The organism is Flavihumibacter profundi (assembly GCF_020076305.1).
Lineage (GTDB): Bacteria > Bacteroidota > Bacteroidia > Chitinophagales > Chitinophagaceae > Flavihumibacter > Flavihumibacter profundi.
Window position 1 is genome coordinate 1613734 of the sequence record NZ_JAIQXE010000001.1, and the last position, 57671, is coordinate 1671404.

Below are 57671 nucleotides of genomic sequence, written 5' to 3' on the forward strand. Positions count from 1 at the left end.
GGGAGAACCAATTGCTTTGGGGCAATTACACCAACCCGGTATACCGCGATTGGCTGCGCATGAAATCAGATTCCATCCGCGACCACGTGAAACTGATTAAATCAATATTGGGTGATAAACCCCTGATGACCTGCTGTTCGAATACGGGACCAATTGTATTAAATGCAGTGGCGCTGGATCTCGAAAAAATGGCGCCCTACCTCGATATATTCATGTTGGAAAATGTTGGCACCAATATCCGTAATGTAAATTGGGTAGATATGGAAGGTGAAGCCATGCACCAAAAAGATATTGCCGCAAAAAGGGGTAACGCCCCTGCCATTGCCTTAAGTTATGCACTCTCCGAAAAAGGTGCTTACCTGGGCTGGGGGTTGGGTCGCTTCTGGGGTGTAGCAAACTGGAGCAGTACACTTAACGGCAGACTGGAAGAAGATCCTGCCAATGCTTATGAAATGGAAGATGTGATCACCAAACCCAATAACTGGGAAAAAAAATACAGTGACTACTATTATCGTGATGGACAGGACCTGGTTGAGATCAGGCTGGTGAATAATTATTTTTGTCGCGAAAATGGCTGGCGCGATGCTGCTGGTTACGAACATTGGGATCGCTCCCAGGCCTGGGCCACCCAACTCGTTAAATACAATGTGGGCTATCGTTTTGTTCGATCAGAAGAACTCGCGGATGCTGATGCCCTGAGCAAGGAAAAAACACCGGTTGTGCTGGATGGTGTGGGCTGCGTATCTGACCAGCAATTCAATGCCCTGCAAACTTATTTATCGAAAGGCGGCACAGCCTGGATCGCCCTTCCTTTTGGCACGCACGATCACAAAGGAAACCTGCGTAAGACACCGTTGTCAAACTTACTGCAGCAGAAAAAATATGCCCGCCTTAATTTCATCGAATCGGCGCTGAATGGGAACCCGCTGGAGAAAGAAATCCTGTCCGGCAAATTTGAACCGGTCCTGAAACAGGTGAAGGGCGATACCCGCTGGGCAGCAAGGTTCCGTTTCTATAAAGGCCAGCCAGTCATCCATTTCATGAATGCTGCACTTACAGCCACACCTGCTGATATCCAGGATTTATCAGGCATACCACTTATAAAAGATATTGATTCCGGGATCACAGATAATTCCCTGGCCTATGAGCTCGATACCCGCAGGATCCAACTTCCGGATATGATATTGATGAGTCCGGAGCAGGATGCACAAAAAACAAAAGTCCTGGCAAAAAAAATCACCATAACAAAATCTGTCATCCACCTGAATCTCGGGGGATTGAAAATTTATGCAGTGTTGCAACCGGCGACCTAGCGGTTAGTTGTAACCGCAATCCGCAGGGCTTCGGTAGTGGTATAATATTTCGCCAGCATGCCTTTCTTTTCCCATGCGGGCATTTTCCCGTCATCCAGGTATTTAAGGAATTGTTTGGTTACTTCTGCAAAAGTTGCTTCATGGTCGAGCTGGTATTTTGCCGGGATAGAAACATGCCAGCCATTTGGTACGGGTAATAATGCAAGGCCCGGATATTTCTTCTCCAGTTTTACAAATTCTTTCCTGAGCTGCTGTTCATATTCAGGGGTAGCCCTGATGGGTTCAATATAAAGTTCAGGAACATAACCCTGCTCCGCTCCCTGCCTGATGATCAATTTTGCCTTGCTGCCTTTCAGCATTGAGAAATGGGTATCGCCGGTACCTGCAGGGGCTGCATAATTCCACATCACAGCTATCCTTGCATGGACGCCCCGGATCGTATAATTCATTTCCCCGTTAGCATACACCTGCAAAACCGAATCCCTGGTATCCTTGGCAAGGAAGGCTGGAAAATAAGCGGTACCGGTGATCTCCCTGAATTGTGAAAGGGTCATGGCCGTAGGCCATCTTTTAGCAGCCAGCATACGGATATCCTTTGAATAGTCAATTTCCTGGTTTGGGAAGCATTGCCATTGTACCAGGTCAACCAGGTGGGTGGATACATCTACAATGCCTTCCCCTTGTTGTTCTACATCAAAAAACCAGTCGGGCCGCACCAATGGTTTACCGGAAACCAATTTAAAAAAATGATGTGTGCTTTCTGTTACAACCGCAGGATCGCCGGTGGTACCTTTTTGCAATTGCCCGAATACAGCCGGCAGCATTGATAGTTCCTTTTGCAGCCTGTTGGTGACCTGGAACCTTTCTGTCATTATATCATATAGCAGCAGTTTTTTTTCGGCTGCCCGGTCAAATGATTTTTTCAGTTGCTCAAAGCCCGCGCTATTGATGGCCATAGGCTTATCAGCAAACACATGCAAGCCTGCCTCTATGGATTTGCTGATATAGTCGGCCTTTGACCGGTTGTTGCCTGCCAGCACCACCACATTCCCTTTTTTCTCACGCAACATCCTGTCAAAAAAATCGGCTCCGGTATACACTTCCTCCTTCCATGCTGTTGGTGCTGTAATACGGGTATTATAAGACTCCACCAGGTCCAGGTGTGATTTCAATCCTTTACTACCTTCCGGTGCATACACATATACGGTATTATCTACCTGGGGATAAGCCGTCTTTTGTACGAGGGCAGCATGGAAATGCGCAGGATCCAGGGTAATCAGCCTGCACCGGAAACTTGTTCTTTGCGCCAATGCCATTGTATGCATTCCTAACAGGATAACAGCTAGATAAAAACAGATTGGGTTCCTGGTATGATCAGTAATCCGTTGCATAAAATTTTATTTGTGGCCATTCAGGGCTTTGCCGAAAAACCCTTGCGAAGGATCTGGTATTTCTCCGGGTATTTAACAGGATCCTGGTGGCAATAAATCATCACCCCATCAGCATATTTCCGGCCTGCCCTGATCAGTTCTTCGACATAAGCCGGAGTACTTTCTCCATAAGCACTATGGCCAGTCGCATAAATATCGATGAATATCATAAAATCCGGTGCAAATAAGGCACGGATACCGGCAATTTCTGCCTCAGCTGTACTGGCATCATCAAGGTTAGCAACAATAGATTCATTGCGATAAGGGAATAATATCCCTTCCATGAATTCAGCATAGTCAATAGCAAATTTCGGTGTCACCTGTTCATAATAAGCACAGGGTATAAATGCCAGTTTGGGATTGATGGATCTCGCCTTACCGATCATTTTTCGCATATACTCTGGCGTAAAAACATCCAGGTTATGCACGAAATCATCAATGCTCCATGCAACCAGTGTGGGTTCCTGCAGGCTCAGTTTCGCGAGCTCTTCTGCCCATTTTATGTAGTCGAGCCGGAAAGGTTCTGAATAATCCCTGGCTAAAGGTGGAGCTTCTGACGGTGGTACAAGGGTGATCCAAAGTTTTATGCCTGCTTCACGCGCCAGGGGAAGGAATTTTTTGAACGCTGTTAGGTCAGATTGTTTTCCCCAGGCCAGCCAATGATAGGTATTAGCATGGATCTCCTTCAATTCTGCGATCAGTTTTTTCCCATCCACTTCACCATTTGCCAATTTAGGCGGAAAAGCATAAGTTCCCAGTGTGCCTTTTAGATTTTCAGCCGAAACCTTTGCAGCTGGCAGCGTGATCTTTTCCACGCCCACATTGCGCATTACCTGCAGCACGGTTTTGGTAACCCTCTCTTCGACATCTGCAGCAAAAGGGCCAGGCTGTCCATAATAGATCATACTTTCATTGCCCTCGTAGCCGCCTTCCTGCAAGATTCTTTTCGATGGAATATAACACTGTACATCGCTGCAATACCCGGCAACATATAAATTCTCTCCAGGAAATATTTTTTTATACAACAACGAATAATCAACAACCACTTCATCACTTAAACCCAATATGGTAAAATCATTATTGAATCTTACTGCCTGGACAGGGTATGAAAGCTTGTCCACCGACCAACCTTTATTATAAGCATCCAGCATCAGTTTAGCCCTTCGTTGCAAAAAACGGTCTGCACTCCTGATCTCTTCCTGGTAGCGTTTCAGGTCGAATGGCTGGAAAGCCAGGAAGACCCGGTTATAATCTGTGCGGATCGGTGCCAGCACAGGCTTCATGGTTCCTTTCAAGGTCTTTGCTACTGCCCCGGCCAGGGTATTGCCATGCTGCTCTGCAATGGCAGCGGTTCCCCGTGGTGAAGGGTTCTGGTCACCCGCACATCCCATTAAAAACATGGCGGTTACACCAGGAAATTCTGCTTCCAGTTTCTTTTGGGCAAAACCGGCATAGTCGCCATTTATCAGGAAATTATCATCTACCAATGTTGTATTATGGCAGGCATAGCCAAACAATACAGCTTTTATCCCCTGCCCGATCGATTCCACTTTCAATACCGGAATATCATGGTCAACCGGACCATTTGGATGAATATCGTTGCGGCGGTTGATTGCAAAACCGGCTTCCCCGTGTCCGCTGGATAATCTGGCAGGAGCAAGTTTCGCCATCGCTGTATCGATCGCTGCAATAATTTGTTTGGCCAATTGCTGGTTATATTCCGCTATTATATTCTGGTCTTCTGCAGAGAAATCATAAATCACTTCCAGGCATGGCCAGATCATGGGACCAGAGTGGGTATGCGAAGAATTCAATAACAACTGCGAACGCCGGATACCATATTTATCATGCGCTGCATTGAATACATCAGTAACGATTTCATGTGAGAGCCCGAGCACATCAACCGTAACTATAATGATGCGGCTATCAGCATCCTGCTCGATCACCAACGCCTTTGCCCAAATGGGATGCAAAACACCCGTACCAGGCGTTTTCCTGGCGGCATAACCTGTCATCCAAAATGGCATTTTCGGTGTGATATTAACACTGGCAACCCCAGCCCTGATCTGAATCTCAGTAGTTTTTTTCTGACCAAAACTGACCAGGAAAATGGCCAGGGAAAGACAGCATATGCCACAGATTTTTTTCATGCAATCCTGTTTATTTTTTAATCAGCTTATGCGGGATACGCACCAGGTCTGTGCGGGTGGCACCTTTTTCGGTTACCCTTGCCAGGGTGTACACAGTTCCATCCTTACCCACTGCAATGGAATTTACATATAAAGGCCGCTGGCCATCCGGATAGAAGATTGCTCCGTTATCGGTATAAGTATTGCTTTTGATATCATAGGTAATTAAATGCAGGTCTTCCAATCCCTTTGCCTCACCCATAGCCGTACGGTCCTTACCTTTTAAGCGCTTGCCATGGTCATAAACCGGTGCACCCGTTAAGTAATACAAAGTACGTTTATCAGGCCCCAGGATGAAACCCAGGTACCCATAGCTAAACTGGTCGAACATGCCCGATTCCTTCGATGCTTTTGATGTGATACGATCCAGGACAGTAATCATTTCTGTGGCGGGATTGAACCTGAATAGATAGCCTGAATTGCCGTGCACACCATAAAAGGACTGGTCCAACGGGCTCCAATTGATCTGCCGCCAATTATAACCCATATGGCCAGGTGAAGAAGGATCATACAAGCCAAAATAATCCTTCTTCATATCTTCTTCAATTTTCACCAGTTTATCGCTGCCAGGTGTATACCGCAATATCGCCCCTTCTGAATTTGTAAGGTAAGCATTGCCATTAAGCGGATTGATTGCAATGGCGCGGCACAATGTACGAAATGCAGCACCGGCGCCATTCTCCCCTTCACCTGATACCGGCCCCAGGTCTTTCACCTGTTTTGTTTTCAGGTCATAGGTGATGAAATAACCTGTTGGCCAGGTAATGGCATAGATCATGCCCCTGGCGGTATCCATATTCATGGTAAGGATACCTTCGTTATGTGGAGCAATACCCAGGTTTTCAAATTTGCCCGACTTCAGGTCATAGGAAAGGAAATGCCCGCCCGGGTAAGGTTTGTACCCCTCAGGCGGGATTCCCATTTTCTCCATTCCATCAACCAAAGAATAAAACCCTGCATGCGTTGCGAAATACAACTTGCCTGCAGACTCAACGAAACGAACGTGACTTTTTCCCTGTGAAATAGAACGGGTGCCTTTTTCGCCACAGGCCCCGGTGATATCACCACAAAATTCAATTTTTCCTGTTCCGGGATCAAAGGCATACATCATCCCACCGGTATCTATCGACTGGGAACTCAAAACATAATATATTTTTCCATTGCTGGCTGCTGATATGGCGTTATACGTATCATGCCCAATTGCAAAACCTGAATTAAAATATTGGGCGGCAATTTTTTTATCCTGGGCTTTTCCGGTCACACTGCTCATAATAATAAAAATTAAAGCGATCGATACATTTTGCAATAGTCTCATAAGTAGCCGTTATGATTTAATTGATTTTTTGATCTCATCAGCATTGGCATGGACCTTTTCAAGCGCATTACTGATATCATTCATTTCCTCTTTGCCAGCCAGCAGCACGGAATGGAATATCCATACGGCTTCTTCCTTGCAGAGCTGGTCATTTTTCGGGCATTCATTCCTGTTATTATAAGCGTCAATATCGAGGTCCTTTGCCGAATACATTTTTTTGTAATTCTTCGACCTGAAAGTATTTGCCAGGTAAGGCATTTTATTTAGGGGGGAATAGCCTTCCATGCAGGGAATGCCTTCAGCCTTCATAGCCTCAATGAATCCGGCACGAGGCAGGTTACTGAATTCTTCTTTTTTGTAACGGAAAGCGAATAAATGGAAGGCAGCCCTGGTCACATTATCGTACAATTTATACGGTATTATACCGGGTATACCCATCATCTTTCCGCGCAGGAGGGCCGCATTGGTATTTCTCTGTTCGGTTTGCGCTTCCAGCCTTTTTAATTGCACCAGGCCAATTGCAGCCTGGTATTCGGTCCACCGCAATTTACTGCCTGCCATCACTGTTCCGGCATTCACATTACCCACCAGCGCTCCATAGGGATTACCATAGTTATGGTAGGAATAACAACGATCCATAAACGCATCATTGTTACTGGTGATAGCGCCGCCTTCACCAATAGCCAGGTTCTTGGAATTCTGGAAACTGAAGCATCCGGCATCGCCGAAACTTCCGACGCGTTTGTGGTCGATCTCCGCAAAATGAGCCTGGCAGGCATCTTCAATGACCACCAGGCTATGTTTGCGGGCAATTTTAGTGATCTGTACCATATCACAGGGCATGCCCAGGATATGCACCGGAACAATAGCCCTGGTGCGTGAAGTGATCTTAGCTTCGATCTTCGTTGTATCGATCTGGAAGGTATCCATATCGGTATCGACAAATACCGGGATGGCCCCGGTAGCTAATACGGCTGAAACAGTAGCAATAAATGTATACACAGGTACAATCACTTCATCGCCACCGCCAATATTCATTTGCAGCAAAGATGTAATCAATGCATTCGTGCCATTCACCACCGACAAACATCTTTTAGTACCTGTTTCCTTGCCCCATTTCTCTTCAAATTCATTCACACGTGCTGCGCGCGACCAGACACCACTCCTCAGGTTATCTACAACAAGCTGTTCATCAGTATCCTTGTTCCATATGGGCCAGCCAGGCCATTCTTTCGTACGGATGGGTGTTCCGCCAAGTATTGCCGGCTGGTGTACATGACTGTTACCCGCTGCAAATGTGGTCGCATTAAATGGAGTCAGCAACATACCCGCTGTTGCCAGTCCGGTCGTCTTTAAAAAATTACGACGGCCCTTTCCCTGAATATCATTCATACAAACAGTATTAAAATATCAATCTAATAATGGCAATCACCATTTCTTTTTCATATTCTTCCTGGCTTTTTCGAGTACAGCTGCAATTTGTACTGTTGCCCCGCCTTGTCTTTTACTTTCATGTGCAGCTTCCATAAATCCATAGATCTCGATGGTTTCCTCTTCAGTTACCGGTGGGATACCTGTCTGGAAAAACCTGATCACCTGTTTCAACAGGGCGTCATATCCTGAATAAGGTCCGATCCTTTGTACACCGGTTTCACCAAAAGCTGTTGCGCCGTATTCATTTGCGCCGTTGCGCGTACCGCGGAAGCTGCCCAGGCGGCCATCATTCCATACCCCGACAACAATATCTGTTTGTTCAGCATTGATCCTGCTGACCTGCTTACAGCCCTTGCCCATCAGGGTACAAAGGGTTTCAATTCCGTGGATGCCATACCAGAAAAAATCGGGATGGGTGGGTTCAAGTGGACTGGGACTAAAAGCATCTGCACCAAGTACTTTACCTATCGTTTTACCACTGGCGGTCTCCTGTACACCGGTATTGTAGCGCAGCGATGAAGCCGAAAAAATGGGCACTTTATAGAACCTTGCCGCTTCATATACAGCCAGCACATCTTCCAGGGAACCTGCTACAGGTTTATCGACGAATAATTTTTTTCCTGTTTTTAATACTTCAAGGGCCTGCTCAAGGTGTGGGCGGCCATCATTGGTTTCCAGCATTACTACATCGACCTTCGATAATAAAGCACTGATCGAATCCACAATCTCGACATCAAATCGTTTTACATATTCGGTGTAGGATGGTATACGTTCTGCACTGCTTTTAATATCACGGCTGCCATAAGGATAAGCTGCAACAATTTTATATCCTGCCAGGTCTTTAGAAGGATTGAGCCCATTTAGTGCATCTACAAATGATATGCTATGTGAGGTATCCAATCCTATGATACCAATGCGACCGCCGGCAGGGATAGTGGCTGTTTTTGCAATTGTAGCGGCTTCTGAAGCCTGGCTTTTTTTTACACCCAGCAAACCGAATCCGGCACTCGCAAGGGAAGCATTGCGAAGGAATTTCCTTCTGTTTATCGCGTTCGGCATATTATAGTTTCACCTTTGTTGTTCCACCTTTTTCCATGGAAATATCTATGGGTTGGTTTTTTGTAAAAGCACCCCTTGTAAAATCAGGCACTGAGATTGATGTTGACCGGTTGGCTATCGACCAGGCTGAGAGCGGAGATATGGCCGACCATAAGGCCGCATCATAAACATCCTGGTCCAGTGGCAATCCATTCCGCAGGCAATCGATCGTGCGCCAGTCCATCAGGAAGTCCATTCCCCCATGGCCACCCACCTGCCTAGCTGCTTCACCAATTTTCTTTACAATGGCGGGGGTATATTTTTCCATCAGCAATTTTGTTTCAGCTTCTCCCAACCATTCATGCCCGGTCGCATATCGCGACGGCTCAGGATATTTCATGGCAATTCCTTTTGTGCCGCTTACTAATTGTATCCTTGTATAGGGCCTTGGTGAGGATACATCAAATTGCACGACGATCGATTTACCCTTGTAGGTTTTGATCGTTGTAGTGCTCATAGTACCATTGAATTGTTTATTGGCATAAGGCGCATAAAAAGAATCCCTGGCAGCAAGTTCCTTCGCCATCGGGCCCATGATGAAGTCATTATTCGAAACAGATACCAGGTAATCCATTTTATCGCCTCGGTTGATATTCAGCACCTGGCAGAGTGGTCCCAGCCCGTGTGTTGGGTATAGGTTTCCTTTACGGGAAGACATTTCTTTTAACTCCCACATCTGGTAGAAATGTTCTTTGGAAAAAACATATTCTGTGAGGTTATGGATATAGGCACCTTCACAATGGGTGATCTCCCCGAAAAATCCGCTCCTGACCATATTCAGGGTGGTCATTTCGAAGAAATCATAACAACAATTTTCAACCATCATGCAATGCTTCCGGGTCTTTTCAGAGGTTTGCACGAGTAACCACAATTCTTCCAGCGTCTTTCCTGCCGGCACTTCCACGCAAACATGTTTATTGTGGTTCATAGAGAATACCGCCATCGGGGTATGCAGCGACCAGGGGGTTAGAATATATACCAGGTCGAGGTCATCGCGGGAACACATTTTCTTCCAGGCTTCCGGGTCTGTGTGGTATAAGGCAGGCTGGTGACCCGATTGGGCAACCAGGTCATTGGCCATTTTCACCCGCTCCGGACGCAGGTCACAGAGGGCCTTTATTTCGACGCCATCAATTTTATTCATCCTTGACACGGCATCAAAGCCACGGTTACCAATACCTACAATACCCACCCTTACTACATCGAGTTTTGGTGCAGCATAACCACTCATGTTAAAATTTTGCAGGGGTGAAAAAGCAGCCTGTTCCCTGATCCGCGCCAACTCATCTTCGGAATTGGCATAGGCGTTGATAAAGCCAGCGGCAAGCCCCATACCCGTCAGTCCCGAATTTTTCAAAAACGATCTTCTGCTATTGCCCATATTTTCCGATTAATTATATAACAAATGGTTTTCCGCCCACCATCACTTCCTGCCTCGCCTCATCAAATGTAGCTTTATACCCTGTGTGTACGGCGGCATTGGTCATGATATTGGCGATCGAATGATAATAGCCCACTTCAACAGGCGCATTGGGTTGTTTGCGGCTCCGGATACATTCCATCCAGTTCCTTACATGCGCTGATGTGTATTCATCACCACCGGCATTCGCCCCCACATCAATTTTTGCATTTCTGTCAACCAGGTCCATTTCCGGTAACAGGTTCGCAGGCATATTCATTTCCTGCGCGAAGGCTGCTGTGAGCCCACCTGCCGGTGAAATTTTATTGGTATTCAGGTTCAGTTCTCCACCCGTTGAATAGTATATCTCGGTAGTTACTTCATCGCCATTACCCATGCGGGAAGAAAATACGACCTGGAAGCCCGGGGCTTTTTTATCGGCCGGACCGTAATCAAATACTGCGGTGGTCGTATCCCAGTTGGTGCGGCCATCTGGCCAGCAATAAATACCACCATTGGCAACAACACTGCGCGGATGGTTAAAACCGGTATACCAATGCACTGTATCGATCTGGTGCGACATCCATTGGCCGGGCTGCCCTGAAGAGTAGGGCCAGAACAAACGGTACTCCAGGTATTTCCTGGGATCGAAGGATTCATAAGGCCTGTTCATTAAAAACCTTTTCCAGTCAAGGTCTTTCTCATGGCACTGCGCCACCAGTTTGGGCCTGCGCCAGCGACCAGGCTGGTTCACATTCCAGTTCAGTTCCACCATATTGATTGCGCCGAATTTTCCGGACTTGATAAAAGCATCTGCAGCGATATAATTCTTTCCGCTCCTGCGCTGCGACCCGATCTGTACGATCTTACCTGAATCCTTAACTGCTTTCAGTGCCTTACGGTTATCATCCATGGTTTCTGCAAATGGCTTCTCACAGTATACATCACAATTTGCCTTCACCGCTTCAATGGTATGCAAGGCGTGCTGGAAATCGGGAGTACTGATGAACACCGCATCGATATCCTTTCCTGCATACAACTCATCATTGTTGCGGCAGGCCCTGATTCCATGGCCCAATTGCTGGGAAAGGAACCCAACCCCTTCTTCGCGCCTTAGTTTCCACAAATCAGAAACTGCGGTGATATCAAAATTGAGTTCCTTATAATGTTGCAGGTAACTGGGGAAATGCGCATGGCGAAACCTGTCAGAAAAACCTACAACCCCCAGCCGCACACGATCATTAGCGCCGGGAATCCTGCGATAACTTGCGGCACTGATGGCAAGCGGACCCAGCATGGTAGCCGCTAAAGTCATGGCACCCTGCTGTACAAATTTTCTTCTCGTAACTGGCATATCATTTTTTATTAAGGTTAACCAGGGGCAAGTCTGCCGGAAATAGCGTTGGGGTAATGTCTTTTGTACGAATAATAATATTCTTAAAATAAACTTTGTGGCCGGCTTCTTCCTTTGTTCCCACAGCATGCACCTGCAAGCCGATAAAACCACTGCGATCGAGGTCATCAATCACATGGGCAGCAGGAATGCCATTCACCCAGGTTTTCATCTCATTGCCGATGCATTCAATTTTATAATGATTATATGCACCAACGATAAAGGCAGATTTAGCAGCCGGATTCAAATCGAGGGAATAAATCCACTCACGCCGGTCTTCATCATATATACCACCTGACCATGACCGTGGGGAAGGATCCACTTCTACCTGCCGGCCATACACCTTATTGGGGTGCAGGTTGCCGCCAAAATGGCTGCGGGTCTGAACACCAGAATTGCCCGCCGGACTTTCAATCATAAGATCAAGGTCGAGCACAAAATCATTATATGCTTTTTCTGTGACAAGGAAGGAATTGGCAGAATCTATGACAGAAGTACCAACAATTGCACCATCTTCTACTGAGTAAGCAGCCTTACCCACAATTTTCTTCCAGCCGCGCAGGGATTTGCCATCGAAGAGTGGCAGCGCCGCTTGTTTGGATTGCTTTTGAACAATGTCAAAAGAGATGCTGCATGCAGCTATAAAATAAAGCACAATAATGCCTTGTAATTGTTTCCTGAACATAAACCCGTTGAATAATATTTCCAGAATAATTATTGCTTGCCCTGGCCAAATCTAAAAATTGATCAAGGGTTTAAAATTCATATTTCTGCTTAATTTGTATACTTTTTTAACATTTGCAAAAGCATGCAGAAATGCTATAAACATTCATCCACGAGGTAGAGTATCGATTCATAATTCCTGCCGGTTGCCTGGGACAAGGCCAGCTCACAGGTCCTGGTCGCGGAATAGTGCCCATCGTAAGATACAGCGCAGACTTCAGCAGCTTCAGCATGTGTGGCGGAGGCTGTTAACCCCGGCACGATAAAACCCCGGTCGCCCGCCATGCCACAGCATCCTGCAGCAACAGGAACAGTCACCTGGTCAGCAAAATGGGCAGCCACCGATCGCAACATATATGAAATATTCATCTTCTCCAGGGAGCAAACAGGGTGTAATACGATATCCCTTTTCTTCGTTTTTGGAATGGCGGAAGGAACCACCTGGTGGTATAAAAATTCAACAGTATCCCAGATGGTTAATTGTTTGAACTTTGTTCTGTTTTCAGTATCCAGTACCGGCTCAAGATGCTTCAGGGTATAGGCACATGAACTAACATCGAGTACAACCGGCCATTTACCTGATCCGGTTGCTGTCCATAAAGCTTCAACCACTTCATTAGCCTTTATCCGGTGTGCATCCTGGTACCCTTTGGAAGAAAATATCTGGCTGCAACAGATCGTATTCAAAGGTTGCGGCAATCTTACATTCACCTGGCTCTTTTGACAAACTGACAAAAAGCTCTCCATGCTGTTTTTTTCCTTTCCTGGATAATTGCCCATCACCCTTGAAATACAGGTTGGGAAATAGACAATGGTTTTAGCGTATTTGGCTTGTTCATCGGGTGTTTTAATGGAATGCGGAGGGGTTAATAAATGATTCGACCAGAGCGGAAAACTCTGTTGTGCTTTTTTAAAGAGGCGCGTCAGTCGCAACATCGAATTCCTGCCGGCAATCTTATTCACCAGTAAGCCTGTTTTCAATAAGCCTCTCACTATAGAAGAGATGGTCCCGAAGTTCCTTGCAGCAAATACGGCTATTGCATTTGCCGTTGGTGAATGTGATTCCCGCCGGAGTCGCTTCACCAGGTCTCCGGTATTGATATCAACCGGGCAGGATATTGCACAGAGTCCGTCTACTGCACAGGTTTCAAGTCCATCATAGTTAAACTGTTGTAACAATTCCTTGTATTCCGATCTCCTGCCTGTCAGTTTCATTTTCGCCAGGGCCCGCCGCAGTACGATCCTGCGCCGCGGCGAAGTGGTGAAATCACGACTCGGACAATTTGGTTCACAGTAACCACACTCTATACACTTATCAACTTCCGATTCCACCTCGGGCAGTTCCTTCAAATCGGTTATATGTGCCTGTGGATTTTCATTAATGATCACACCCGGATTCAGCAACCCCTGCGGATCGGCCAGTTTTTTAACCGTATTCATGATAGCATACGCTTCCCCACCCCACTCGGTTTCCACAAATGGCGCCATATTACGGCCTGTACCATGTTCAGCTTTCAGCGATCCATCATATTTTTTCACCACCAGGTCAACCACTTCCCGGATAAATGCATCATAACGCCCCACTTCTGCCGGTGTATCAAATGCCTGGGTAACGACAAAATGAATATTGCCATCCTTTGCATGTCCGAATATGATGGCATCGGGATATTTGTATGCTTCAAACAATACCTGCAAATCTGCTATGGCATCACCAAGGTTAGGCACCGGAAAGGCAATGTCCTCAAGGATCACGGTTGTTCCTTTTTTCCTGACAGCACCTACAGAAGGGAACAGGCCCTTCCGGATCTTCCAGAGGAAATTCCTTTCCTTCTCAGCTGAGCTGAAAGAAGGAAATTTCAGCAACGAAAATTCAGTACAGCTTTGCAGGAATCCGTCTACCGTTGCCGTTAAAGCATTTTGGTCACCCGCCTGGAACTCTACGAGCAGGGCACTTGCAGATGCAGGCAGTTGTTGGATAAACGGATCAATGCCATCAATGTTCTCAACAGCACGCAGGGAAGCGCGGTCCATCAGCTCAACCATAGCCGCACCGGCAGCAGTAAGTGGTTCAATGGCTTTGCAGGCTGCCCGGATATCTGTAAAGTAGAGCATGGCCGTGGACTTGAAAGGCAGGTCTGGAATTGTTTCCAAGACAGCCTCTGCGATAAAAGCCAGTGTGCCTTCAGCGCCGATTAGCAGGTGCGAAAATATATCCAGGGGATGCTCGTAATCGAGAAAGGCATTCAGGGCATAGCCGATTGTATTCTTGATCCTGTATTTATTCCTGATCTTTTGGAACAATACATCGTTACTATGTATGCTATGCCGAAGTGTTGCGAGTCCTTCAAACAATGCAGCCTCTTCGCTTTCAAACCGTGCATAATCAGGCTGGTGAGCTGTGGTAAACCTGTTCCCATCAGGTAAGATGAAGCTGATATGCCGCATCGTGTGGTAAGAATTGAATTGTGTTCCGCAACACATGCCACTCGCATTATTTGACAATATCCCGCCAATCATGGCAGCACTTATACTGGAAGGATCAGGGCCTATCTTCCTGCCATAACGCAGGAGGTGGTTATTCACTTTGGCTCCGATAATTCCCGGTTGCACCCTGACTTCTTCCCCCTCCTTTTCAATATTAATATTACCCCAGTGCTGGCTTAGGTCAACAAGTATACCATTTGTAATGGATTGTCCGGATAAACTCGTTCCGCCGGTACGAAAGACGAGCGGGATATTATTCTCCTGCGAGTACTTAAATAAAGCAATGATTTCGGTTTCATTCACAGCCTTTACGACTGCCAGGGGTATGAGGTGATAAAAGCCTGCGTCGGAGGCAAATGCAATCCTGTCGATGAGCCTGGACAATATCCTTTCTTCAGGTAAAATTTCAGCTAGCGTTCGCATATTTTAGGGGTGAGTCGAATAAAAATAACTGATTAAGTACTAGCAAATGGCAATCCCGCTGAATAATTTTTTGAATCATCCGGCGCTTTCTTCTCCTGGTAAAAAAATACATAAAAACTGTGTTTTTATATACCCAAGACTTTTTGAATGCGCTTAGCTTTGCAAGTTTCCCCTGGCATTTAAAATTATCGTATATTTTATGGTAATGAAAGCAAGTAAAATACTGACCGGATGCACAGTCAAAGCCCTTTGCATTACCATGAACAGCTATAGCCATGAATTTCGCCGGCATGATCCTGCCAATACAAATTACATACATCCGGAAGGACGGTGCCCGCATGGTGATGCCAAACATTTCTATAGCTTGCTGCAATATGCCGCCGCATATTAGTGAAGCATTGAAAAGACCAAGCCATAAGCGGCCAATAACAGCTGCTGAAGAGCGATGTTAAAAAAGTATATACATTCACGTGATTTCTATATAGTTCCATTTTATTCATTCAATATTTTTACCCGGTTAATGTCTTGTACGAATAGCAGACAAACCATTAATGCCAAATTATGACTGCTTCCAGCATCAAACCAATATTTCCAATTGAAGGTGACGTACTGCATGCCCGCGATGGCATACAAACTGCTGATGGACTGAGTTTCACAGCTAAAATAAGCGCACCGGCCGGATCCGGGATCACCATAAATGGAATCGCGGCCATTGAGGACAATGGGATTTTTTCCGCATCATTGATCTTCCGGAATTACAGGAATACATTGCAGATTGTTGACCTTGGAACCGGTGAACAACTGTCATTCCCCGTATATTGGGCAAGCCAGTTTGCCGGTAAATACAGGTTATCAATTGATGATAATATCCGCTTTTTGCAGGATATCGCAGAACATGCGAATTCCTATACTTCCATTTTTGACAACGCTTACCTGAATGGCCTGCGCAAATTACATCAGCAATATGGCACGAAGGTTCACCTGAACTTATTCTATATGTCAGTGGAAGGTGATTTTTCACTTTCTTCCTTTCCAGCAAAATTCAGTGCAGAATGGGCTGAACAGGCCGACTGGATCAGGTTGAGTTTTCATGCTTACCAGGAGTTCCCGGATGCGCCCTACAAAAACGCTTCCTTCGAAACGGTAAAGAAAGACTGTGACCTGGTGATGAAAGAGATCAAACGCTTCGCGGGTGATGCTTTAACCGGCCCGGTAACCACCATCCATTGGGGTGAAGTGAATGTGGAAGGATCGCGCGCTTTACGCGCTGCCGGTTACAAAGGCCAGCTGGGCTATTTCAATGTTGATGATGACCTGCCGGCTGTCTCTTATTATCTTACGGTTGAGCAAAGAAGGAATATGAAGAAAAGGTTTATCTGGAAAGATGAACAGGAAGATATCATTTTTATCAGGAGCAGCGTGGTCGTAGACCGGAAAGCAAAAGACGAACTTGTTCCTTTCCTGAACGCCTATCGCGAACAGGGTGGCCTTCCTCCTTATGTTGACTTCCTGGTACATGAACAATATTATTACCCTGATTATATCGCCTACCAACCCGACTATTTCGAGAAACTCGAGACCGTGGTTCGCTGGGCAACTGAACAAGGTTATACCCCTGCATTTCTTGATGAGTGCATTTTTAATTAATTCAGAACTATGTTGTTTACCAGTGAAACATATGCAACAATTGGCGCTGCCAGTAACAGGATCCTGATGTTGCCTCTCGGCGCAACGGAACAACATGGTCCGCATCTTGGTGTGGGTACAGATGCAGATATTGTGACCAGCCTGGCCACCGCTGCAGAACTGCATCGCCAGGAAAAAATCATCCTGGCTCCAACGCTACCATATGGATCGAGCCATCACCACCTGCCCTTCGGTGGCACCATGAGTTTGTCTGCCGACTTATATGTCCAGGTGGTCATCGACCTAGTGAGGTCCCTGTTACATTGCGGGTTCAGGAGAATTGTATTGCTCAATGGACATGGCGGAAATATTACCCCGGTTAAACAGGCATTATCATTATTGAGTAAGGAGTTCGATAATGAAATCCCCTGCTATATAGCCCTGGCCACTTATTGGGAGCTGGCTGGTTCTGCCTTCAGTGGCGATAAGCCAATGGAAAGTCCCGCTTTAAGCCATGCCTGCGAATATGAGACCAGCCTCATGCTACACCTGTATCCCGAAAAAGTACGGATGGACAAGGTGAAGAGAGCGGTAAGGCCTGCCAAAAATGGCTATGTTGCTTTTGAGGATGACATTCCCTATAGAGGTGTTTCCATCGTAAAACAAACGGCATTCATTTCAGACAATGGATGCAGCGGCGAACCCCAGCTCGCCACAAAAGAAAAAGGCGATCATTTATACCAGAAAGCCCTGGCAGCCATCCTCAGTTTTGTGGATGATTTTGCAACATGGCCCATATTAGAAAACCTGAAAAACAAATAACGTGAAAAAAGAAGTCAGGCATCCCGATAAACAATCCCATACCGGTTCCTATTCGGCCGGGGTAATTGCCGGTGATTTTTTATACATCAGTGGCCAGGGGCCGCTGGACCTGGCTACGGGCCAGGTAGTGCGTGGTACTATTGAGGAAGAAACACTGCTAACGCTATCACATATCAAAAAGATCATAGAGGCAGCAGGAGCATCAACAGACAATATAGTGAAGTGTACAGTGCACCTGAAAGACATCAATGATTTTGACCGGTACGATAAAGCTTATGCGTCTTTTTTCAGCGGCGTATTACCGGCACGGACAACCGTTCAATCGGTTTTATGGGATGGCATTAAAGTAGAGATCGACGCAATCGTATACCTAAAATAATGTCGCGGATGCAGCAAAAAAAGCGAATAGGAACAGTAGGCCTCGGGCTCATGGGCAGTAGCATTGCGACCTGCATTTTAGCAGCAGGCCATCCCGTGACTACACTGACCAACCAGATCGAAACCGCAGCGGAAGCCCGTGCACGTATAATGGGATACCTGCAGGAATTACAGGAAGAAGGCATATTAATGGAAGATCCAACAGTGATACTCAACCGCCTGCTGATTACCGATAATATTGCATTGTTGCAGGATCATGAGGTCGTGATCGAGTCTATCACCGAAAGTGCGGAAGAAAAGAAAAAACTGTATCACCAACTTGAAACTGTTCTGGAACCTACAGCCATAATTGGGAGTAACACATCTGCAATCCCGGTTTCTTTTTTGCAGGATGGCCTGCAATACCCGCAACGCCTCTTTGGAATCCACTGGGCAGAACCCGCCCATATCACCCGTTTTATGGAAGTGATCTGTGGCAACCAATCTGACCCGCAATTAGCAGAAAAAGTAATCGCCCTGGCAGCATCATGGGGAAAAGAGCCCTCGCTGCTGAAAAAAGATATCCGCGGATTTATAACTAACAGGATCATGTATGCGATGTTGCGTGAATCCTTCTTCCTGGTTGAAAATGGTTATGCAACTGTAGAAGATGTAGACAGGTCTTTACGCAATGACCTTGGCTACTGGATCACATTTGCCGGTCCTTTCCGCTTTATGGACCTGACAGGCATTCCGGCATATCGCACGGTTATGAAAGACCTCTTCCCCGAGTTGAGCAATGCTACAGAAATCCCGGCGACAATGGAAGACCTGGTAGCTGCTGGTGCAAAAGGCGTAAGCAATGCAAAAGGCTTCTATCCTTATACTTTGGAAACAGCAAAAAAATGGGAAGAATTATTTGTACAGTTTAGTTATGAGATCCGGAAACTGGCAGAAAAGTACCCGCAAAATATAGGAGAAAAATGAACCCGACTAGTATTCAATCGATCGTTGCAACGGAAGTGGTTGTTCCTGCTAAACCCGGCAGCCTGAATTCTTCAGATGTGCTGGATAAAGACAAATCCTTCGCGAAAAAATTCCTTACCGGGGAAAGCTGGACTGATTTTGCCATCCAGCCAAAGTGGATACTGCAAGTCACTTTGCGAAATGGCCTGACCGGAATTGGTGAGACCTACCGATCGGCATCACCCGAAAAATTAAAAGAAGCGATTGATGGACTGGTCGGAAAAGATATACTGGCCCTCAACTGGCGCCGGCTGCCGGTAAATGATCAGCGCATTTATGAGTCTTTTGAAACAGCCATCCTTGACCTGCTTGGAAAAATAGTTCAGGTACCCATCCATCAATTACTGGGTGGTGCCTATCGTGACAAGATCGATTGCATGGGCTGGACAGGCAGGCGGAATCCTGAAGATGCTGCCCGGAAGGCTTATGAGGCGATGCAAAAGGGTCATAAAATGTTCAAGTTTAAATGCTCAGATGAAGACCCGGTGAGGTTATGGACGGAAGCCATCAGGAAAAAGTGTGGTACGGGCATTAGGCTTATCCTGGATCCCAACCAACGATGGAATGATGTCGCTACCACTTTGCAGCTAATGGATGGCGTAGATGAAGAAATAATGTATGGCCTTGAAGACCCGATCAAACATGAAGATGTGGAAGGATTCGTAGCCTTGCGGAAAGCCCTGAAAGTGCCCCTGTTCCGTCATATCTCATTGCCTTATACGCAAGACATCAGGGATATCATTCCCTGCATCAAGGCAAATTCGGCTGATGGCTACAATTTCAACGGCTCAGCGTATAACAGTATTTTACTCGCTGAGATTGCGCACCTGGAAGGAAAGTCCTGCTGGCGCGGTTCCGAAGTTGACCTGGGCATTTCAGAAACCATGGGTCTGCATATTGCTGCTGCCAGCATCAATTGCACCATTCCTTCAGATCTTTTCGGTGAACTGGTTCGTGTGAATGACCTCATTACTACAGGTATCAGGTTTGAGCATGGAGCTGCAATTGTTCCGCAGGGACCCGGCCTGGGCACGGACCTTGACCTGGAAGCAGTGAGCAACTACGCCACCGGAAATATTATTAAAACTGAACAATCATAAGCATGAATAAAAAATTAGGCGCATGGATCCTTTTGTTTTGTTGCAACCTGATGTGGGCCCTGCAATTCACCGGTATTAAACTGATCCAGGATGAAGTTGGTCCATATTTTACAGTCTGGGGACCAATGCTGTTCTCCCTAATTCTGCTGCTGCCTTTCGTAGCCAAAGATTACAGGCAGAACAAAAGAAAACCCAAAGATATCCTTGTCTTTTTGCCGTTGGCAGCACTGGGAGCATTCCCTTCCCAGGTCCTCATGACAGCAGGCACACGATTTTCACTGGCCAGCAATGCTGCCATCATGGTATTGATATTACCGGTACTCACTGCCCTGCTGGCCTTCCTGATCCTGAAAGAAAAAATGACCCGTATCCGCTGGATCTGCTTTGCCATTGCACTCGTTGGGGTGATCCTGTGCTCTACCAATGATATCAGGCAAATGAATTTCGGTTCTGAATATGCGTTAGGCAACATGCTCATTTTCCTGGCACTGATCGGTAATGCTTACTACAATGTGGGCTGTAAAAAAATTGCCGACCGGTTCAGCGGAATGGAAATGGTCTTCTATACCTATCTATTCATGGTCATACTGCTTTCCCCATTTGTATTGTATTATGAAGCTGATATTTTTTCACGGATCAGCTCATTTAAGAAAGATACATGGCTAGGATTGGTCAACCTGACGATACTGCACAATTTCCTGTCGATGGTACTTTTTTTCATCGCCCTGAAACACCTGGAAGCCACTGATGTTGCACTTTCCAATTACCTGATCGCTTTTTTCGGTGTACCCATTGCTGCTTTCTGGCTGGGTGAAAAACTGGGCACATCAGCAATCATCGGGGGTGCACTTGTATTTGTATCGATGCTGGTACTGACCCTGGTTGAGAGTTATGGAAAAAACAAAAACTTGACTTTAGAATAAATACCCAATCATGAAATTAAGCGAAGATTTATTGCAGGGAGTTGTTCCAATCATCCCGACTCCATTTACAGAAAACGAAGAAATTGATGAAGCTGCTTTAAGGAGCCTGGTAGATTTTGCCTGCTCCTGCGGGATACAGGCAGCCTGCCTTCCGGCTTATGCCAGTGAGTTCTATAAACTGACTGATGAAGAAAAATTACAGGTAGTAAAAATCGCAGTGGAGCATGCTAAGGGACGTATCAAAATCGTTGCCCAGTCCAACCATCCTTCCCTTCGGTCAGCTATCCGGTTGGCACAGGCAAATGTGAAGAATGGCGCCGATATTGTTTCCCTTGCTGTTCCCAGGATTTTCAGCCTGCCAGAAGACTCGCTGATGGAATACCTGTCGGGTTTTTTGGCTTCCATTCCTGAAACACCGGTCCTGATCCAGGACTTCAATCCGGGTGGTGCTTCCATATCACCGGCATTTATCAAAAGGTTGATGGACAAGCATCCAAATTTCAAATACCTGAAACTGGAAGAGCCGCTTTGTGCACCAAAATTCGAAGAGATCATAAAAGTAACAGAAGGTAAAGTTGGCCTCTTTGAAGGCTGGGGCGGATTATATATGCTGGAGCTGATCCCCGTGGGCATTGCTGGTGTAATGCCCGGACTGGGCGTTGCCGATATCCTGCAAAAAGTTTTCGAGATGAGGAGAGCAGGTCACCACGATAAAGCCTTTACCAGTTTTGAAAGGATTATGCCCCAGATATTCTTCTCCCTGCAAAACATGGAATTGTTCCACTATGCAGAAAAAGAATTGCTTACAGCAAGGGGAATCCTCTCGAACAGTATTACACGCAAAGCAGCTTATATTCCGGAAGAATCATCCCGGAACTATATTGCAGAACTAAATAAAAGGGCTCTGGCCCTGGTGGACGACCTGTCGAAGGAACCATCTTTATCAGGCAAAAAGTGAAATTATATTATAATGGCAAATAATTTAGCCAACCATACAGCAATCGTAACCGGCGCCGCATCAGGCATTGGTAAAGAGATAGCCTTCAAATTACTGGACAGCGGAGTTACGGTTTATGCCCTGGACCTGGATGAAAAAAAACTCCATGAATATTATTCCGGCCGGCAAGACAAAGCTGTTCCGGTTGGCATTGATGTTACCGACGAAAAAAAGGTCAACGAAGTATTCCAGGAAATCATACAAAAAGCAGGGAAAGTCGAAATCCTGGTGAATTGTGTCGGCATAACGGGGGAAACAAATATCCAAAGTCACCTGGTGGATACAGCGAACCTGCAAAAGGTTTTCAATATAAACTTCATGGCCAGTTTCTATACCTCCAAAGCCATCCTGCCGCATATGGTAGGGAACAAATACGGCAGGGTGCTTCACCTGGCCTCGATTGCCGGGAAAGAAGGTAATGCCGGAATGCTGGCCTACTCCGCTTCCAAGGCGGCCATGATTTGCATGGCAAAAGTCCAGGGCAAGGAGTATGCAGAGACCGGGGTAACCGTAAATGCGTTAGCACCTGCTGTGATCCGCACGCCCCTGGTAGACATGATGCCTGAAAAACAGGTAACCTATATGACAGAAAAAATTCCGATGAAAAGGTGCGGCACACTGGAAGAAGCTGCCAACCTCGCGCTCTATATTGTTTCACCGGCCAATAGCTTTACCACTGGTTTTACATTCGATCTATCGGGTGGAAGGGCGACATATTAATCCACTACAAAAGAAGCATTACATAAATGAAACTACTCTACTTCCGAACAAATAATTTCCTGAAGCTGGGTATACAAACTGACCATGGCATCTTTGATGTGGATCATTACCAGCAAGACCAGCACGGAATATTTTATTCAGAAAAAAACATTGGCCTCGATGACCTTTCCGACTTGCAGGCCATGCTCGATAAAGCAGGTAATGATTCCCGTTACCTGGTAAATGAAAGCGGTTTAACTTTCGGTCCCTGCGTTAGGAGACCAACAAAAATAATTTGCATCGGATTGAACTACCGGAAACATGCCCTTGAAAGCGGTATGGCAATTCCAACCATCCCGGTAGTTTTTACTAAATATAGCAACACCCTGGTAGATTTTGGCAAGGATGTGGTTTTAGGGCAAGTTGGTAAGGAATTCGATTATGAAGTGGAATTGGGATTTGTTATTGGTAAAATTGCCAAAAATATCAGCAGGGAGAATGCGCTTGACTATGTTCTGGGCTATTGTGTGGCCAATGATTTGTCTTGCCGAGATTTGCAATTTCGCACCAGCCAATGGCTGATGGGAAAATCGCTCGATCATTTCCTGCCGCTTGGCAAACACCTCGTGACCAAAGATGAGATCGCAGACCCCCAGGACCTTTTCCTGCAATGTAAGGTTAACGGCGAAATCCGTCAGCAATCCACTACTGCTGATATGATTTTCTCAATTGCAGAAATTATTGAAGACCTCACCAGACATTTCACACTGGAGCCTGGTGACCTGATCCTGACCGGAACTCCGGAAGGTGTTGCCATGGGCATGCCCGACAAACCCTGGTTGAAACCGGGCGATATTGTTGAAGTGGCGATCGAAAAACTGGGAAGCACCATCAATACAATGGCCTGACCTACTGCCGGGCAAAAAACCGGGCAGTATATTCTTTTGGCGTGACGCCTGTATAATTTTTGAAGTGGCGATAAAAATTCGACTGGTTTTCAAAACCGGTCATATACCCAATCTCGGATACACTATACGTGTCTTCAATTAACATGCGGCAGGCGTGACTGATCCTTACCTCTGTAACATAGTTAGAGAAAGTCTTCCTGGTATGGTGTTTAAAATATCTCGAGAATGAACCGATGCTCATATTAAGTTTGGAGGCAATTTCCTCTATGTAAATTTCATTTTTGAAGTTCTTCAGTATATACTGGAATACAATATCAATCCTGGCAGCGTCTTTATTATTACTTACGGTAAACTCCTGGCTTAATACATTGGTCAGGTGTTTACTTGTGGAGAGTACGATCAGGATATCCAGCAGTTTCATCAACCTTTTTACCGGTGGCAAATCCTTCATCTCATAAAGTTGCTCCCGAACATAATCCCTGGTGGCACCATAGACAGACAGAGCCAGGTTAGAGCGGTTCAATAACCTACGCACCAATTTCATTTCCGGGACATCGAAAAAATTATTCCCCAGGAAATCATCCGTGAAGTGAATGTCAATCGATTTGGCGCCCATTTCCGGCTTCTTGTAATAGTCCTCATTATTTCGGTATAGGTGCGGAATATTTGGACCAATCAGTACCATATCAGAAGGCTGGAAAAGGCTTACCTGGTCGCCGATGAAACGGGTACCCTCCGAACTTTCGATTATAGTAAGCTCATATTCCTTGTGAAAATGCCAGGGTTTGTCGAAATAGCTGCATTCCATGTGGTTGTATGCAAAGGACGAATCAGGTTCCGCTACCAGCTTGTGTAATTGTGGTTTCATATCAATAACTAATTTACAAATTCCCGTAAAATGAATCACCGTTAATAACTAAAACCAGGTCAAAAACCAGGCTGGAAAGTATCTGTAAAGGATCCGCCAGCGACCATATCTGCACTATGTTTAATACGATAATCAATCACTTTCAGCAATAATTTTTGCCAAAGGCCAAACTCGACATCAAAACGGCTGATTATGGTATTTTTTCTATAGGGCAAATTTTCAGCAGACCAGGCTGCGGAATAATCATCTTTCACAGTACCCAACTCATCCATCACATCCTGGATAAGTCCATGGCAGATATAAGAAATGTCATAAAAAACGAAATTATTCTGTTTGCTGACTAACATGGCATTATCCCAACGGTCGGCGATTACTGCAGCCCACAGGAACCTGGTAGCTTCATAGTGCAGGAGTTTCGCACTGACCCGCAAAGATTCAATGAAAGTGGTGTCAATTCCGTGGCTACCCGAAAGGGCTTTGATGAGCAATGCCTCAGCAGTCTCACATTGTATCCGAACTTGTTTCAACGTGGCAGTATTGGCGCGGGCTATACCAAGGTAATAGGAATCAAACGGATTCGACCAGCTTTCAATGATTGTGCCGCCGGGCATATTGCCGGTGTTTTTTCCAAAACAGGTTTGAAGCAGGTCAACGGCAGTCGCCATGGCCGCAAGCGCTCCTTCCACTTCATTTGCTGCGGCTGGAAAAACAATATTGTTAAAGCTTTTTTCGAAAGCAGGCCGCACTGGTGAAACACCCTGCCAGGCACTGATACAACCATAGGCCATAAAAGACCAGGATGGTCGCACCAGGGGCTCAACGGCATCGGTCCATACGGATGTAATAAAACCCTTTGAGCCTTCTTTCAGGCCAATACGGAGGCAAAGGTCAATATTATCATAAGTGTATTTTGCATTGGGATAAATATGCCCCCACCCTGAAACTGCTGGCTGGATAATAAATTTCCGGCCACTTTTCAACACCGGGTTAAGGTAGCTGTACATTGCTGCACTGTCGGGTGAATATTCCCAAACCACTGGTACTACATCATCGGGAAATTTAGATAAGATGCCAGGATAATATTTACTCATGTCGGTCCAGGCTAATACTTTCTTGCCATATTTTTTTAGTTCTGCCCTTACATTGATCAGGTGCTTCAGCCAGAGGTCAGGGGCATGAACAGAGGAATCACCTTCAATCGCCATTCTGTTGGTTTCCCAGGTCTCATCAAAGCCAACATGGATAAATGGACTGGGGAAAAGCGCTGCATATTGTTTGATCCAATCGGCCAGCAGGGGCGCAACACCGGCATTACGCGGATCCAGTTCATGACCGTAATGACCAATTGCCTTATCGGCATAAAGTTCCTGTTTTAGGAAATCATGCAGGTGACCATAGAATGCAACAAAAGGAATAACATCCATATGCCTTTCCTTTCCATACGCGATAATCTCCCTGATCTCAGCTTTTGAATAAGCCTGTTTATAATTCATTTGTGCATAGCCCTCGAGCTGGATGCTCACTTCATTATAGAAATAATACTGGTTGGTTTTCCAGCGCGCCAGGAAATCAATCTGTTGTTTTATCTCAGGCACTTTTAAAAGGCCGCCATGTGCAAAATCCATCATCACACCACGATAGGGCAATGCCGGACTGTCTTTGATCTGCACATAAGGCAGGCTGCCATCTTTCTCTATGAGCTGCCGCAGCGTCTGGATCGCATAGTAAAAACCGGTAGACGTGTTCGCGTCAATGGTTATTCCTGTTTTATCAACCTTCAGCATATAGGCTTCCCTGTTATCCTGTTTCAGGAATGCAGTGGTATCCGGAAGTATGAATCCTTTTTCCTTGATGGTATACTTTAAAGTAGCAGATGAAGCCGAAGATGCTTTTTTGATGGAACGGCCTGCCAGCGCTTCAACAGATTTGTTGAATTCTTTCAGGGGAAAAACCAGGTCCGCGTCGGCAGGCAAATACAAGGAGACCTTGTTGAGTGGAAGGCTGCCTGCCGTATAGGAAACCTTTGCTGGTTGAGGATACAATAGATTGTGTTGCTGGGCATTGCCAGGCAGGCTAAAAATCATAGCCGCAGCTGCAAGGGTAAAATATCGCATCATAGGTTTATGTATGGCCTAAAATAAGAATGTACTGCTGATATAAAAAAACTATCAGCAGTACATTGATATGATATCAGATTAATTCTTATCCCACCAAAGAGGAGTAGTGACTTTATCGGGGCCTCCGAGCAATTCTACAGCTTTGGAAACAGCTGCACCATTGGTTTGGGCTTCAGAAGAAAGGAAAGGCATCCTTCTGATAAACTGGTTCTCTGTAATATCGGGGTTCTCACTATGGATAATATGATAGAGTTCAGGGAACCCTGTACGCCTAACTTCAGCCCAGCCTTCCATGCCATCCGGGAAAAGTGCCAGCCATTTTTGCTGCGCTATCTGTTTACGCTGCATTTCCGCACTGGCACTGAATGCGATCGGATAATCATTAACTGCCGGAGAATTGAAATAATCGTTCAGCGCAATTGGAGTTGCGTTGCTGGCGATATAATCATTAATAGCGTTTTGATCAGTGATTCCCCATTGCCGCATAGAAAGGCGAATACCGGCTTCATAAAAATCCTTGGCAGTTCCACCCATGTTCCAGCCGTTCAGGGCTCCTTCAGCTTTCAGGAAATAAGACTCTGCAGCAACTATGACACTTTGGGGAACATCATAATTTGTTTTCCAGTCATTAACATTGGTATCCCAGTAGGTCCATTTTGTGCCCAGGTTAGATGTGAAAAGACGGGAATTCTCATCGATGATCTTTTCTGATGTAAACATCCCATTGCGGGCTCCGGTATATTCACCGGTTGCTACTGCAGGTTGCCAGTAAACAGAAAGGCGTGGATCACCATATCCTTTGAGGATAGAGGCCATGGCTGAACTCATCCTTACATCATCCCATCCGGCTGTAACGGCGAGGCCATTAAATTCATTGTAGTTGATCTTGTTGTGGGGCATATAAGCATCATCTTCAAGGTCAGTCATAACACCTGCGGCAACAGCGGCTTCGGCTTCTGTGCGGGCCCGATCCTTGTCTACTTTAGAAATCCTGAGTGCAAGTCGTAGTCGCAGGGAGTTGGCAAATTTGATCCAGGAAACAACCGGATATGTTTTTTTACCATACACAAGGTCAAAGGATCCAAAAGGTTTCTCATTGGTATGGTTCTTCAGCACTTCCACAGCAGCTGCCAAACGTGGGAAGAAATCATAGTAGATAGAATCCTGTGGTGTGTAGGCTACGGAACTTTGCCCGGATGCTGCATCAAAATATGGTACAGGTCCGAAATAATCAGTTACGCGGTGGAACATCCATACCCACCAGATATTTGCCAGGGCGTTTTCAGCTGAGTTTACATCCGTATTATTCATAATGGTCTTCAGCTGGGGGGCTGCATTAATATACACAGGGTTCCAGCAGGCGGGCATCCAGGGCTGAACCACTACATAGCGGTCAGTCGGAAAAGAGTGCGCAGCCTGTGAAAAGAACTGGGAATACACTGAAGCAATGGTTCCTTCTCCTATCTCAAAGTTATCCGGACTCAACATCGGACTCATCAGGGCATAAGAAAACATGTAGGGATAGTCATTCGGACCAACACTGCTAAGCGAATTAGCATCCGTATTTGTCTTGGTAAAATCCTTGGTACAGCCCGAAAACACAACTATTACGAGGGCAAATCCAAGCAGGCTGGACAGCAGTGATTTCATGGTTTTTTTGCTATATTCTCGACGCATAATTAGTTTTTTAGAATGTCAACTTACAATTGATACCAATGCTTCTGGTGGAAGGCAGGTTATAATACTCAATGCCCTGGTAGTTGCTGTTACCGAAGCTAACTTCAGGATCAAAATCGAGTTTTCGCTTGCCGATACCCGGTATGTCCATGATAGAACTACCGCGGTAAAGGAAGAAGAGGTTACGGGCAAATAATGAGAATTTCGCAGCCTTCAGGAAGGCAGGCAGGTGCTTGAATTCATAACCCAGGGAAACTTCACGCAGGCGAACATTTGAGGCATCGTAGGTAAAGAACTCACCCCAGTTATAGTCACCCGATGCAACAGTTTGCCAGAATTGCTCTGCATTCACGGCCGTGGTATTTTTTGATCCATCAGCTTTCACTGCAGGAATCACCCAGTTACCATCACGGTAATTCAGGGTTGATTTGGAACTGCCGGCATAAGCATACTGGCCTGCAGTACCGGAAGCAACCACCCCACCGATTTTACCATCGATGAGGAAGCCAAGGCTCCAGTTTTTGTATTTGAAAGTATTACTGAAACCAAAGGTATATTTTGGGTTGTAGTTACCCAGCCTGGAGGCAGTATCCAATTTAACAGGCAAACCATTGTCATTTACGATAAACTGACCGCTTGCATCACGTTTCCAGCGATAACCATAGAGATCGCCATACTCCCCACCTTCCCTGACAACTGGTATGGCTGTACGAAATGTAGAACCAGAACCGAGGTAAACATAACGTATAGATGGATCGAGTTCAACCACCTTGCTCTTATTGTACGCATAATTCAGGCCCAGGTCCCAGGTAAAGTCCTTGCTACGAACGGGTTGAATATTCAGCATGATCTCCAGACCACTATTCTGGATATTTCCTGCATTCAGAAAAGTATTAGCATAACCAGAAGAAGCCGGTGTATTGATCTGGATCAGTTGGTTCCTGGAATTTGATTTATACACAGTGAGGTCGAAACCAACACGGTTATTCAGGAAGCGCCATTCGGTTCCCAGTTCGAAAGAAGAGGTCAATTCAGGCTTTAGGTCAGTGATGGCCTTGGTTGGACTGGCAGCAATATAACCACCATATGCCCCAGGGATATACTTGTAGGTCTGGTTGATCATGTATGGATCAGCATCGTTACCCACTTTCGCGTATGAAGCACGGACTTTAGCGATGTCTATCCAGTCAGCCATTTTGAACATATCAGATAACACTGCAGTTAAACCAACTGAAGGATAGAAAAATGAATAGGGCTCGGGAAGGGTACTCGACCAGTCGTTACGCGCTGTGAGGTCGAGATAGAGATAATCGCGTAAATTGAACTGGGCAGTTCCATAAACTGACTGAAGTTCCCGGTTTGCATTGTTAGTCGTAGCTGTCAGCGCAGTTGCGAAGCGGAGGTCATATTTATTGGTTATGTTCAGGCCATCGGCAATACTCTTGCGCACACGCATGTTCCGCACCAGGTCTGACGCTCCGAGGTTATACGTAATCTTAAGATCCTTCGCGATATTATTAGAACCACTCAGCAGGACATCGATGTTACGCTCAGCCACATACGCATTCTCTTCAGAATAATAACCACCCGGCTTCCTGGCATAGTTAGGGGTATTATTGGCATATGACTGGGTATTGAAGTCATTATAACTGTCACTGCTCACCCTGGCCTGCAGGTTCAACCAGCTGGTCAGTTTGTATCTCAGTGAAATCAAACCTAAAACCCGGCTACGGTCATCATAATGATGGGTATTGTAGACTGTCCAGTATGGATTGGTATACACGGGATCAGAACTGACCCAGTAGTATGGTTTTTCCACAGAACCGGTTACCGTCTTGTAATCCTTGTATTCATCCAGGTTTACGCTGCGTGGAACCCTATATACGTTGGCACCGACAAGGCCATCGCCGCCAACACCAGGTTTATTGGAGATATCCTGCAATACATATGTTACACGGGCATCAGCAGACAAACGATCAGTGATGTTAACACCCAGGCGCGCATTAAAATTATGGCGGTTCAGGAAGTTGGTAGGAACGATACCATTCACATAATTATTCGCGTATGAAATGTAAGTCTGCATTTTCTCTGACCCGGCACTTAGACTTACGGAATTATTGGTGGAAAAACCGGTACGGAAAAAATTCCTTACGTTATCAGGATAAGCTTTCAGCGTAACGCTGTTACCATGAAAATCGGTCACCTGCTGGCCTGCAATTTTTTCACCATAGTTGGTAGATGGCATTGTGGAATATTTGCCACCAGCCCCCTGGCTGTACTCATTTTGAAGGTCTTGCAGCAGCATTGGGCTCTCTGTGGAAATGCCACTATTCACATTCACCTGTATCTTGCCCGCACGACCACGCTTGGTGGTGATCAGGATCACACCATTACTGGCGCGGCTGCCATACAAAGCTGCACCGGCAGCGCCTTTCAGTACGTTAATAGTTTCAATGTCGTCAGGGTTAATGCTGGAAATACCATCACTACCGCTTTGCCCCCCATTGCTGCTACCGGCATCATCCCTGACCTGCCCGGACGGCGTAGAGTTATCGATCGCCACTCCATCAACAACGATCAGTGCGTTATTTGAGCCCTGTATGGAACGGTTACCGCGAAGCACGATTCGTGCGGCACCACCCGGACCGTTGGCGGAAGAGGTGATCGTTAATCCTGCCACTTTACCGCTAAGTGTATTGGCGATATTCGCATCCCTGATCTCATTCAGTTCATCACCACTGATACGTTGAGTGGCATACGTTAATGATTTGGCAGAACGTTGGATTCCCAGTGCAGTAACCACAACTTCATTCAGGTCCTTATTTTTTTGTGTAATAGCGATGATCATTTCCTGGCCTGAAATACCAACAGGCAATTCTTCCGTTGTGAATCCAACAGATGATATGACCAATATGCTTTTCTCAGATGGTACTGTGATGGTGAAATTTCCATCTTCACCTGATGCCACGCCGTTGCTTTCTCCTTTAATTGAAATTGTAGCACCAGAAACTGGCTGACCGGATTTCTTATCCAGCACTTTCCCTTTCACAGTAACCTTTCCCTTATTGGCCACTTGTGCGAATAAGGCAGGCGCATTCAATAATAACAAAAGAAACATCATGATCATCGCCAGCTTTCTAAACATTGCTATTGATTCATGAAAACAAGACCTGACATGAGTTTCCGGAATTCCTGATCCCGGAAATCTCAGTTGTTCTTTTCGATCCATAAGCTGTAGTATTGGTTGTTTAAATAATAACAAAAAAAGAATGGCATGCAGCTAAAATCAACGAATAGTTGCCGGGAGGAACAATCCGCATTTTTATAAAACCACAATGCATCTATGATCCTGTTCATCCAAATTTATTACTGTCACTTTCCAAAAAAATTCAATAATCAAATAAAGTTGTATACTTTTTTAACATTTGAAAAAATGGCTGTTTTGGTTGTAAACTGTATGCTTAACACATTAGGTTGTTATTTGATTTTATTGTTATCCATAGCGAATTAGCATTATTTCCAAACACTTAAAATGCCAGGAATATCATGATGTAATCACATCAAAAATTGCGCAGTACAATTGTACTATTCCTGCTTTTTTGTTGCTGTTCCCCACAAGTCGCCGCTATACAGAAAAAATTCCTTAAAATCCACTAACCCGTCTGGTGAAAGCATTATTAAACGTTTAAGATCCGGTGAATATGAACGGAGAAGAAGGCTGGCGCCTGATTCGGGCGGGAAAGGATACCTGCTGACGGAATCTTTCACAGGGATGAACAACCGTAAACATGTGCAACTGGCGATAACATCTGCCGAAAGGTATTGGGGAACGGAAATCAATACTATGAAGTTCACCGCTTGCTTAATTGGTCAGACTTACAAAACAGCACTTTTTAATATATGGCAATCTGGGGTATCCCGGGGAATGCATCCTACACCTCAAAGTGTAAACCAGGCTGGAGAACTCTGTAAAATAAAGTTGTTGTGCAGGAAATAGAATCTACCCTTAATCAGGACTTATGTTGCTATGGTTATCGCAACAAAACAGATGACCTGCATAAAAAAGGTTAGATGATCAATCGTAAAAAAATCTGCCCCTGCATATCAATTATGTACACATTCATGGAACTGGAAGAAAGGTCCTGGTGGTGCGCCTATGCCTGAAAGATAGGGCGTTTGCCAGGAGTTCTCCCAATTGGCAACAACCGAGGACAATGCCTAAATTGAAGCACGGCATTCCAATATCTAAAGTGAAGTAATCGATCGATTTGAATAAGCATCCATTTACAATTCCCAAATGGTGATCGAACGCTATTAAAAAATGGTACAGGAAAAGACGCCATGGATCCCTGGAATTACTACAATCTTCATAACATTCTTTACAAAGCAGCCCAATTAATAAGGGATCGAGACAAAAAAGGGGGAAACTGATCAGTTTCCCCCTCAAGTGGAGCTGGGGGGAGTCGAACCCCCGTCCAAACATATCCTCCAAAAGCTTTCTACATGTTTATCTGGTTATTGGTTGTCGGGAATGAGCAGGGAATCAGCAAACCGATTCATTCCTTAGCTGGATGGTCTTAAGCAAGTGGCACAGCCTTCACTTGCAGCATTCTGTATTTGTTTTGAGTCGGCGGCGAAGCTTGGTAACAGACCAACCTGCTCACGCGGCCCTAATGACTACCTAATCACTGATTAAGCAGCCATGGCATACTGTGTATTGCCATTTGAAGTTTGGGTATTCAGATTTACGTGCTAATTATCCAACGCACGACATGCTTACACTTTCAAAGACCTACGCTGTCGAAGCCAATACAGCCCCATAAACGGTGAACGGTAAGCGGTAAGCCGTGAGCACCACAACAGTTACCAAAACCTTTAACCGGAATGCAAATGTAACACAATTCCGGGGTCCCTTAGGTTAAGGGATAGCAAAAAGTATTAGTTTCATGGCATGACTATAACCGATCCTATTGCTTACCATGCCCGCCAAAAAGACCAGTTTAGTGCAGAAAAAGCCGCCCTGGCAAAACTGAAAAACCAAATCGCCTGGGGCCGCCTGCTTACTATTATCGCCGGAGCCTGGCTCCTCGTGAAAACCTGGCCGGCAAGTATCGGGATCGGATTCTTAGTGGCAGCAATTACGATCGCTATATTCCTTTGGCTATACTCTAAAAGCCTTACATTATCCCGGCAAATCATCCTGCTGGAACAGAAAACCGGGATCCATGATGAAGAAATCAGTATCGCCAGCCACCAGTTCACCCAACGCTACAGCGGGAAAAACCTGGAACCCAAAACACACGATTACGCAGGGGATCTGGACATTTTCGGGCAGGCTTCCCTATTTCAATACATACAGCGTACCACCAGTGAACAAGGCCACCAGGCCCTGGCAAAATGGTTACTGGCTCCTGCCCCGAACGACCTCCTTACCCAGCGACAGGCTGCCACCCGCGAATTGGCTGCAATGCCCGAATGGAGCGTCCTTCTGCAGGCAACCGGGCAATTGCATCCTGTTAGCACGGCCACCGAAAATCGCCTCCGGGACTGGCTTGCCCAACCGGTTGCTTTCCAGCAAAAATCCTGGCGCATTCTTGCAGTGGTATTCCCGGTTATTGCCCTGGCTACACTGGCAATGCATATCATTGGCTTTATCACAGCAGGTACATTTTATTCAATCCTCCCCTTTTTCATGCTCATCGCTTTTGGTATTTCCCGAAAAGTGATTCCCCAATACAGGGCCCTCGATAAAGTAGTGCCACAACTCAGCACATTATCGGATTCCCTCTTATGCATAGAAAATGCATCTTTCAAATCTGCATTTTTAAAGGATGTACAAGCAACACTATCCCCGTCGCAAAAGAATGCAGCTTCAATATCCATCCTGGTGCTGAAAAAAATCCTCGACCGCTTTGATATCCGCCTTAATCCCCTCGTTTTTGTTCCGTTGAATACCTTCCTTTTATGGGACCTGCAACAAACCCTGGCACTCGAAAAATGGAAAACCAGGCAACAGGATAAAATCTCCCTTTGGTTTAAGGTAATGGCTGAAATGGAATGCCTCAACACGCTTGGTCGCCTGTATTTTAACCACCCCAGCTGGGTATTCCCCACCCTCAGTAATTCTCATGGACAATTCGAAGCCAAAGAGCTTGGCCATCCGCTAATCCCCTCATCAAAAAGAGTCTGTAATAATTTTTCTACAAAGGGCAAACCTGCCATCGCACTAATCACAGGTTCCAATATGGCGGGAAAAAGTACTTTCCTGCGCAGCATCGGCATCAACCAGGTGCTGGCCATGGCAGGCTCGGCCGTGTGCGCAGAAGAACTAACGGTGGCCAACATGCGCATCATGAGCAGTATGCGTATTGCCGACAACCTCGAAGAAAACACATCCACCTTTTACGCAGAACTGGGTAAGCTGAAATCAATTATTGAATCGGTTAACCTGCACCAGCCGGTATTCCTGTTGCTGGATGAAATACTGCGCGGCACCAATTCACAGGATCGCCAGGCAGGTTCCAAAGCACTGATCAGCCAACTATTGAAAAAAGAAGCCTGCGGCCTCCTGGCCACGCATGACCTCGCCTTGACGGAATTGTCAAAAGACAATCCGCAATCGATCCATAATTTCCATTTCGATGTTTCGGTTTCAGGAGAAGAACTTTATTTTGATTACCGGTTGAAACCCGGCATCTGCCGAAGCATGAACGCTTCTATCCTAATGAAAAAAATCGGCATTGACCTGTAATCGGGAATGAATGGTTAGAACAATTCTTTGCACTTTGTTTTATATGGCCTTTACATTTGTTGCACTGGCCCAGGACAGCACGGCAAATAAAAAGGCTATTCACGATGTGTTTTTTTCGGGCTATTTTAACCACCTGAATGATGGTACTAATTATGGTATGGGCATTGCAGGTGGTTATTACCGTAATATGTATGCAGAGGCCAGGTATAACTATGAAGACCTGCAAACCGCATCACTGTTCGCAGGTTATTCCTTTTCGGATGATGCCCATGCTGTAAACTGGGAACTAATACCTATGCTTGGGATAGCATTTGGAAATACGAAGGCAATTTTACCGGGATTAACCACCAACTTAAGTTATAAGCAGATCAACTTCAGTTCCCAAAACGAGTATGCCTTTGACCTTGATGATGAACAGAGCAATTTTTTTTACAGCTGGTCTGAATTAACTTATACCCTTAAACCATGGTTTGAGCCAGGCATAGTTGCACAAAAGTCGAAGCTGTACAAAACAGGGCGTGAAATAGACCGTGGCTTTATGATAAACAGTAATTTTTTGCCAAAATCAACACTGTCGGCCTATCTCTTTGACCCATTTGACCAGGAAAGGCGGTTCTATTTATTGGGACTGAGCTTTCAATTTTGAAGCTCCCATACCCCAAAAAACACTAAACCCATTATTTAAATAAGCGGAAAATATCCAATCCCAGTGCATAGGCCATCAACCCAAGCAATAACACCATCCCCACCATCTGTGCATATTCCAGGAACTTCTCGCTGGGTTTTCGGCCGCTAACAATTTCAATGATCGTAAACAGTGCATGACCACCATCCAGTCCGGGTATCGGCAAAATATTCATAAGAGCGAGCACCAGGGAGAAAAATGCAGTCAGGCTCCAGAACTGTTGCCAGTCCCACTCAGGTGCAAACATTTTTCCGATACTGATTACACTACCCAAAGATTCATTGGTATTTACCTTGCCGCTGAAGATCAGTTTCAATTGCAACCAATATCCTTCCAGTGTTTCCACGCTTCTTTTCAATCCGGCTGGAATCGCCTCAAAAAATCCGTATTTGATTTCCTTTACCTCAAACTTATCTTTTGCTGAAACCGGGTATAACCCAATGGTACCAGTTGCTCCTATTGATGCGTTAAGCTTCATCGTATCCGCACCGCGCAACACCAACAATTGGATATCCTTATTTTTATTGGATTGGATCTGCTTCCTGAATTCATGGTAATACGGAACAGCTATCCTATTTACACTTAATATCCTGTCATTCTTCCGTAAACCCGCCCTTCCTGCAGCACTGGTATCCACAACCGAATCAATAGCCAGGAAAGGCATCCGCATATCTATAAAATTGATGGTCTTAAAATGGATCAGCTTTGCTGCGAAATCAGCAGGGATATTAATGGTAACCGGTTGGCCACTGCGATCTACCTGGATGGTTTTGGCGCCACCAAGTACCACCTTCAACGGGATCTTACTGAAGCGGTCAATATATTCGCCATCAACGCTTAATACCTTATCTCCATCGCGCAATCCAATGCTTTGCGCCAGTGAATCGGTGGCAATACCATAAGTGAATTTATTGGTAGGAACATACGACTCACCCCAATACCACAACATGCAGGCATAAATCAGGAAACCCAAAACCAGGTTTATGGTAACACCACCAATCATGATGATCAGTCGCTGCCAGGCAGGCTTGCTGCGAAACTCCCAGGGCTGGGCCGGTAATTTCAACTGCTCCTTGTCCATGCTCTCATCAATCATCCCTGATATCTTCACATAACCACCAAAAGGAATCCAGCCTAAGCCATATTCTGTTTCGCCGATCTTTTTCTTGAAAAGTGAAAACCACGGATTAAAAAATAGGTAGAATTTTTCTACCCGGCATTTAAACCATCTAGCCGGCAGGAAATGCCCCAATTCATGAAGAATTACGATTATTGAAAAGGATAGGATAAATTGCCCCGCCTTAACGCCCGCTTCTGCCCAGTTAATTGCTAACAAACTCATATATTGATTCCCTGCAATTCAGTTTTAAAATAGGGACAAATATCCGGGAAAAAAGGCTATGGCTGTAATAATATTTTCTTAAGAGGCAACGATTTAAACCCGATCGTTGTCTGAACAAAAACAACTTTCATGAAAAACCTGGTTTTTTTATTATTTGTAGCCGTTTTTTTCGCAGCATGCCTGAAAACTACGCCAACACCGCAGCCCGATCGTATATTGACTTACATGAATTTTAGTAATATTCAGCAAATTGATTCCGCGGCAGTTGGTGATACAGTAAAAATTAATGTTATAGCAACCGGACCAAACTCCTGCTATAAATTTGAAGGCTTTGAAGGAAAAACATCCGGAGTCCGCCAATATGATATCGCTGCAGTAGGCAGCATACCCAATCCGGCAAAAGGGGATACTATTTGTGCGGGCGGAGAATATATAAAAGATACCGTGTTTACGATTTTACCGTTAGCAGCAGGGCCAATGATATTACGCTATTACAACAGCGGGGTATTGTACCTGGTTGATACCGTTCATGTAAAATAGCCAATTACATATGAATAAGTGTTGCGGCAAATTCCCTTGCCTCAGCATCACTTTCAAAATATTCCTCAAGGGTGGGTTGTGCAATGAATGGAACTTTTTGCATGGTCCTTTCAATAACATCTGTCATATCCAGGAAGCCTACCCTGTTGCGCAGGAAAGCGAACACGGCAATTTCATTGGCGGCATTCAGCACGCAGGGCAGGTTCCCGCCTTTATACAAGGCCTCAGTAGCGAGCGATAAATTGCGGAAGGTCTTTATATCAGGTTCTTCAAAAGTCAAGGTATTTGGACGCCGGAAATCGTAACGCGGAAATGCATTTGCCAGTCTTTGGGGAAAAGACAGCGCATATTGTATCGGCAACTTCATATCGGGTAATCCCATCTGGGCTTTGATACTTCCATCCTGGAATTGCACCATGCTGTGGATAATACTCTGCGGATGCACCATCACCTGAACCTGTTCGGGTTTCAGGTTGAACAGCCATTTCGCTTCAATCATTTCCAAACCCTTATTCATCAGTGTGGCGGAATCAATTGAAATTTTGGCGCCCATACTCCAGTTGGGATGCTGCAAAGCATGGTCACGCTTAACATTCACCAGGAAATTAGGCTTCTTGCCCAGGAATGGTCCGCCCGACGCTGTCAATATTATTTTATCAATTGGATTGAGGTTCTCTCCCACCAGGCATTGAAAGATGGCCGAATGCTCGCTATCCACGGGAATAATAGGTACCCGCTTCTCAATGGCCTTCCGCATCATGATATCTCCGGCAACAACCAGCGTCTCTTTATTTGCCAGTGCCACTGCCTTACCCTGTTCTACTGCCCTGAGCGTAGGTTTCAATCCGGCAAAACCCACAATCCCGGCAAGCATAAGATCATAACAATCCATCCCGGCAACATCCTCAATAGATTGTTCACCGGCAAATACTTTGGTATTTGTTCCTGCAAGGGCATCTTTAACTTTCTGGTAGCGGCCTTCATCGCCTATAACAACAATATTCGGATTGTATTGCAGGGCTTGTTGCACCAGCAATTCATCATTCTGCTGGGCGGTAAGTACCTCAACACTGAATAAAGTCGGGTTGGCAGCAATCACTTCCAGGGCCTGTGTGCCTATTGAGCCTGTAGAACCGAATATCGCAATACGTTTCTGCATCATTTCTTGATTAAGGTCGGAAACGGCAAATTAACGGAATAATTGCTCCAAAGCGGCATTTGTTTTATTAAAATTGAAGCGGGAAAAAACCTGGTCCATGGCTCCTGCAATTGCCCCATTGCAAAGGTTGCCAATACTTCCTTCATGCGTATGGTGAACAGTTGTATCGTAGGTATAACTGCCATCTTCAATGGCCAGACCCACTGTTTTATAAGCATCCCTGAAGGGTACGCCCGCCAGTACAAGTTTGTTCACCTCCTCCACACTGAACAGGTAACGGTATTTTTCATCGGCCAGGATATCTTTATTAACCCTGATATTGTCTAACATCAGGGAAGCCATACTGATACAATCCTTTAACACACCAAAAGCCGGGAACAAATGCTCCTTCAATAACTGCAAATCACGGTGATAACCCGATGGCAGGTTGGTAGTCATCAGCATTATTTCATTTGGCAATGCCTTGATTCGGTTACAATGGGACCGGATCAGTTCGAATACATCCGGGTTTTTTTTATGGGGCATGATACTGCTGCCGGTGGTAAGTTCCGCCGGGAAACTAATGAAACCGAAATTCTGGTTCAGGAACAAGCAGGCATCCATGGACAGTTTGGCGAGGGTATCGGCAATATTGGCCATGGCCATCGCTACAACCCGCTCTGCTTTCCCCCTGCCCATTTGCGCATATACGACATTGTAATTAAGGTCTGCAAATCCCAATAATTGGGTGGTCCTTGTCCTGTTGACCGGAAAAGAGGAACCGTATCCCGCAGCTGATCCCAATGGATTCTTATTCACGACTTCATAGGCTGCATGTAATAACAGCATGTCATCCACCAGGCTTTCTGCATAGGCACCAAACCATAATCCGAATGAGGATGGCATTGCCAGCTGTAAATGTGTATAGCCAGGCAAAAGGTCGCCTTTAAACGCCTCGCTTTGTTTTTGCAGCAACCCGAAAAATGGAATAATGGCTTCCGCCAAACCCTGCAATTCATCACGCAGGAACAATTTCAGGTCCACAAGTACCTGGTCATTGCGGCTCCGCGCGCTATGTATTTTCTTACCGGTATCCCCCAATTCCCTGGTCAGTAAAAACTCAACCTGCGAATGGACGTCTTCTACTCCTTCCTCTATGCGGAAATCCCCTGCAACAACACGTGCATGGATTTTCTTCAGTGCCCCCAGCAGGTCCTTCAATTCATCCCTGGTCAGTAACCCGATTTCCGACAACATAATGGCATGGGCCATATTGCCCAATACATCCTGGCGGGCCATCATGGTATCAAATTCACGGTCACGGCCAACCGTAAACCGGTCAACTTCCTGTAAGGCGGGGGTATTTTTTTGCCAGAGCTTCATTGTGAATGGTGAATGGTGAATAGTGAATAGTTAATGGGGTTTCATGGCAAGCGTAATCAAATGAATGTATCCGCTGATGCCCTGTTCGATTTCTGAAAGGTAAATGTATTCATCGGCAGAATGGCTTCGGGCGCTGTCACCCGGACCGCATTTCAATGCCGGGAAGGGCATCAGGGCCTTATCGGAACAGGTGGGTGAACCATAGCTTTGCTTACCTAATGCTATACCTGCTGCGACTAACGGGTGCGAAGGCGAAATTCCAGTAGCCCGCATCCGGAGACTCCGGGGCTTAACATCGCAGCGGACTGATTGCTGCACCAGGTCCAGTAATTCTTCATGGGTGTAAACATCGGTCACCCGTATATCAACAACAAACTGGCAACTGGCCGGCACCATATTGTGCGCCTTGTTTTCTGTTTGTATAACGGTTACATTCATCTTAACCGGACCAAGGGTTGGTGAAACCTTTTCGAAATGATAATTACGGAACCATTTGATATCATCCATTGCGGCATATATCGCATTTACACCTTCCTCCCTTGCCGCATGGCCCGCTTTTCCGTGTGCCGTGCAATCGAGCACCAGCAAACCTTTTTCTGCAACGGCCAGTTGCATCTGCGTTGGCTCGCCAACAATAGCAAACCAATTCGAATAGGGTGTTTCACCCACAGGGTTTGTTGCTAATATAAAATCCGGCGATTTCAATAACGCTTCTATTCCATTGAATCCTGAAATCTCTTCTTCGGCAGTTGCCGCCAATACAATGTTCCAGGGCAAATTTGGCTGATCATAAAAATGCAGGAAGGTTGCTACAAGGGAAACCAGTGGCCCGCCCGCATCATTACTGCCTAGTCCGAATAATTTACCATCCTCAATTAGAGGCTTGAACGGATCCCGGCTATATTGCGGATTGGGCTTAACAGTATCGTGGTGGGAATTCAGTAAAAGAGTTGGTTTCGCAGGATCAAAATAAGCATTCACCGCCCAAACATTATTCAGGTGTTGCTTAGCCGGAATATTCCTTTCATGGAAAAAATTCATGAGCACTGCTGCAGTGTCCTGTTCTTCCCGGCTAAAAGAAGGCCGGGCAATCAGCGCCTGCAAAAGATGAAGCGCATCGGTATATAACATATCTGGCGTCATGCTGTAATTAATGTTCCGGTTGTGGTTGCCCCGGTATTTTGTAAAAGGTCATCCGCATGACCGATCAAAACTTCCTGCACACCAGCTTCAATTGCAGCAAAGGCATTGTCAATTTTTGGCAGGATACCGGCAAATAATTTTCCGGAAGATTTCAATTCAGTATAGGATGCCTTGTTCAAATGCCGGATAACAGAATCTTCATCAGTAACAGATTCCAGTACGCCTTTTTTTTCAAAACAATATAACAAACGAACCAGGTATTTACACGATAATGAAATGGCTATGGCTGATGCCATGGTATCGGCATTGGTGTTCAATATGTGCCCGGATCCGTCGTGGGTAAGAGGCGCAAGTACCGGAACAAAATGATGGTCAAGTAAAACCTGCCAGCTGTCTTGTGGTATTGTATCGCTGTAAACATCACCTACCCATCCGAAATCGATATCCTTAACTGGTCTTTTCTGCGCCGGTACCAGGTTGGCATCTGCACCGGTAATACCCATTGCATTGCAATGCATGGCTTGCAACCGGGCCACAATCTTTTTATTAACCAAACCGCCATAGACCATGGTCACCAGGTCGATGGTCGCATCATCGGTGATCCTCCTGCCATCAATATACCGGGAAACAATGCCCAGCTGGTCACCCAGGCGGGTAGCAATTTTACCTCCGCCATGCACGAGTATCTTCCGGCCTTCTATAGTCGAAAAATCACGAAGGAAACTTTCCAGCGCATCAGGATCATCAATCACATTCCCCCCAATCTTTATAACAAATACCTGTTCCATTTCATTTAGTTTTTCCACTTGCGGATATCCCCCGCTCACCATTCACCGCTTACCGTTTACCCCTCAAAATCTCAGCCAGAACTGCCTGCGCTGCCCAGACCCTGTTGCCTGCCTGTGTGGTTACAAGGCTATTGGCGCCGTCGAGTATTTCATCGCTCAATTCCACATTCCGGCGGACCGGTAAACAATGCATCACTTTAGCTGAATTGGTCACCAGCATTTTTTCATTTGTAAGCATCCATGATGGATCGTTATTATAAATCTTGCCATAGTCAGCAAACGTGCTCCAGTTTTTCACATACACAAAATCCGCATCTTTCAGGGCTGCCTGCTGGTCGTGCATAATTGCAGCGCCCTTTGTGAAAGATTCATCCAGTTCATAATCTTCAGGATGGGTAATTGTAAAATCTGACTGTCCCCAGGCATTCACCCATTGCGCAAAACTATTGGCCACACACTGTGGCAGTGGTTTAACGTGCGGCGCCCAGGTCAGCACAACTTTAGGGCGTCTTTTCGGCTGTCCGGCTGCGGTAGTCCTTGCAAGTTCTTCGGTGATGGTAACAATATCCGTAAGGCTTTGCAGGGGATGCAGGGTAGCACTCTCCAGGCTTACCACGGGTATGCCCGCATATTTTATAAATTGATTGATATACAATTCACTGTAATCGTCCTCGCGGTTTTTCAACGACGGGAAAGTGCGCAGGCAAAGGATATCGAAATACCTGCCCATAACAGGCGCCGCATCTTTTACGTGTTCTACGGTGTTGCCGCTCATGATGGCTTCTTCTTCAAATTCCAGTGCCCAGCCTTCGCTGCCCACATTGAAGACAACTGCTTCCATGCCCAGTTGCTGCGCGGCAATTTGCGTACTCAGGCGGGTGCGCATGCTAGGGTTCAGGAACAATAACCCGATCCTTTTGCGTGCGCCCAATGCAAGGTCCTTATAGGGATCTGCCTTATAGGCCAATGCCGATTGCACCAATGCGTGGATATCGGTTACGTCTTTAACAGAGATGAAGTTATTCATGGTTGGTAGTGAATGGTGAATCGTGAATCGTGAAAACGGGTTTACCGCTCGCCGCTTAACTCTTTCCTCAACGCGTCCAAAAACTCGTCCGCTTCCTCTTTCGTCAGCGCCAGTGATGGCAACAGCCTGATTACATTAGGTTTGGCCTCGCCTGTAAAAATGAAGTGCTTCCACAGCAGGTTCTTCCGGAGATCCTTAAACGCTTCAGGCACATCAAATCCTATCATTAGTCCGGCTCCGCGTACATTTTGCAACACCGGTATTTTTTTTAATTCGGTCATTAAGTAATTGCCAATGGCATGTGCATTCGCCATCAGGTTTTCCTGCAGCATTACTTCCAGCACACCCAGTGCAGCCGCGCAGGCCAGGTGGTTGCCACCGAAAGTGGTACCCAGCATGCCATGTTTGGGTTGCAGGTGCGGGGCGATAGAAATACCGGCTACGGGGAAGCCATTGCCCATACCTTTAGCCATAGAATAAATATCGGCGTTTACACCGGCATGGTCATGCGCATAAAATTGGCCGCTGCGACCGTAGCCACACTGTACAGCATCAGCAATATATACTGCCCCGTTCTGGTCGCACAATTGACGGATAGTTCTTAAAAAGTCAGGGCTTGCAACATTAATGCCGCCAACTCCCTGGATGCCTTCCACAATCACTGCGGCAATTTCATCGCCCTGCGCCTTGAAACAGGCCTGTAAAGCGCTTATATCATTGAAAGGCAGGAATATTATATTCGGGGTTTGGTTAACCGGTGCAACAATAGCAGGATTATCAGTTGCTGCAACTGCCAGTGAGGTCCTGCCGTGAAACGACTTACGGAAAGCCACGATCTTTTTACGGCCCGTATGGAATGACGCCAGCTTCAGCGCATTTTCATTGGCTTCTGCACCTGAATTACACAGGAACAACTGGTATTCATCTTTACCGGACATCATGCCCAGTTTTCCGGCCAGTTCCCGTTGCTGGGGGATAATCAGGGAATTAGAATAAAAAGCAATCTGCTCCAGCTGGTCTTCAATTCTTTTCACCCAATGCGGATGGGTATGACCGATAGAGATCACGGCATGACCGCCATACATGTCGAGGTACTGGTTCCCTTTGTCATCCCATACCCGGGCACCCTTTGCCCTGGTTATGGTAATATCATTCAACGGATATACATCAAAAAGTTTCATGCTTCAATTGTTCAGATAAATTAATGTTCTTACTGCTTACCTAAAAATAATTGGCTTTCAAATTCAGCCCTGTCGTTTCCTCCAATCCAAACATCAGGTTCATATTCTGAACCGCCTGCCCGCTTGCGCCTTTCAGTAAATTATCAATGGCAGAATGCACCACCATTTTTGTACCCACCTTTTCAACCTGTACAACCGCTTTATTGGTATTGACCACCTGCTTCATAAATATGGGCTCGGTTGACAAATGTGTAAAAGGATGCCCTTCATAGTAGCTGTTGAACAGGTCATTCAATTCCTTCTGTGACAAGTCGGCCGTTATTGTAGAGCTGGCAAAAATGCCCCTGGTAAAATCCCCTCTCCAGGGCACAAAGCTGAGCTCTATATCTGTATTGGGTTGCAGCCGGGAAAGGGATTGACCGATCTCCCCAAGGTGCTGGTGGGTTAATGTTTTATATGCCTGAATATTATTGGCGCGCCAGCTGAAATGTGAGGTGGCCGAAAGCGACTGACCGGCACCGGTAGATCCGGTTATTCCGGTGGTGTAAATGTCTTTCAGTAAACCCCTTTGTGCCAGTGGCAACAGGCCGACCTGTATGGCCGTTGCGAAGCAACCCGGATTGGCTATTGCTTTTGCTGTTTTGATGGATTCGCGGTTCAGTTCCGGTAAACCATATACAAATTGCAGGTCAAAAATGGTGGATTGTGCCTGCAGCCTGAAATCATTCGACAAATCAATGATACGGGTATGCCCTGATGGCGGATGTGCCTCCAGGAATTTCCTGGCCTCACCATGACCGGTACATAAATAAAGCAGGTCAATATCACGTTGCAGTTCATCTGTAAAACGCAGGTCGGTTTCACCCAGCAAATCCTGATGCACGCTATGCAATGCCTTTCCGGCGCTACTCTTGCTGTGCACAAAAACCAGTTCTGACTGCGGATGATTGATCAGCAACCTGATCAGTTCCCCACCGGTATATCCGGCTCCGCCAACTATACCAATCTTGATCATCATGATAATGTTTAAAATGCTAAAATCCAGATAAGTGGTAGGTGCATCCCGTTAACCGCTTACGGCTTACCGTTCACTGCCCACTATTTACTGAATTCCAAATCGCCACCTGGTTGCCAAATATCTTGCTGAATCCGCGCACGTCCTCGCCCGACCAGCCACTATTCATCTCGCCGTATTTGCCGAATTTGGAGGACATGAGATCGTATTTCGATTCGATACCAATAACCTGGAAACGGTAAGGCATCAGGTTCATAAATACATCACCGGTTACATTCTGTTGCGACCTCTCAAAAAATGCTTCCATATCGCGCATCACCGGATCCAGGATTTGTCCCTCGTGCAACCAGTTGCCGTAGAACTGCGCCAGCTGGTCTTTCCAGGTCAGCTGCCACTTGGTCAGCACATGCTTTTCCAGGGCATGGTGCGCTTTTATAATCACCATCGGTGCAGCCGCTTCAAAACCAACCCGGCCCTTTATGCCGATAATAGTATCGCCTACATGGATATCACGGCCGATACCAAATGGTCCGGCAATTGTTTGCAGGTATTGGATCGCTTCAGAGGGATGTTCAAATTTCCGGTCATTAATGGCGGTTAGCTCGCCTTTTTCGAAATGAAGTTTCACTTCCTCAGCAGTTGATTTGGTGACCTGTGTTGGCCAGGCTTCTTCGGGCAGCATGCCCTTTGATGAAAGGGTTTCTTTTCCGCCTACACTGGTTCCCCACAATCCTTTATTGATGGAATACATCGCTTTGTCAAAATTCATGGCGATGCCTTTCTCTTTCAGGTAGCTGATCTCGGCTTCACGGCTCAGTTTAAGGTCGCGGATCGGGGTCAGGATTTCAACGCCCGGAATCATGATATGGAAAACCATATCAAAACGAACCTGGTCATTACCCGCACCTGTACTTCCATGCGCAACAGCAGATGCGCCCAGTTTCTTTACGTGTTCTGCAATATGCAGGGCCTGGCTCAGGCGCTCTGCGCTTACACTCAGCGGATAGGTATTATTCTTCAGCACATTACCATAAATCAGGTAACGGATGATCCGGTCATAATACCCCTTCACCGCATCAATAGTAGTATGTGATTTCACTCCAAGGGCATAAGCATGGGCTTCAATTTTCTGCAATTCTTCGGCAGAAAATCCACCAGTATTTACAATAATGGAATGCACTTCATATCCTTTGTCCTCACTCAGGTATTTCACACAAAAAGTGGTATCTAATCCACCACTGAAACCTAGTACAACTTTCTGGGCCATAGTTGATATTTTTCCGGGTTATAGGTTAAACAAAAAATTAAGGGGCGAAAACAATTTCTTTTTGGTTGTGCTGCTTGTTCCGGTACCGCTTTCACTGCTGCTCTTCTTTTTGAACACCCGCAAAAACAGCGATTGCTTCAACCGCAACAGGCGCTCATAGGCCTTTGAATGCTGCTTGAATTCTTCTGCAGTTTCCTCGGGCTTGTAATGGTCTTTCGGGTCATAAAGCATGGCGGTGCACATGCAATTCTTGCGGTCTTTGCTCATCAGGATATCATAGTTCACGCAGCTTTTACAACCAGCCCAAAATGCTTCATCCTGGGTTAACTCAGAATAGGTAACTGGCTCATATCCCAGGTCGGAATTGATTTTCATCACAGCGAGCCCGGTGGTTAAGCCAAACAATTTTGCTTCGGGATATTTTTCCCTGGACAGGTTGAATATGCATTCCTTAATCCGTTTGGCTACGCCGCTTTTCCGGAAAGCCGGGGAAACAATGAGCCCGGAATTGGCTACATATTCACCATGGCTCCAGGTTTCGATATAACAGAAACCAACCCAGTCACCTTCTGTGGTCAAAGCGATAACAGCTTTCCCTTCGCGCATCTTCTCGGCAATATATTCCGGTGATCTTTTAGCAATACCGGTACCTCTTGCTTTCGCAGAAGATTCCATCTCTTCGGTTATGGTTGCAGCAAAATGAATATCATCGGGAGTGGCTACCCTCACAATAATTGATGGTGTTTCCAACTGACAATAAATTAAGAATCAGTAAAATTTTTAGCGTACACGGAGGTGTAAGAATAAAATCCATTGGGCTTTTTTCACTGATAGGGGCCGGTGCAAAGGGCTCGTCCTATCAGCATCCACGTCGCAGTGGTGGCAAAAAACTAAAGGCAGCTTCCGGAGAAGATACAACGGGGCAATCCATGTATGCAGGAGCGCTATGTTGTTGGAATGCTTTCATGTTTCGTATAACCTTGTTTTTATAAATGCGAGCCAAAATTATACGTTTTTTGCGGAAATGCCCCAAAAAATATTGTTTCCTGCAGGAAAATCGGCATTCCTGTGGGAATAAGGCTCACCGCTTACTGTTTACTGCTTACCAATCACCCCTCCACCCAAGGCTCCAGCGATTCTGCCAAACCCCTGTCATTGCTCAGTCGCGGCACCTTGTTTTGTCCACCCAGCCGCCCGACGCTCTTCATATAATCAATGAAGCCATTCTTTTTAACTGCACGGATTTGCAGTGGCATCAGGATATTCCCGGTAATCAGGTCATCATAATATATATTTTTCTTCCGCAGGTTCCCGTCTACCAGTGCTGCAAACAGGTCCATATTTGCGGGCCTCTGGTCAAATTCTATCAGCCATTCATGGTATGACTTTCCTTTATCCTGTGATATTTTCGGCGCTACGGTAAACTCGGTTATCAGCACCCCTGTTTCTTCAGCTGCTTTCATCAGGCTGTATTCCACTTCTTCACCAATCACATGTTCGCCAAAAGCGGAAATAAAATGTTTGATCCTGCCTGAAACGACAATCCTGTAAGGATCGGTTGATACAAATTTTACTGTATCCCCTATATTATAACTCCACAAGCCTGCATTACTATTAATGATCAACGCATAGTTCTCGCCTGTTTTCACTTCGCGTAAACCCAGACGGGTTGGCTTTTCTGAAAATATCTCCGCCACCGGGATAAACTCAAACCAGATCCCGCTATTGGTATTTAATAATAAGCCTTCCGCATGCTGGCTGTCCTGGAAAGCAAAAAAGCCTTCTGATGCCGGGAAAGTTTCAATAGCTGCAACTTTCCGGCCGATGCTCTCCATTAACTTGGTACGGTATGGTTCAAAATTTACGCCGCCGTGCACCAAAACAGAAAAATCAGGGAAGAGTTCCCCGACTTTCTTACCGCTTTTTTCTATCAGCCGGTCGAAATACATCTGCATCCAGGGCGGAATGCCACTGATGAGTGTCATATTCCTGCTAATGGTCTCTTCTACAATCCTGTCGAGCTTGGTTTCCCAGTCCTCTATACAATTTGTCTCGTAGGAGGGCAACTGGTTGGTGCGCAGGTAGGAAGGTATCTGGTGATTGATAATACCGCTTAACCGGCCGGTGGGGATTCCGCCCACCCGTTCCAGTTCCGGTGAGCCGGACAAAAAAATCATTTTCCCGTCAAACACTTTCGGGTTCCCTATCTCCCCGAGGTTGCAGAGCACTGCATTCCGGCCCGTATTAAAATGGTTGGGCATAGATTCCTTGGAAATGGGTATATATTTTACCCCACTGGTGGTCCCTGAAGTCTTGGCGAAATACATCGGTTGCCCCTTCCATAAAATATTGTGCTTGCCTTCCTTGATCTGGTCGATATAGGGCTTGAAAGCTTCATAATCGCGGATGGGGACGGCCTGCCTGTATTCTTCAATCGTTTTTATGTCGCTAAAGTGATGATCCTTGCCAAATTGTGTAACAGTCCCTGTTTTTAGCAGGTCACGGAAAATAGCTTCCTGGTCGGATACGGCGTTTTGCATGGCCCTCTTAACCTGCTTAACCACATAAGCAGCAAAGGGTTTTGCCAAAAAAGACTTGAATTTCATTGTGCTAAGCTGTGTGAATGCCAACAAATTTAGGGGCCTATTTGCTTACGGCACCTTAAATTTGCAGTAAATATTTCTCAAAATCTATTTGCAGGTTAGGATTTTCCCCTTACCTTTGCACTCCTAATTTTGGTAAGTTATGTTTGCAGTTGTTAAAATAGCCGGACAGCAATTCAAGGTAGAAAAGGACCAAACCTTGTACGTTCCTCAATTGTCAGGAAACGCCGGCGACAAAGTAGAATTCCCCGAGGTATTGCTGGTAGATAATAATGGCAGCCTGAGCACTGGTGCATCGGTTAAAGCTGTTGTAAAAGCTGAAATCGTTGACCACCTGCAGGGTGACAAAGTGATTGCTTTTAAAATGAAAAGAAGGAAGGGATTCCGTAAAAAGCTTGGTCACAGAAAGCATTTTACCAAAATCAAGATCAACGAAATCGCATAATCGCGAAACATCAATCGCATAAAATTTATACGTCATGGCACACAAAAAAGGTGAAGGTAGTGTTAAGAACGGTCGCGACTCGCAAAGCAAGCGCCTCGGTGTAAAAATCTTTGGTGGTCAGGCCGCAATCGCAGGCAACATCATCGTTCGCCAACGCGGAACAGTTTACCATCCTGGTAAAAATGTTGGTGTTGGAAAAGATTTTACATTGTTTGCAACTACCGATGGTGTAGTTGAATTCAGGAAAACAAGAAACGATAAAACGATCGTTTCAATTGCAGCTGCCGAAGTTGTTGCTTAATCAATTCCGATTAAACAACAAAAAAAAATTTTGGATTTAAAGATTAGTTTATACTTTTACGGAAGTAACCCAATTACTAATCATTAAATTCTAAAAAAATGGCAACCGCAAAAAAAGCTGTAGCAAAGAAAGCAGTTAAAAAAGCTGTAGTTAAAAAAGCAGTTAAAAAAGCTGTAGTTAAAAAAGCAGTTAAAAAAGCTGTAGTTAAAAAAGCTATTAAAAAGGCTGTAGTTAAAAAAGCTATCAAGAAAGCAATCGTTAAAAAAGCTATCAAGAAAGCAATCGTTAAAAAGGCTATCAAAAGGGCTGTTGTAAAAGGCGCCATTAAGAAAGCCATCGCAGCTAAAAAAGCTTAATAGCTTAAAGCAAATGATACTAAAAGTCCCGGTTCTCCGGGACTTTTTCTTTTATATTCATCCTACCTTTACCCGCATGATGGACAATTATGCGATAGCCGACCAATTCGCCCTGCTTGCAAGGCTTATGGATATACATGGCGACAATCCTTTTAAAGCGAAATCCTATGCTGCCGCGGCTTTCGCCATTGAAAAGCTTCCTGTTCAACTTTCCGAAACCCCTCCCGAAAAAATTGCATCATTTAAAGGAATAGGTGATAGCGCCGCAAAAAAAATCATCGAACTCCTGAATACCGGACAGCTCGCCGCCCTCAACGAACTCATTTTCAAAACTCCCCCGGGTATTTTGGAAATGATGCAGATTAAAGGCCTGGGGCCAAAAAAAATTGCCACCATCTGGAAAGAAATGGGACTGGAATCACTGGGCGAATTACTGTACGCCTGCGATGAAAACCGCCTGTTGATGTATAAAGGTTTCGGTGAAAAAACTCAGGAAAGTGTAAAGCAATCCATCCACTTTTTTTTCCAGAACAAAGGCAATTTCCTGTTCGCAGAAATTGAACCTTATGCATTAAAGGTTGAAAAAATATTGCGCGACAAATTCCCGGACTACCCTTCTTCACTGGCCGGGGAAATCAGCAGGCAGTCAAATATTATCACTCATGTACAGGTAATGACTGCCATTCCGAAAGAAATTTTAACCCCTTTTTTACAAGCGCAGCATTTTGAATTATTTAATACCGACCATACAATTTCTGCAACTGGTGCTGAAGGGATTAAACTGAATTTTATACTCAGTACAAAAGAAACTTTTGTGTCGCGCCACTTCGCTTCTACCTGCAGTGAATCTTTCCTCCAGGCATTTACCGATGCAACCGGATTTACAACCGATCAGCAATTTGCAGGTGAAGCAGAGTTGTTTTCGCACTTTAATATGTCAACTGTTCCGGTGAACCAAAGGGAACTGCCAATATTCATTCAAAAGGCCAAAGAAAATAAACTGTCACCGGCTATACAGGTAGAAGACATCAAAGGCATCATCCACTCGCACAGTAACTGGAGCGATGGCCTGCATACCCTGGAAGTAATGGCAAAAGCCTGCATCGAAAAAGGTTATGAATACCTGGTGATCAGCGACCATAGCCGTTCTGCTTTTTATGCAAATGGTTTATCCGTTGACCGTATCCGGGAACAACATACCCTTATTGATGAACTGAATACTAAACTGGCCCCCTTCCGGATCTTTAAAAGCATCGAATGCGATATCCTGAATGATGGCAGCCTCGATTACGAAGACGCTGTCCTTAACAGTTTTGACCTGGTGATTACTTCCATACACAGCAACCTTAAAATGACGGAAGAGAAAGCCATGCAGCGTTTGCTGAAAGCGATCCAGCATCCTTCTACCACCATACTCGGACATATGACCGGCAGGCTGCTGCTCAGCCGCCCAGGCTACCCCGTAGACCACAAAATGCTTATTGATGCCTGTACAGACCACCAGGTGGTTATTGAGATCAATGCACACCCAAGGCGCCTTGATATCGACTGGAGCTGGATTCCATATGCGATGGAAAAAGGCTGCCTGCTTTCCGTTAATCCCGATGCCCACCAGGTAGAGGGTTTTGAAGATGTCCGGTACGGCGTTATCAGCGCACAAAAAGGCGGGCTAACTGCCAGCCATAACCTAAGCAGTTTCAGCCGTACAGAACTGGAGTCCTTCCTTCAGAAACAATCGGCTAAGCGAGGTTGATTTTAAACAGGTTGCTCTGGTCCGGCAAGGGGTAACTCTACAAAAAAAGTAGTGCCTTCGTTTTCCTTTGTGTCAAACCAGATACGTCCCTTGGCCTGTTCCACAATACCTTTGCTCATGGCAAGACCCAGCCCGGTGCCCGAAGTTTTAGTAGTGAAATTCGGGGTGAAAATCTTGGACCTCATAACTGCAGGAATGCCCTGTCCGTTATCCGAAATGCTGACTACAATATGGCTATCGGATACAATTTCCTCAACTGCAACAACGGGTGCTTCGCGGTTCTCAGTAGCTTCCACCGCATTCTGGAGCAAATTGGTGAACAACCTGTTCAGTTGTGTGCGGTCTGCATCCACAATAACTTTTCGGGAAACCGGCTTCCAGCTGAATTGAACCTGTTCGCTGGAATCATATAAATGAGAAAGAGAATATAATATCTCATGCAGGTCAAACAATTCATTGTGCACATTACTGATATTGGCAAACTGCGAAAACTCCGACGCGATTTTCGACAAATGGTCTATCTGCTCAACAAGGGTATTAGCCACGTTGCTGGTAAGCTGCTTCACATCAACAGAATTATTGTTGATTGCTTTCTGCAGGTACTGAATACTCAGCTTCATAGGCGTTAGCGGGTTCTTGATCTCATGGGCGACCTGCCGGGCCATTTCACGCCAGGCTCCCTCGCGCTCACTCTTGGCCAGCGCCGCAGCACTTTCTTCCAGTTTCAAAACCATCTTGTTGTATTCTTTCACCAACTCGCCAATTTCATCCTCACGGTTCCAGTCGATCTCATCATTGTGCTGGCCCAGGTTCACCGCGCGCATTTTTGCACTGATAAGCGAAAAAGAAGAGGTAATCCGGTTAGTAATGAACAAAGCAATTACCCCTGCAATCAGGAATATGAACGCATTGAGGTTGATTATCGTTACGAGGAAGTTGGATATCTCCTTTTTCAATTCCACCTGGGAATCAAAAGATGGCATATTGAGGTACGCGTAGGCGTTACCTTTTTCATCGCGAACCGGCGAATAAATACTCTGGAAGCTGATCTCCCCCATTTGTTCCTCCTCGGTACACTGCACCAGCCGTTTCCGGTGCAGTTTATAATAAGCCTCGGGGTTCATCCTCACACTCAATATTCCCTTATCATAAATAAACGGATTGGAAGATAGCCTTAGTTCCCCGTCCAGGTCATAAATATTGATATCTGTACCATGGATCTCTGAAACTTCCTGCACCAGGTTTTCGAGTAATTCATTGTACCCTTCTTCGTACAGCCTGATCATATATTCCAGGAAGGACTTACTGTCGATCTTGGTTTGAACTTCATTCGCCATGATCTGGATGGCCTTGCTCAATTGGTCCTGCTTATTCTTATTGTAGCGGTTTATAAAGAAAAATATAGTTGCCGCGCCAATTACAAAAAAGGAAAACAGGCTGATGAAAATTATAGTGCCATGGATCTGCGTGCGCAAATTCATCTGCAGTTCCTTCCTCAGGTTAGGCAGCCTTAGCCGCGACCTTACTAAAGTACTGGTCAACCGGAATAGTCCCAGCAATAACAGGAATGTACTGAACAGGTAAGCTACCAGTGTAATAGATTCCAGCCAAAGGTTATCGCGCCGGGCAATGACTACTACTTTATTACTATCGCGGTACCAGAGTTCATCATAGTTATCAGACTGCCGGCGTGTAAAATTATTCCGCGGCACCTGAGCATCAGTTAGCCGCGTAGGGAAGGCATAATTATTGTAATAATCGATCAGCTCGCGGTTATTGTAAATGGCATAACTGTAAATAGGCGAATATTCATCGGGCAGGAAGTCTTTCCTGGCCCTGAACAATTCCGGCACCAGCGCATCTCCTTTGTATTTCTTTGGTTCCGACAAAATAAACATGAAGCCAACAGCAGTACCAGCCGAATCAATGACCATCTTTTTCGATATATAGGAGAACTTGTCGAAGCCCTTTTCATAATACCGCATATCTGTTACATTGGTCGGTTTCCCTTCAATGCGGAAGATGGTATTAAGTGTGTCAAATGATATAGGGTCTTCATTGTACAATGGCTTTTCAGATGCATCAAAAGTGTACAAACGCGTATCATACTTATTCAGGTAAGCACTGAAATTTTTATTAATAAGGCTGTCTTTCAGGTATTTGTTGGAGGACGCCAGCCGGAAGCGGTTGAAATTATGATATAAAAAATCGTTATCGAAATATGCAAGGGCAATGCTGAGCAGTCGTTCACTCGTCGGGTCAGCCTGAAGCGACAACTTTTCTGCAGTGCGCTTCCGCTGCTCCAGCTCAATGCGGCTATTTTCGCCAATTATGATAAGGGAAATTGAAACAGAATACAGGAATATCCAAAGCAGCAGGAAAGAAATAGACCAGCGTTGATCTTTTGACCGAAGTATCGGCTGCCGCATCAGCCAAACATATACGACCAGCCAGACCAATACAAAAATATTCAGTTCAACCAGGGTATTTGTCCGCATGAAAGTAATCACCAGCAAACCAAAACCAGCCAGGAAGGCATAGAAAACGAATACCGACTTATCCAGTAAAGGAGTCAGCCACTTTATTATAACAGACGATGCCAGGAAATAACTCAGCGCTATAGTGGCTAATACTACAAAACCAAGAAAGCTATACAAATCGAGACTGAAAAAGTTGGTTACATTGAATGAAATACGGGCATCTGCAATCAGGCTCTTGATCACTACCGCAAAAGAAAATGTAATCACTACCAGGCAAAAAGCCCCGATGGCAATAAATGGCCAATGCATGAAACGGCTCCTGAACCTTGCCAGGTTAATGGACTCACTTCTTTTATAGATGAACAGCAACATCCAGCAAATGAGGAATGCATTGATCATCAGGTCACCCAGGGTAGGCAGGAAGCCATTGGAGCTGTAAATAGACGGATCAAACAATTCATAGGCCCGCCAGGACAATGCATCCTTAAACATATAGGTCAAGCCGCGTATCAGTCCTACAGTGCCAAACAGGAATACCAGGCCTTTTACAAAGCCATACCTGTCGCTAATACTATTGGCGGTATTATGTACCACGATGAGCAATAATAAAATGCCCAGCACTGAAAGCGAAATCGCCCATTCATTTGCGCCCTGGCTTGCATAAAGGTTTTTCGGTTGGAGGTAAAACAAATTCTGCCCGTTCTGGCTGCGAACCGGGTAATTTGTTTCTGTCTCCACCAGGCTTACTTTACTTTCAGCATGTGGAAATCCTACAAATTGTTTCTGCAGGTTATTATTCTGGATGAAGTACTCTGTCCTGATGGGTATAAGGGCAATCACCAGCAATTGCATCCGGGCCAGTGGCACAATTTTGCGCACATATTCATATTGACCATTGGAGAGCCTGATCACCTGGTGGCTATCGTGCGAATAAATGACATCGTTGTTTGGTTCCACCTGCTGTTTGCTCCAGAAAGCAAGGCCCCAGCTATCATGTGGTCCAGGTTTATAAACAAACAGGCTGTAGTCCAGCCGGGTCAGTTTGTCCAGTTGCTGGCCGGTATAACTTCCTTCAGCGAGTACTTTCAATTGTACCGTATCGGCGGAAAACTTATCAAAATTCCTTTCCTGTTTCCTGATCCTTTCCTCAATAGCAGATTGCAGATAGGGTGTTGAGGATGATGCACCAGTAAAATAATTATTGATGATGAACCCAATAGTAAACAACCAGGCTGCCGCCAGCAGGAAATAGGCATTTCTTTTTAATACGTAAAGGATGAAATTCATCAGTTGGTTGTCTTTTCTGCTTTGATGGCATTCCAGAGGGCATCCATCTCAGCAAGACTCATGTTTTGCAATTGCTGTCCCCGTTCAGTGGCCATGGATTCCATTTGTGTAAATCGCCGGATAAATTTTTTATTGGTGCGTTCCAGCGCATTTTCGGCATCCAGTTGCAAAAATCGTGCATAATTAATCAATGAAAAAACCAGGTCACCAAATTCATCTTCCATACTATCCTGGTTGCCAGATTCAACAGCTTCCTGCAGTTCGGCCATTTCCTCTTTTACTTTATCCCACACCTGGCTGCGGTTATCCCATTCAAATCCAACCTGTTTGGCTTTCTCCTGCAGGCGCATCGCTTTAACTATGGCGGGCAAGGCCTTTGGCACACCACTTAATACGGAGGTTTTACCTTCTTTCAGTTTTAGCTGCTCCCAATTCCTTTTCACCTCATTTTCATCTTTCACTACCACGTCACCATAAATATGCGGATGCCTGCTGATCAGTTTTTCATTGATGCCTTGCAATACCTCTTCCAGGCTGAATTGGTTCTGCTCTGCACCGATTTTTGCATAAAAAACCAGGTGCAGGAAAAGATCGCCCAACTCTTCTTTAATCCCTTTCCAGTCTTCGGCAGAAATAGCATCGGCCAATTCATAGAGTTCTTCTATAGATTGCTGGCGAAGGGTTTGGATGGTTTGCTTTTTATCCCAGGGGCATTTCTCCCTTAACTCATCCATTATCTCCTGTAAACGGACAAACTGCCGGGCTGCCTTTTCGGTACTCATAATTCAAACAGGTTAATGGTGTGTATTGGTGGCCATCTGACTTACACTGATCGTGGTAAACACAATCAATAAGAAAATCATTACCAGCAATGACATAATATTTAATATTATAAACTTTACAATTGTTTTTCCCCGTCCCTGGTTATAGAAATACCGCATCCCTTTGTATTCATAGAAAAAGATCAAAAGGATCATTAGTACAGAAATAAGCCGGATTATTCCCCAATGGCTCAGGTTATATAATTCCCCGATGCCAAACCAGGTAAGCAGGAAAATGAACGTTGCACAATAGAGGTGTATTGCAAAAATAGCATGATCAGAATAAAGCAGGTCCTTCCTGCTGCGATAGAGTAACTGCAACAATAAAGCAAAAATGGGTAGGGATACAAATAACATTTTTGGGAAACTGTGCAGCAGGTTCTCTACAAAGGCCCGCAAATATTCATATTGTTTTTTTTCTTTATTCTGCTCTAACAGAGCAATTAGCCGGGTATTAAAGGTCTTTTTCAGCCAGCCATCCCTTTTATCTTTTGGCAAAGCCTGCTGCATCCGTTGGTAGGCAAGTACAGACGTATAATCAAAATCACCTGTCGTAAAGTCTTCCTTATCTGAAGAATCTATTTTGATAAAGGCATTACCTGCTTCTTCTCCAATTGGGGTATGCCTGAATTTGAGCCCTTTCCCTTCAAGGGAATCCTTCACATTTTTTTGGGTTTTGCCTGCAGCAGATTTTTTTATAGAATCAATCATGACAGCAGCTTTAAACTGGCTGTCAATTGTCCCTATTTCCTTATCAATGTCCGCCGCCAGTTTTTTGCTGACAACCCTTGCAATGCTGTCATTGGTAGTTTCACTGCTGGCTGCCAGGTTTTCCCTGGCGGCAACCAATTGAGCTCTTTTCAAACTGGGTTCCTCTTCATTTGTTTTAACAATATTTCCAGCATTAAACAGGGTGAAAAATACCAAAAAGAAAAAAGCTGAAGTAAATACATACATCCTGATAGGATGCAGGTAACTGTTCCTGCGACCGCTGATAAACTCTTTTGATAAAAAACCCGGCCTTGCCACCAGCCACTTAAGGGT

At 45.5% G+C, this 57671-nt stretch carries 45 protein-coding genes and 1 other RNA gene (2 of these 46 only partly in view); 18 read left to right on the forward strand and 28 right to left on the reverse strand.

Annotation, left to right across the window (positions count from 1 at the left end):
* A protein-coding gene (locus LAQ65_RS06995; protein ID WP_224116234.1) for a twin-arginine translocation signal domain-containing protein crosses the window boundary here: on the forward strand, positions 1 to 1313 show its 3' portion. It extends 820 nt beyond the left edge of the window; 1313 of the gene's 2133 nt are visible here — the last part of the coding sequence; its start codon lies off the left edge, out of view; its stop codon occupies positions 1311 to 1313.
* Here the strand turns inward: LAQ65_RS06995 and LAQ65_RS07000 are convergent.
* The 9 genes from LAQ65_RS07000 to LAQ65_RS07040 all read right to left on the reverse strand — a co-directional run bounded on the left by LAQ65_RS07000 (position 1310) and on the right by LAQ65_RS07040 (position 15201).
* Positions 1310 to 2704 (reverse strand): putative oxidoreductase C-terminal domain-containing protein, encoded by a 1395-nt coding sequence (locus tag LAQ65_RS07000; protein ID WP_224116235.1) that lies wholly within the window; start codon positions 2702 to 2704, stop codon positions 1310 to 1312. The two genes, LAQ65_RS06995 and LAQ65_RS07000, sit on opposite strands and share 4 nt — an antisense overlap.
* A gap of 20 nt (positions 2705 to 2724) precedes the next feature.
* A complete protein-coding gene (locus LAQ65_RS07005; RefSeq protein WP_224116236.1) occupies positions 2725 to 4893 on the reverse strand; it encodes a neutral/alkaline non-lysosomal ceramidase N-terminal domain-containing protein in 2169 nt (722 codons plus the stop codon).
* A gap of 10 nt (positions 4894 to 4903) precedes the next feature.
* A complete protein-coding gene (locus tag LAQ65_RS07010; RefSeq protein WP_224116237.1) occupies positions 4904 to 6247 on the reverse strand; it encodes a hypothetical protein in 1344 nt (447 codons plus the stop codon).
* A gap of 9 nt (positions 6248 to 6256) precedes the next feature.
* The gene (locus LAQ65_RS07015) at positions 6257 to 7639 is read right to left on the reverse strand and encodes a DegT/DnrJ/EryC1/StrS family aminotransferase (protein ID WP_224116238.1); all 1383 of its coding nucleotides are present in this window, start codon (positions 7637 to 7639) and stop codon (positions 6257 to 6259) included.
* Positions 7640 to 7675: 36 nt separating this feature from the next.
* Entirely contained in the window at positions 7676 to 8740 is a 1065-nt protein-coding gene (locus tag LAQ65_RS07020) for a Gfo/Idh/MocA family protein (protein ID WP_224116239.1), read from the reverse strand.
* Between the two features lies 1 nt (position 8741).
* Positions 8742 to 10160: a Gfo/Idh/MocA family protein gene (locus LAQ65_RS07025; protein WP_224116240.1), complete on the reverse strand. Its 1419-nt coding sequence runs from the start codon at positions 10158 to 10160 to the stop codon at positions 8742 to 8744.
* Positions 10161 to 10173: 13 nt separating this feature from the next.
* Positions 10174 to 11532, reverse strand: coding sequence for a Gfo/Idh/MocA family protein (locus LAQ65_RS07030; RefSeq protein WP_224116241.1), 1359 nt, complete (start codon positions 11530 to 11532; stop codon positions 10174 to 10176).
* A gap of 1 nt (position 11533) precedes the next feature.
* Complete coding sequence (locus LAQ65_RS07035) at positions 11534 to 12256, reverse strand: 3-keto-disaccharide hydrolase (protein ID WP_224116242.1); 723 nt, start codon at positions 12254 to 12256, stop codon at positions 11534 to 11536.
* 134 nt (positions 12257 to 12390) lie between these two features.
* Positions 12391 to 15201 carry an FAD-binding and (Fe-S)-binding domain-containing protein gene (locus LAQ65_RS07040; RefSeq protein ID WP_224116243.1) on the reverse strand — a complete coding sequence of 937 codons (2811 nt, stop codon included), beginning with the start codon at positions 15199 to 15201 and terminating at the stop codon, positions 12391 to 12393.
* A gap of 205 nt (positions 15202 to 15406) precedes the next feature.
* Here LAQ65_RS07040 and LAQ65_RS07045 point away from each other — a divergent pair, with 205 nt between their 5' ends.
* The 10 genes from LAQ65_RS07045 (at position 15407) to LAQ65_RS07090 (ending at position 23659) form a co-directional block, all read left to right on the forward strand.
* Positions 15407 to 15592 carry a hypothetical protein gene (locus tag LAQ65_RS07045; RefSeq protein WP_224116244.1) on the forward strand — a complete coding sequence of 62 codons (186 nt, stop codon included), beginning with the start codon at positions 15407 to 15409 and terminating at the stop codon, positions 15590 to 15592.
* A gap of 170 nt (positions 15593 to 15762) precedes the next feature.
* On the forward strand, positions 15763 to 16848 hold the full coding sequence (locus LAQ65_RS07050) for a hypothetical protein (protein WP_224116245.1): 1086 nt from the start codon (positions 15763 to 15765) through the stop codon (positions 16846 to 16848).
* Between the two features lie 9 nt (positions 16849 to 16857).
* Entirely contained in the window at positions 16858 to 17649 is a 792-nt protein-coding gene (locus LAQ65_RS07055) for a creatininase family protein (protein WP_224116246.1), read from the forward strand.
* Position 17650: 1 nt separating this feature from the next.
* The gene (locus LAQ65_RS07060) at positions 17651 to 18028 is read left to right on the forward strand and encodes a RidA family protein (RefSeq protein WP_224116247.1); all 378 of its coding nucleotides are present in this window, start codon (positions 17651 to 17653) and stop codon (positions 18026 to 18028) included.
* Between the two features lie 8 nt (positions 18029 to 18036).
* On the forward strand, positions 18037 to 18993 hold the full coding sequence (locus LAQ65_RS07065; RefSeq protein ID WP_224116248.1) for a 3-hydroxyacyl-CoA dehydrogenase family protein: 957 nt from the start codon (positions 18037 to 18039) through the stop codon (positions 18991 to 18993).
* Positions 18990 to 20132, forward strand: coding sequence for a mandelate racemase/muconate lactonizing enzyme family protein (locus LAQ65_RS07070; RefSeq protein WP_224116249.1), 1143 nt, complete (start codon positions 18990 to 18992; stop codon positions 20130 to 20132). The genes LAQ65_RS07065 and LAQ65_RS07070 overlap by 4 nt, the downstream gene beginning before the upstream one ends.
* Positions 20133 to 20134: 2 nt before the next feature.
* Positions 20135 to 21055 carry a DMT family transporter gene (locus LAQ65_RS07075; RefSeq protein WP_224116250.1) on the forward strand — a complete coding sequence of 307 codons (921 nt, stop codon included), beginning with the start codon at positions 20135 to 20137 and terminating at the stop codon, positions 21053 to 21055.
* A gap of 10 nt (positions 21056 to 21065) precedes the next feature.
* Positions 21066 to 22013, forward strand: coding sequence for a dihydrodipicolinate synthase family protein (locus LAQ65_RS07080; protein WP_224116251.1), 948 nt, complete (start codon positions 21066 to 21068; stop codon positions 22011 to 22013).
* A 12-nt stretch (positions 22014 to 22025) separates the two neighbouring features.
* Positions 22026 to 22772 (forward strand): SDR family NAD(P)-dependent oxidoreductase, encoded by a 747-nt coding sequence (locus LAQ65_RS07085; protein WP_224116252.1) that lies wholly within the window; start codon positions 22026 to 22028, stop codon positions 22770 to 22772.
* A gap of 26 nt (positions 22773 to 22798) precedes the next feature.
* On the forward strand, positions 22799 to 23659 hold the full coding sequence (locus LAQ65_RS07090) for a fumarylacetoacetate hydrolase family protein (RefSeq protein ID WP_224116253.1): 861 nt from the start codon (positions 22799 to 22801) through the stop codon (positions 23657 to 23659).
* Position 23660: 1 nt separating this feature from the next.
* On the opposite strand, the gene LAQ65_RS07095 is transcribed toward LAQ65_RS07090, so the two are convergent.
* From LAQ65_RS07095 to ssrA, 5 genes are all read right to left on the reverse strand, one after another.
* The gene (locus LAQ65_RS07095) at positions 23661 to 24527 is read right to left on the reverse strand and encodes an AraC family transcriptional regulator (RefSeq protein ID WP_224116254.1); all 867 of its coding nucleotides are present in this window, start codon (positions 24525 to 24527) and stop codon (positions 23661 to 23663) included.
* 59 nt (positions 24528 to 24586) lie between these two features.
* Complete coding sequence (locus LAQ65_RS07100; RefSeq protein WP_224116255.1) at positions 24587 to 26644, reverse strand: glycoside hydrolase family 20 zincin-like fold domain-containing protein; 2058 nt, start codon at positions 26642 to 26644, stop codon at positions 24587 to 24589.
* A 78-nt stretch (positions 26645 to 26722) separates the two neighbouring features.
* Positions 26723 to 28321 carry a SusD/RagB family nutrient-binding outer membrane lipoprotein gene (locus LAQ65_RS07105; RefSeq protein WP_224116256.1) on the reverse strand — a complete coding sequence of 533 codons (1599 nt, stop codon included), beginning with the start codon at positions 28319 to 28321 and terminating at the stop codon, positions 26723 to 26725.
* 10 nt (positions 28322 to 28331) lie between these two features.
* Entirely contained in the window at positions 28332 to 31466 is a 3135-nt protein-coding gene (locus LAQ65_RS07110) for a SusC/RagA family TonB-linked outer membrane protein (protein ID WP_224116257.1), read from the reverse strand.
* Between the two features lie 1300 nt (positions 31467 to 32766).
* Positions 32767 to 33140: a transfer-messenger RNA gene (ssrA, locus tag LAQ65_RS07115) on the reverse strand.
* 132 nt (positions 33141 to 33272) lie between these two features.
* Here ssrA and LAQ65_RS07120 point away from each other — a divergent pair.
* Complete coding sequence (locus tag LAQ65_RS07120; RefSeq protein ID WP_224116258.1) at positions 33273 to 35072, forward strand: MutS-related protein; 1800 nt, start codon at positions 33273 to 33275, stop codon at positions 35070 to 35072.
* Between the two features lie 10 nt (positions 35073 to 35082).
* Entirely contained in the window at positions 35083 to 35718 is a 636-nt protein-coding gene (locus LAQ65_RS07125; RefSeq protein WP_224116259.1) for a hypothetical protein, read from the forward strand.
* A gap of 31 nt (positions 35719 to 35749) precedes the next feature.
* Here LAQ65_RS07125 and rseP read toward each other — a convergent pair whose 3' ends face one another.
* Positions 35750 to 37099, reverse strand: a complete 1350-nt coding sequence (gene rseP / locus LAQ65_RS07130) for an RIP metalloprotease RseP (RefSeq protein WP_224116260.1) — start codon at positions 37097 to 37099, stop codon at positions 35750 to 35752.
* Positions 37100 to 37228: 129 nt separating this feature from the next.
* On the opposite strand from rseP, the gene LAQ65_RS07135 reads away from it, so the two are divergent.
* A complete protein-coding gene (locus tag LAQ65_RS07135) occupies positions 37229 to 37639 on the forward strand; it encodes a hypothetical protein (protein WP_224116261.1) in 411 nt (136 codons plus the stop codon).
* 4 nt (positions 37640 to 37643) lie between these two features.
* On the opposite strand, the gene LAQ65_RS07140 is transcribed toward LAQ65_RS07135, so the two are convergent.
* From LAQ65_RS07140 to LAQ65_RS07185, 10 genes are all read right to left on the reverse strand, one after another.
* Entirely contained in the window at positions 37644 to 38798 is a 1155-nt protein-coding gene (locus LAQ65_RS07140; protein ID WP_317196987.1) for a 1-deoxy-D-xylulose-5-phosphate reductoisomerase, read from the reverse strand.
* Positions 38799 to 38828: 30 nt separating this feature from the next.
* Positions 38829 to 40160, reverse strand: coding sequence for an argininosuccinate lyase (argH, locus tag LAQ65_RS07145; protein WP_224116263.1), 1332 nt, complete (start codon positions 40158 to 40160; stop codon positions 38829 to 38831).
* A gap of 30 nt (positions 40161 to 40190) precedes the next feature.
* Positions 40191 to 41303 (reverse strand): M20 family metallo-hydrolase, encoded by a 1113-nt coding sequence (locus tag LAQ65_RS07150; protein WP_224116264.1) that lies wholly within the window; start codon positions 41301 to 41303, stop codon positions 40191 to 40193.
* Complete coding sequence (gene argB, locus LAQ65_RS07155; protein ID WP_224116265.1) at positions 41300 to 42091, reverse strand: acetylglutamate kinase; 792 nt, start codon at positions 42089 to 42091, stop codon at positions 41300 to 41302. Before argB ends, LAQ65_RS07150 begins: the two co-directional genes overlap by 4 nt.
* Before the next feature lie 49 nt (positions 42092 to 42140).
* Complete coding sequence (locus LAQ65_RS07160; protein WP_224116266.1) at positions 42141 to 43118, reverse strand: Rossmann-fold NAD(P)-binding domain-containing protein; 978 nt, start codon at positions 43116 to 43118, stop codon at positions 42141 to 42143.
* Positions 43119 to 43159: 41 nt separating this feature from the next.
* Positions 43160 to 44299, reverse strand: coding sequence for an aspartate aminotransferase family protein (locus LAQ65_RS07165; protein WP_224116267.1), 1140 nt, complete (start codon positions 44297 to 44299; stop codon positions 43160 to 43162).
* 40 nt (positions 44300 to 44339) lie between these two features.
* On the reverse strand, positions 44340 to 45317 hold the full coding sequence (argC, locus tag LAQ65_RS07170) for an N-acetyl-gamma-glutamyl-phosphate reductase (protein WP_224116268.1): 978 nt from the start codon (positions 45315 to 45317) through the stop codon (positions 44340 to 44342).
* A gap of 70 nt (positions 45318 to 45387) precedes the next feature.
* Positions 45388 to 46581, reverse strand: coding sequence for an argininosuccinate synthase (gene argG / locus LAQ65_RS07175; RefSeq protein ID WP_224116269.1), 1194 nt, complete (start codon positions 46579 to 46581; stop codon positions 45388 to 45390).
* A gap of 18 nt (positions 46582 to 46599) precedes the next feature.
* Positions 46600 to 47331 carry a GNAT family N-acetyltransferase gene (locus LAQ65_RS07180; RefSeq protein ID WP_224116270.1) on the reverse strand — a complete coding sequence of 244 codons (732 nt, stop codon included), beginning with the start codon at positions 47329 to 47331 and terminating at the stop codon, positions 46600 to 46602.
* Positions 47332 to 47690: 359 nt separating this feature from the next.
* Positions 47691 to 49169, reverse strand: a complete 1479-nt coding sequence (locus LAQ65_RS07185) for a GH3 auxin-responsive promoter family protein (protein WP_224116271.1) — start codon at positions 49167 to 49169, stop codon at positions 47691 to 47693.
* Between the two features lie 157 nt (positions 49170 to 49326).
* Between LAQ65_RS07185 and rplU the strand changes: the two genes are divergently transcribed.
* The 4 genes from rplU to LAQ65_RS07205 all read left to right on the forward strand — a co-directional run bounded on the left by rplU (position 49327) and on the right by LAQ65_RS07205 (position 52039).
* Positions 49327 to 49629: a 50S ribosomal protein L21 gene (gene rplU, locus LAQ65_RS07190; RefSeq protein WP_224116272.1), complete on the forward strand. Its 303-nt coding sequence runs from the start codon at positions 49327 to 49329 to the stop codon at positions 49627 to 49629.
* Positions 49630 to 49663: 34 nt separating this feature from the next.
* Entirely contained in the window at positions 49664 to 49930 is a 267-nt protein-coding gene (rpmA, locus tag LAQ65_RS07195; RefSeq protein WP_224116273.1) for a 50S ribosomal protein L27, read from the forward strand.
* Between the two features lie 98 nt (positions 49931 to 50028).
* Positions 50029 to 50286, forward strand: a complete 258-nt coding sequence (locus LAQ65_RS07200) for a hypothetical protein (protein ID WP_224116274.1) — start codon at positions 50029 to 50031, stop codon at positions 50284 to 50286.
* Positions 50287 to 50299: 13 nt separating this feature from the next.
* Positions 50300 to 52039, forward strand: a complete 1740-nt coding sequence (locus tag LAQ65_RS07205; protein ID WP_224116275.1) for a DNA polymerase/3'-5' exonuclease PolX — start codon at positions 50300 to 50302, stop codon at positions 52037 to 52039.
* A 2-nt stretch (positions 52040 to 52041) separates the two neighbouring features.
* Here the strand turns inward: LAQ65_RS07205 and LAQ65_RS07210 are convergent, their stop codons facing one another.
* The 3 genes in view from LAQ65_RS07210 to LAQ65_RS07220 are tightly spaced (at most 12 nt apart) and all read right to left on the reverse strand, a layout consistent with a single transcriptional unit that may run on beyond the window.
* Positions 52042 to 55806: a sensor histidine kinase gene (locus tag LAQ65_RS07210; protein ID WP_224116276.1), complete on the reverse strand. Its 3765-nt coding sequence runs from the start codon at positions 55804 to 55806 to the stop codon at positions 52042 to 52044.
* Complete coding sequence (gene mazG, locus LAQ65_RS07215) at positions 55806 to 56588, reverse strand: nucleoside triphosphate pyrophosphohydrolase (RefSeq protein ID WP_224116277.1); 783 nt, start codon at positions 56586 to 56588, stop codon at positions 55806 to 55808. The genes LAQ65_RS07210 and mazG overlap by 1 nt, the downstream gene beginning before the upstream one ends.
* Before the next feature lie 12 nt (positions 56589 to 56600).
* Positions 56601 to 57671, reverse strand: the 3' portion of a protein-coding gene (locus LAQ65_RS07220; RefSeq protein WP_224116278.1) for a DUF3667 domain-containing protein. It continues 174 nt past the right edge of the window; 1071 of the gene's 1245 nt are visible here — the last part of the coding sequence; the start codon falls outside the window, past its right edge; the stop codon is at positions 56601 to 56603.

What these genes read in the sequence shown, in the direction of transcription:
- LAQ65_RS07070 (WP_224116249.1), top strand. Translation starts at nt 18,990, where the DNA reads ATGAACCCGACTAGTATTCAATCGATCGTTGCAACGGAAGTGGTTGTT.
- argB (WP_224116265.1), bottom strand. Translation starts at nt 42,091, where the DNA reads ATGGAACAGGTATTTGTTATAAAGATTGGGGGGAATGTGATTGATGAT.
- LAQ65_RS07200 (WP_224116274.1), top strand. Translation starts at nt 50,029, where the DNA reads ATGGCAACCGCAAAAAAAGCTGTAGCAAAGAAAGCAGTTAAAAAAGCT.
- LAQ65_RS07085 (WP_224116252.1), top strand. Translation starts at nt 22,026, where the DNA reads ATGGCAAATAATTTAGCCAACCATACAGCAATCGTAACCGGCGCCGCA.
- LAQ65_RS07055 (WP_224116246.1), top strand. Translation starts at nt 16,858, where the DNA reads ATGTTGTTTACCAGTGAAACATATGCAACAATTGGCGCTGCCAGTAAC.
- LAQ65_RS07210 (WP_224116276.1), bottom strand. Translation starts at nt 55,806, where the DNA reads ATGAATTTCATCCTTTACGTATTAAAAAGAAATGCCTATTTCCTGCTG.
- LAQ65_RS07005 (WP_224116236.1), bottom strand. Translation starts at nt 4,893, where the DNA reads ATGAAAAAAATCTGTGGCATATGCTGTCTTTCCCTGGCCATTTTCCTG.
- rpmA (WP_224116273.1), top strand. Translation starts at nt 49,664, where the DNA reads ATGGCACACAAAAAAGGTGAAGGTAGTGTTAAGAACGGTCGCGACTCG.
- LAQ65_RS07095 (WP_224116254.1), bottom strand. Translation starts at nt 24,527, where the DNA reads ATGAAACCACAATTACACAAGCTGGTAGCGGAACCTGATTCGTCCTTT.
- LAQ65_RS07000 (WP_224116235.1), bottom strand. Translation starts at nt 2,704, where the DNA reads ATGCAACGGATTACTGATCATACCAGGAACCCAATCTGTTTTTATCTA.
- LAQ65_RS07110 (WP_224116257.1), bottom strand. Translation starts at nt 31,466, where the DNA reads ATGTTTAGAAAGCTGGCGATGATCATGATGTTTCTTTTGTTATTATTG.
- LAQ65_RS07160 (WP_224116266.1), bottom strand. Translation starts at nt 43,118, where the DNA reads ATGAATAACTTCATCTCTGTTAAAGACGTAACCGATATCCACGCATTG.
- LAQ65_RS07140 (WP_317196987.1), bottom strand. Translation starts at nt 38,798, where the DNA reads ATGCAGAAACGTATTGCGATATTCGGTTCTACAGGCTCAATAGGCACA.
- LAQ65_RS07035 (WP_224116242.1), bottom strand. Translation starts at nt 12,256, where the DNA reads ATGTTCAGGAAACAATTACAAGGCATTATTGTGCTTTATTTTATAGCT.
- LAQ65_RS07030 (WP_224116241.1), bottom strand. Translation starts at nt 11,532, where the DNA reads ATGCCAGTTACGAGAAGAAAATTTGTACAGCAGGGTGCCATGACTTTA.
- LAQ65_RS07150 (WP_224116264.1), bottom strand. Translation starts at nt 41,303, where the DNA reads ATGACGCCAGATATGTTATATACCGATGCGCTTCATCTTTTGCAGGCG.
- LAQ65_RS07045 (WP_224116244.1), top strand. Translation starts at nt 15,407, where the DNA reads ATGAAAGCAAGTAAAATACTGACCGGATGCACAGTCAAAGCCCTTTGC.
- LAQ65_RS07015 (WP_224116238.1), bottom strand. Translation starts at nt 7,639, where the DNA reads ATGAATGATATTCAGGGAAAGGGCCGTCGTAATTTTTTAAAGACGACC.
- LAQ65_RS07075 (WP_224116250.1), top strand. Translation starts at nt 20,135, where the DNA reads ATGAATAAAAAATTAGGCGCATGGATCCTTTTGTTTTGTTGCAACCTG.
- argH (WP_224116263.1), bottom strand. Translation starts at nt 40,160, where the DNA reads ATGAAGCTCTGGCAAAAAAATACCCCCGCCTTACAGGAAGTTGACCGG.
- LAQ65_RS07105 (WP_224116256.1), bottom strand. Translation starts at nt 28,321, where the DNA reads ATGCGTCGAGAATATAGCAAAAAAACCATGAAATCACTGCTGTCCAGC.
- LAQ65_RS07205 (WP_224116275.1), top strand. Translation starts at nt 50,300, where the DNA reads ATGATACTAAAAGTCCCGGTTCTCCGGGACTTTTTCTTTTATATTCAT.
- LAQ65_RS07010 (WP_224116237.1), bottom strand. Translation starts at nt 6,247, where the DNA reads ATGAGACTATTGCAAAATGTATCGATCGCTTTAATTTTTATTATTATG.
- LAQ65_RS07120 (WP_224116258.1), top strand. Translation starts at nt 33,273, where the DNA reads ATGACTATAACCGATCCTATTGCTTACCATGCCCGCCAAAAAGACCAG.
- LAQ65_RS07020 (WP_224116239.1), bottom strand. Translation starts at nt 8,740, where the DNA reads ATGCCGAACGCGATAAACAGAAGGAAATTCCTTCGCAATGCTTCCCTT.
- argC (WP_224116268.1), bottom strand. Translation starts at nt 45,317, where the DNA reads ATGATGATCAAGATTGGTATAGTTGGCGGAGCCGGATATACCGGTGGG.
- LAQ65_RS07125 (WP_224116259.1), top strand. Translation starts at nt 35,083, where the DNA reads ATGGTTAGAACAATTCTTTGCACTTTGTTTTATATGGCCTTTACATTT.
- LAQ65_RS07025 (WP_224116240.1), bottom strand. Translation starts at nt 10,160, where the DNA reads ATGGGCAATAGCAGAAGATCGTTTTTGAAAAATTCGGGACTGACGGGT.
- LAQ65_RS07040 (WP_224116243.1), bottom strand. Translation starts at nt 15,201, where the DNA reads ATGCGAACGCTAGCTGAAATTTTACCTGAAGAAAGGATATTGTCCAGG.
- mazG (WP_224116277.1), bottom strand. Translation starts at nt 56,588, where the DNA reads ATGAGTACCGAAAAGGCAGCCCGGCAGTTTGTCCGTTTACAGGAGATA.
- rseP (WP_224116260.1), bottom strand. Translation starts at nt 37,099, where the DNA reads ATGAGTTTGTTAGCAATTAACTGGGCAGAAGCGGGCGTTAAGGCGGGG.
- LAQ65_RS07100 (WP_224116255.1), bottom strand. Translation starts at nt 26,644, where the DNA reads ATGATGCGATATTTTACCCTTGCAGCTGCGGCTATGATTTTTAGCCTG.
- LAQ65_RS07080 (WP_224116251.1), top strand. Translation starts at nt 21,066, where the DNA reads ATGAAATTAAGCGAAGATTTATTGCAGGGAGTTGTTCCAATCATCCCG.
- LAQ65_RS07090 (WP_224116253.1), top strand. Translation starts at nt 22,799, where the DNA reads ATGAAACTACTCTACTTCCGAACAAATAATTTCCTGAAGCTGGGTATA.
- LAQ65_RS07050 (WP_224116245.1), top strand. Translation starts at nt 15,763, where the DNA reads ATGACTGCTTCCAGCATCAAACCAATATTTCCAATTGAAGGTGACGTA.
- LAQ65_RS07065 (WP_224116248.1), top strand. Translation starts at nt 18,037, where the DNA reads ATGCAGCAAAAAAAGCGAATAGGAACAGTAGGCCTCGGGCTCATGGGC.
- rplU (WP_224116272.1), top strand. Translation starts at nt 49,327, where the DNA reads ATGTTTGCAGTTGTTAAAATAGCCGGACAGCAATTCAAGGTAGAAAAG.
- LAQ65_RS07165 (WP_224116267.1), bottom strand. Translation starts at nt 44,299, where the DNA reads ATGAAACTTTTTGATGTATATCCGTTGAATGATATTACCATAACCAGG.
- LAQ65_RS07135 (WP_224116261.1), top strand. Translation starts at nt 37,229, where the DNA reads ATGAAAAACCTGGTTTTTTTATTATTTGTAGCCGTTTTTTTCGCAGCA.
- argG (WP_224116269.1), bottom strand. Translation starts at nt 46,581, where the DNA reads ATGGCCCAGAAAGTTGTACTAGGTTTCAGTGGTGGATTAGATACCACT.